Raw genomic sequence first — 57671 nt, forward strand, 5'->3', positions numbered from 1 at the left:
GTCGAAAAGAACGGCAGAACCTGATCACGCCGAAGCTTCTTGCGGAACACGACCCCGCCGCTCGCATCCTCACCGTGAGCCTGAAAAACCGACTTGGCCAGATCGATGCCGACTGTGCTAACCTCACTCACGGACGCCTCCTACAGTGGTGTTTCAACACCTCCACTCTGGCACATCGATGCCGTCAGGGGGCGTCCACCCCAACGAAGTTGGTGAACGGCACAGGCAATTTGGACGGCCGGGTATGGGTCCTCAAGGCGAAATCCGCCGAGATCATCCGGGACTAACCCCGACACCGTAGGCCGAACTCCGCGCGAGCGAGCGGATTGGCGCGCCATTCTCCTTTGTCGAACTCGTCTGGTTGAGGGTGGTACTCAGGTCACCTGCATCAGCGGCCGATGAGCAGCTCCGCGTCAATGCGCGCGGGCGTGAGAAATTTAGGGTTCTCGAGGATAGCACGGAGGACGGTCCGGAGGACGCCAAGCGCCACCTCCCGGACCTGTGCGCCGTTATCCGCCGTGGTCTTGCTCCTCCGGCCGACGCCGTGCACGATGCGCGAGCGAGCCTCGTATGTACCCTTCACCGCTGCGCTGACGGCGGGGCCGCTGCCCGGATCGAGGAGGTTGGCGAGCGCCGCCGCCCGGAGCCGAAGCTTGTAGCCGATCGCTTGGCCGTCGCCGTCGCCCAGCAGGATCTCGAGCGCGATCGTGGCGTCGAGCACCGCGTCGGCGACGTCGAGGCGGATCATTGCGCCGTTCAGACGGCGTAGCGCGAGCTCCACTCGCTCATCTCCGGCGTGCCGTATCCTCGCGAGCACGGTACTCACGGCGAGCATTTCCTCGCGGGTGATGGTGGGCAGATCCTCCCGCATCCAGCCGAAATCGTCAAACTGCTCAGGATAGCGCCGCGCACCTGCGTCATGCACCTCGGGCGGCAGGTCGGTGTGCAGGTGGGTCCATCCACGCGCGACCCTCAGCTCCTGTGCGTAGCCGGTCGCGACCCCCGTCGTCAGCCGCAGTGCCGCGAACAGCTCCTCGATCACGTCGCGGAGCGCGGGCGTGCGTGCCGCGAGGTTAGTCGACATCTGCATCCAGGGAAGATTCGGCCACTGCCACCCGGTGACGACGAAGGCGTGGGTCGCGGCGGCGACCACGCCTTCGTGACCGTTTGCGCCGTAGGCCTTCACCGCCCAGCGTCTCTTCTGGAGCGCCTCGCTCATCCTGATGATGTAGGCGTCATGGGCGAGGCGGAGCCGGTCGAAGTCGAACCTAACAAGCGCGATCAGGATGACGGCCGCGACTTTCAGCTGGCGATCGAAGAATCCCCGCAGGATCGGCATGAGCACCGCCCAGCGTCGGGTCCCGTCGTATGACGCATCGCCGTACCGCTGGAGAAACCGGTTCGCGGCATGAGCGAGCTGTATCTCGATCATTATACGTGCGAGGTTCAGGCCTGCGGGCGCTTCGGCGAGCGACAGGGGCGTCAGCGAGATCGCGCAGTCAGGATGGGCCATGACGAAATCCACTAGCGCGTCGACCTCCGCGAACCGCCCCTCTTCGAGCTTGCGGGTGTTGAAGGGGCCCCCCGATTGCCGGGGTGGCTCCAGCAGGTCCGCGTATTGGAGTGGCCCGCGCTCCTCGTAGTAGGTGCCGTTCGTCAGCGACGGCATCCCGTTGTCTCGCATGGTGAGGGACGGCTCCCCGGTCTTCTGGCGAGGCGTCCGGCCCTTGGCGAGTTCGGTGCGGATCGCATTTATTACCGCGGCCAGCGCCCCGTCGAACAGCTGTCGTCCGAGTTTGGAATCGACGTCGTCCATCATGCCGCCACCATCAGCGCTTCCGCCCGTCATTGCATCCTTGAATCGACGTCGCGGCCTCGAACCGACCTGCCTTCCAATCTGACCGTTGAGGCGCCTCCGAACCGTCCGCCAATCAGACCCTGAACCAATGTCGAATTTCGGGAATCGCTCAAGCACCCGTGAATGGCCGGAACTGGGTCGCCGCCGCCGCGCTCGGCTCAGCCGGCGATCCGGTCCAGCAGCTCGCGCATGAGCAATCGCTCGCCGGGCGAGAGCGCCGTCGCTTCGTCCAGATGTGCACGCAGGCCGATCGCGAGCGATGCTGATGCTGCCGGGCGGGGTTCGTCATCCTCACTTACCAGGACGCCGAGCACCGCGTCCAGCGCCAGCCTGCCCAACTCGGGATCGCGCCGGTCCGAGGGCGTGGCGAGGAGCGTGGTCACCGCTCCCACTCCCGCGGCGTGGATCAGCGCAACCGCGCGCTCCTCGGGCACGCGCAACCGACCCGCACGCGCGATCAACGCCACACGCTCCCGCAACACCGCCAGACCGGCCAGCGTCGCGGGCGACGGCGGGGCCGTTCGCCCCACCTCGCTCATGATCGCGAACACGGCCGGGTTGTCGAGGCCGAACGTGATGTAGCGTTCCCAGGCGCCCCGAAGATCGCGAACCGGGTCGGGATCGCGCGGTTCCTGTTCCTTCTCCCTGACGAGTGCCGCGAGCCCATGCTCGGCTACCGCATCAAGCAACCCGCGCTTGTCGCCGAAAAGCCGATAGAGGGTGGGTGCCTGAACCGACGCCGCGGCGGCAACGGCGCGGGTCGTGAGCGCAGCGACGCCGCCTGTCGTCACAAGATCGGACGCGGCTTGGAGGATGCGGGCCCGCGCGTCCGGCGCCTCGGCTGCGAGATCCTGCTCGGTCATCTCGGCTCGTTAGCATCGATGCGCGGAAGCCGATAGCGGCGATTGCGCTGCCGTGTTATCGGCGCTAGTACACTCGCGTTTCCACTGTTCACGGGTGCTGTCATGATTGTCGTCACCGGAGCCGCCGGCCAACTCGGTCGCCAAGTCGTCGAGAAGCTCTGCACGATGATCGACCCGCACCGGATCGGGATCAGCGTGCGCGATCCGAAGCAGGCTGAGGCGCTGGCGGAGCGTGGTGTCCGCGTGCGCCGCGGCGACTTTGACGATGCGACGAGCCTGGCTGCCGCCTTCGTGGGCGCGGAACGGGTGCTGATCGTGTCGGCCAACAAGCTGGGCGAGGAGGCACGTCGCCTCCACCGCAACGCGATCGAGGCTGCGCGTGCGGCCGGTGCGCGCCGCATCCTCTACACCAGCCACATGGGAGCGCGCGCCGGCTCGTCGTTTGCGCCCGGCGACCAGCACGCCGCGACGGAAGACGATCTCGCCCGTGCCGAGGTCCCGTTCACCTCGCTGCGCCATGGCTTCTATGCCGAGAGCTGCCTGATGATGGTCGGCGACGCGCTCCGCCAGGGCGAGCTGCGCGCCCCCGAAGATGGCCCGGTGAGCTGGACGACGCGCGCCGACCTCGCCGAAGCTGATGCGGCCATTCTGGCCGGCCGTGCATCGTTCGAGGGTCTCTCGCCTCCGCTCACGGCGGCGAGGGCGATCACCATGGCGGAGCTGTCCGCGATCGCTTCCGAGGTCACCGGAAAAGACATCAAGCACACGACGGTGACGGACGAGGAGTGGCGATTGGCGAAGATCGTTGCTGGCACGCCCGAAATCTACGCGGACATGCTGCTCGGCATGTTCCAGGCAGCCCGGCGCGGAGACTTTGCCGCGACTGATCCAGCTCTAGGCACGCTTCTCGGTCGCGAACCGGTCAATATGCGTGAGGTGCTGTCGCAGCATCTGGCACGTTGACCCGCGAAGACACGGCCGTGCCGAGAGGGATGAGAACCGACCGGCTGACCTGAACAAATGACCGCTTCAGGGAAGCGGTAGCACGCGCCTGAGCGGCCGGGATTGGGTCGCTTAGCCGTGGTCCTCTTGAGGTATACCTAAAACGAACCCGCTATTTCTGCAAATCCGCCACCAGCCTGGTAGCCGGTCATGCAGCCATCCTGGCGCCGCGCTGGCGAGGCAATGCCATCCTAGTGATCGAAAGAAATCTTAAAAATGTTACCATGTTCTTCCGCCATTGGCCTTGTAGGCTACGATCGCTGCGAGGAGGCAACTTGGCACGCCGAACACGATCAGAACTACATAGAATTTAGGATCTGTAAACGCATTTCCCGTGCTAGATGTGATTGTCCAAGACAATCACCACGCCGACATCGCTAAAATTGGTGACATGAGGCTCGTCCAAAATGTGGGGCCAACATATTTATCCCGACTTACGGCGGCACGGTTAGCCACCTAGATAGCCCAAGCTAATAGGCCAGCTATTACGATTATAGCAGTAATGTTCGTCATTGCTCCCTCCGTCACACGAGCCCAGCCTCCTTCAGGCTGGGTTTGTGCGAGTTACTACGCTATATAAATCATCGATAATGAGGGCGGCCAATCTGAAGCCGCGCTCGATCGCATCGACCTCACGGTGGCCGTCGGCCCAGAACGATGCATCGGCAAACGCCAGCGCGCTAACGGCTCACTAGACGCCCTGAGCCTCAACCCCCCACCCATCGGCCGAAGCGCTGACCTGGTAATTTCACTTACCAGATAATCATGAGCGAACGGGGTCATTGGCAAGGTGGGAACGCCGCTCACCGGAGCGGTTTATGCGGCGCTGCTCGGCTCCTCAGACCGGCAGCCTATGTACCCAGGTGGAGCCACAAGCCGCCCGCTTCGTGATCTCATATTCAAATAAAGCATATTCGCGAACGTGCGTTGATCAGGCTCAGTGCATTAGCTACTCCGCTGCAAACGGCTCGCATTAGCAAGGGTTGGTGGATCGCTAGCCGGCAAGCATGGGGGCGGGAAGCGCAACGCGGCCATCTCTCGTGGCCGCGCCAACGCGCTTGCCCGGTACTCCGGATGGGGGAACTGACGTGAATTTGCGCGCACTTCTTTTCGCGACCTCGACGCTCCCGCCTTTGATCATGCCGGTTTACGCCGCTGCGCAGGAGACAATTGAGGCGGCGTCGAACTCTGGCGAAGAGAAGCTGCCGGCCGACATCGTTGTTAGCGCCACGGGCTACGAACTAAACGTCCAGCAGGCACCTGCCACCATCTCGGTGATCACCGAAAAAGAGATCCGCCAGCGCTCCTACACGGATATTACCGATGTTCTGGTGAATGTACCCGGTGTCCACATCCAAGGCGGCGGAGTGGAACAGTCGGTCATGATCCGGGGAATGGGATCTGACTACACGCTGTTCCTGATCGACGGGAAGCGCGTTCAGGACAATCAGGCGTTCGGGCTCAACGGCCAGCAAGCCGGCACGCCCATAAACCTGCTGCCCCCACTCGACACGATCGAGCGGATCGAGGTCATTCGCGGCCCCGCTTCATCCCTATACGGTTCGGACGCCATAGGCGGCGTGATCAACATCATCACGAAGAAGGTCGTGAACGATTTCGGCGGAAGCCTGACGGCCGAGTACATCGCTGCCGGCCCCGGCAACGATGTGACGCGGGACGGTTTCAACAGCAGCTTTGCGCTCAACGTTCCGGTTCTCCGCGATCGGTTGTCGCTGCAGGTGACGGGAGGCCTACGCCTCCAGCAGGAAGCTGATTTCATAGGCGGCGCAGACTCGGCGGCTGCCGACCCCGACTTCAAACGGCGCAACATAGCTGGCAAGCTTGGCTTCCGTCTGGACGATGCCAACACGTTCACCGCTGGCATCAATCACACGATCCAGGAGCGCACCGCCAACCCGGGCCGCAGCCTGGCTCCGGCCGACGAGCGCACCTACAGCAAGACGCTGCGCGACAATTACTTCCTCACGCATGAGGGGCGCTATGGCACCGCAGCGTGGAGCAGCTACGTCACCTATGATACCTCCTCCAACCCCACTAGGATCAATTCAACTACAGGAAACGGCATCGACTTCGACACGCTCGTTGCCAACAGCCAAATCGCCGCCCCCGTTGGCCGGCACAAGATCGTCGGTGGCCTCAACTACTTTCATGAGGAGCTGCAGGACGGGGCGACCAACGGTCTCAATCTTCCCGGCTTCGTCGTGCCCACCGACGTCGTCACGATGGACCGCAAGCAATATGCCGCCTTCCTGGAGGATAATTGGGAGATCGTGGATGACCTCTCGTTGCTCCTCAGCGGTCGGCTGGACCATAGCGACGCCTTCGGCACACGTTTCAGCCCCAAAGCTTATGCCGTACTAGACGTGACCGACGCTCTGACGGTGAAGGGCGGAATGACGCAGGGTTACAAGGTGCCTAGCCTGCGCATGGCCGCCACGGACTTTGGCTCCACCTCGATGGGTGGCGTCATCATCGGCAATCCCGATCTAAAGCCGGAGATAACAACCAATTACGAGATCGGCGTCTCCTATGTCGATCCGAACCTCGGCCTTTCTGCGAGCCTCACCGCGTACAAAAGCGAGTTCACGGACAAGCTTCTGCGCACCGGCCGCATCTGCGCGCAGAATGTTCAATGCGACTATATGGGCACGACCTATCCGGCGCACCCATTCGGCTACACGTCGTACATCAATGTCGACAGCGCGGAGCTCAAGGGTCTCGAGTGGACGATCGATTGGAAGGTCGTTCCACAGCTGCGCTACCGCCACAGCTACACCTACTCGCAGACTGAGCAAACCTCAGGCGCGAATGAAGGTAAGCCGCTGAACGATATTCCCGAGCACATGTTCAATGCGTCACTCGACTGGACGCCGACGCGGGCGCTGCGAGTCTGGAGCCAGCTGAATTACCGTGGGCGCACGTCCGGACGAACGGTGAACGCCAGCGGTTCAGGCTCCAACGATTTCCGCTACCCACCCTACACCTTCTACAATCTGGGCGTCGGCTACGACGTCACCCGTCGCCTTGTCCTGAACGCTGGCGTCTACAACCTCACCAACAAGCAGGTCACGCCGGAAGATGGCTTTGCCTACATCCTCGACGGGCGTCGCTTCAGTGCGTCCATCAACGTCCGCTTCTGAGCAGGATAGAGACATGATGATCCCTACACATGCCCGATCGCTGGGCCGCGCTAGTGTCGGTGTGGCGCTATGTGTCGCAATGCCGACCGCGTCCGCGTCGGCGCGCGAGGTCGCGGCCACCCACGCCCAGGGCGAAACCGTACTGACGGGCACGCCGCGCAGAGTGGCGGTGTTCGATCTAGCCGCATTGGACATCCTGACGACGCTGGGCGTCGAGGCGGTAGTTGGTGTTCCCAAAGGAGGCGGCAAAGCCACCCTCCCGCCGCCTCTATGGCGCTACGCCGACACGCGCTACGCCGACGTCGGCACGCTGTTCGAGCCGGACGCGGCTGCGCTCACCGCGCTCAAGCCTGACCTGATCGTCGTTGGTGGGCGCTCCGCACGCAGCTTTGACAAGGCGAAGGCGATCGCGCCGACGATCGACCTATCTGTTAGAGGCCAAGGACTGGCGCGTGCTGCGATCGAGAACACGCGCAAGCTCGGGAGCCTGTTCGGCGTTGCCGACCGCGCGGAAAGCCGCGTCGCCGCGTTCGAGGCGCAGCTGTCCCGATTGCACGCCAAGGCCGCTCATGCCGGCACGGGCTTGGTCCTGTTCGTGACGGGGCGTGGCGCGATGGTTCACGCACCAGGCGATCGCTTCGGAACCGCCTATGACTTCATCGGCATTCGCGCAGCCGTCGCGCCGGTGGCCAAGCGAGGGACGGAACCCCGACCGGCGCCTGGGACCGCCGAGGCAGCGGCAGCCGCGCAACGTGGACAGGCAGCACTGGCGGCCGCGTTGGCAAGCGAGCCCGACTGGCTGATCGTGCTCGACCGCGCGGCCGCGACCGGCAAGCCGCCGAGCCCGATCGCCGAGCGCTTGGGCGCACACCCGCAGATTGCCGCTAGTAGGTCCTGGAAGGAGGGTCGGGTAATCTATCTGGATCCGAAAGGCTGGTATCTCGTCGGCGCCGGCATAGACGTCTTGTCGAGAAGTGCCGCTGCCACACTCAAAGCCCTGGAAGGCGTTCAGCCCTGAAGTGAGGTTTCTGCGCGTCACGCGATGGCCGTGGCGCAAGCGGGAACGAGCTGCAGGGGAACGTCGTGCTCCGCAAGCCAGCTGCCTAGCCTGAGACTGCGCTCGTCCGTTACAGGGGCGTTCGCCAGCATAGGATGGGCAAGCTGCTGCATCATCAGCAGCTGCACCACCTGTAAAAGCTCGCCGATATCGCCGTCGAGTGCGGGTAATCGCGCCAACTCCGCCCCGCTTGCCGGACCGGTGGCAAGCCGCTCCAGCACCGGCGTGTAGCTCGAGGCGGGGCCCTCAACCGACCCGATCGGCGTCGTGAAGGTGACCGGACCGCGTCTGGGCGCAGCGGGCAAAGCGGTGAAGCGGGTTGAGGACAAGCTGGCGGCCACGATCGATCCGCTGACGCTGCGAGCTCCCTTCTGGAACAAGTCGGTGCGCTGGTGCGCGTTGCGGGCCATGTCCTTCAGGGTCTCCGCTAGCGCTGGCACAGCGGTGCGCCGGATCAGCCCCTGCAGGCCACCGGGCACCGATAGCGACGGGTCCAGATTGTTGAACACGTCCGCGCTGCCGATATAGGTCAGGCCTGACCCGGCGACCTGCTGATGCACATTCGCCGAATGAGCGGGCTCCCAGTGATCGGTCAGGAACTCGTGCGCGAGATCGGCCGGTTGCCGCCGGGCCATGTTGGCGAGATGCCGGTGCATCGCCGGTTCTTCGGTGAAGGCCCCACCCGCGGCAACTTGCGCGAGCAGTCTCATTCCCGTCTGTGCCTGGCGAGTTGAGGGTCCGGGCATGTGATGCGCGCAAAGATTGAGCAGGTGCTGCAACGGCGCGAGCTGCGTCGAGCCGGGATGACACATGTAGTGAAGGTAGAACAATCCGCCCGGAATGAGGCATCGTGCTGCGATGTCGATCAGGTGCTGCTGATCCTCGGCTGCGATCCAAGACCACACCCCGTGACAGGTGACGAAGTCGAACTGCTCTCCGCAGACGGCTCCGAACGACGCGAAATCGGCATGGACAAATTCGACGTTGCCGATGCCCGCCGCGGCTGCCGCCTGGCGCGCGGTGTCCAAATGCTCTTTGTTGAAATCGACGCCGACGAAACGCGAGGTCGGATGGCAGGCAGCAGCGATCAGCAGGTTGACTCCTGCGCCACAGCCCAGCTCGCAGAGGGTGAAATCCCGCGCTACGTCGGGCGCCACGATGCCTAGGAATCCGGCTACCGTGGCAAGCCAGAGCGGTTGCATCTCCTTGTAGAAGAAGGTCGGATAGCTGACGTCGGACACATAGCCGGCGGTCCTTGTCACGAAGCGAGGCCCAGCTGGGGTGTGGCGAAGCGCTTCGCTTGGGCGACAAGGTCCGGCTGACCAGAGGCCAGCATGTCAGTGAGCCACTGGGTAGCCGCGTCGCGGACGCTGCGCTCATGCACCAGCGCCCAATAGCCGAAACCCGCTATTTCGTCAGGTGCGGAAAGACAGGCGAGGTTGTGCAGGTTCGCGAACCGGTTTGCGGCTCGCGAAGGCATGGTCAGGATCGCATCGCTGCCGCCAATCAGGTCAGGCGCAGCGTAGAAGTAGGGCACGCGCACCAGAACCTGACGGCGGGCGCTCAGCTCCGCCAGGCAGGTGTCAACGTGATCATACCCGGCAGCACCGATGCTGATCGCGATATGTGGCCAAGCGAGATAATCGTGGAACGACAACGCGGTGGCACCGGATGACAACAGCGGATGATCCCGCCTCAGGATCACTGACTGGGTCTCCTGGAACAATGGGCGAGCATGAGCCACCGCTTGATCGGGATTGAACCCATGCACGATGATGTCGATCTCGCCAGCGGCAAGCTTCTGAAACATGTCCTCGCTATACGGTGTCACATCGATGCGGCAGGCCGGTGCGACGGCTTGGATCGAGGGGAGCATCGGACTAAGGACCGACAGGACGCCGTAGTCGCTTGCCGCGACAGTGAAGCGCCGGTCCAGCGTGGCGGGGCTGAACGTGGCCGGCTGAAGAAGGGTCGACGTGGTCGCCAGCCAAGCCTCCAGGGGCTGCGCTAGCTCTGCTCCGCGTTGCGTCAACGCCATCCTACCACCTGAACGCACCAGAAGCGGGTCGGCGAGGGCGGCACGGAGCTGACCCAGCGAACGACTGACCGTCGGCTGGCTGACGCCCATGCGCTTCGCCGCCCGGCTGATACTTCGAGTTTGCAGCAGGATCGCGAGGGTCGTGAGCAGGTTGGCGTCGACTGGCTTGATCGGTGAGGTTCCTTGCGAGTGAGCCGCAATATCTATGTGCAGCGAAGTACGACAGAGGCGAACAGCGATAGCCACCATTCGACACAAACCTCTGTCCGCTTAGGAGCGGCCGGCAGCGAGCGTTGGACGCTGAGGTGACTGGTTCGCCGTACGACTAGGTGCTGACATATAAAGATATCTTTATATGATCTTGACGCGCCTTGCTGGCTCGCCGATGCGACGCAGGTCAAGGTTCTTCGGTCGGCTCGCCGCGCCGAAGCTAAGACGGGAAGCCGGTGCGATGCCGGCGCTGCCCCCGCAACTGTGAGCGGCGAGCAGGTGGTCGCTCCGTGTCACTGGTCGCTTGAGCGGCCGGGAAGGCCAGACCATCCGCACCGACCCGCGAGCCAGGAGACCTGCCTCGACGCCATAACGTCCACCGGCGGGGTGCCCGGTCTGGCCGCTCGCATGCCGCGGCCGGGCCTCCCGTCCGCGCGCGCCGGTGTCTGGTCCGCGTGCCCCGTCCTTCATCGGGGTATATGAAGATGATCGACACCTACCGCCCGGCGACGCATGTCGCCGCGCTGCTGCTCGTCACCTGTTCCTCCGGCGCGCTGGCACAGGACGACTTTCGCGTACCGCCGTGCGACGACATCCTGGTGGTCGGCCGCGGCGACGGCGCGCTCGGCCGACCGAGCGCGACCGGCAGCCGCCTCGGCCTCACGCCGCTCGAACTGCCCGCCAGCGTCGCGACCGTCGACGGCGACGTGATCCGTGCCCGCGGCGATCTTACCGTCGTCGAGGCGGTGTCGCGCGCGCCCGGCATCACCGCCGCGGCCAATGCCGGGAACGGCAACACCGCGCTCGCCGCGCGCGGCTTCGTCGGCCAGGGCTCGGTGCTGCAACTGGTCGACGGCATCCGGCTGTTCCCGGTCGCCGGCACGATCACCTTCCCGACCGATCCCTGGACCGTCGACCGGATCGAGGTGCTGACCGGTCCCGCCTCGGTGCTCTACGGCCAGGGCGCGCTCGGCGGCGCGGTCAACGTCGTCTCGCGCACGCAGAGCGACACTGCACGCTACGACGCGGAGCTGAGCTATGGCGCGCAGGACACATGGCATGTCGCGGCGGGGGCGGGCGGTCCGCTCGGGGAGATGCTGGGCTACAGGCTGGACGCGAGCTACCGTCGCTCGGACGGTTGGGTCGACCGCGGCGACAACCACAGCCTGGCGCTGTCAGGCGCGCTGCGCCTCGGGCCGAGTGAGCGCCTCACCCTCACGCTGCGCGGCGACTATGGCGACGTCGCGCCGATGCGCTACTGGGGCACGCCGCTGATCGACGGCCGGCTTGATCCGCGCAACCGGCGCCGCAACTACGCCGTCGCCGACGCCGACATCCGCTTCCGCGACGATCGCCAGACGCTCGTCGCCGAGTGGGCGGTCAGCGACGCGGTGACGCTCACCAACGCCGCCTATCGGCTCGCCAGCAAGCGCAGCTGGTACGACCTCGAGAGTTACGCCTGGGCGCCGGCGGACGGTCGGCCGAACGGCGTTATCGAACGCTCGGACAATCTCGGCATCGTTCAGGACATCGCGCAGTACGGTGACCAGGCCAGCGTGAAGCTGAGCACACCGCTGCGAGGTGGCCTCGCCAACGACCTGGTGCTCGGCGCCGAGGTCAATCGCGTGAACCTGCGCTACTCGAACAACTTCGCCGTCGCGGATCAGGCGGATACGGTCGACCCTTTCACTTTCGCTCCCGGTATGCTGGAGGACCGCGCGGCGACGCTGCCGCGCTATCGCACGACCACGACCGAGTGGAGCATCTTCGGCGAGGACCGGCTGCGGCTGTCGCATCGGCTCTCGCTGGTCGGCGGCTTCCGCTACGAGGAGGATGCGGTGCGCCGCCGCAACATCCTCTACGACGCGGCCGGAGCCCCAGTGGGCGAGGCGAACGCCTTCCCGGGCAGCGCGCGGGAGAAGAGGTTCCGCGACGCCACGTGGCGTGTCGGCACCGTCTACCAGCCCGCGCCGAGCATCTCGTTCTATGCGCAATATGCCACGGGCGTGGATCCGGTCGGCACGCTGACCACCTTCACCACCAGCGCGACGCAGTTCGCCTTCACGAACGCCAAGGGCGATCAGGTCGAGGCGGGCGCCAAGGCATCGCTCCTCGGCGGACGCGTAAACGCGACACTCGCCAGCTATCGCATCGTCAAGAACGACCTAGTCGCGCAGCGCGTCACCAACGGTCCGCTCGAGCAGATCGGGCGGCAGTCGTCGAAGGGGATCGAGGCGGCGCTGTCGCTCGCGCTCGCCCCGGGGTTCTCGATAGAGGCGAATGGGACGGTGCTTGACGCCCGCTTCGACGACTTCCTTAGCGGCAACGCGGATCTCTCCGGCAACACGCCGCCGAACGTGCCCGAGCGCGCCGGCAACCTTTGGCTCACCTGGGAGAGCCGCCGCGGCGTGCGCGCGCAGGCGGGGTTGCGCCACGTCGGTGCGCGCTTCGTCGACTCGGCCAACAGCGCGCGCGTGCCGGCCTATACCGTCGCTGACGGCAGCCTCTCGTTCGCGATCACGCCGGCGCTCGCGGGCGACGTGCGCGTCTACAACCTGTTCGACACCCGCTACGTGACCTCGACCTACGGCGCGGCGCAGTGGCTGCTCGGCCGGCCGCGCTCGCTCGACGTCGCGCTGCGCGCGCGGCTGTGAGATGTCGCGCTCATCCTGCCACCGGCGGCCAAGCGCTGGCTGTACCTGATCCACCGATGGATCGGCGTGGCCAGCTGCCTGCTCTTCCTCATGTGGTTCCTGTCCGGGCTGGTGATGCTCTACGTCCCGTACCCGACACTCACTAACGGCGAGGCGTTGGCCGGCCAGCAGCCGATCGACTGGCGCCAGGTGCACGTACCTCCACGGTAGGCCGAGCAGCTCGCTGGCTTGCCCGAACAGCCGCGCGCGATGCGGCTGGAGATGATGGCAGGCCGTTCAGTGTGGCGCGTGACTGGGAGAGCAGGCGAGCTCGTGACGATCGACGCCGAGACCGCGACGCCGGTTCGTAACGTCGGCAGCGCGGGGGCCGCGCGGATCGCGTCCGCCTTTGGTCGCGCACCGGTCGCCGGCATCGCACCCGTGGAGCGCGACCAGTGGACCGTCGCCGGACGCTATGATCCGCATCGACCGCTCTGGCGTGCGGCGCTGAAAGGGTCAGGCGGTCGTGCGCTCTACGTCTCCAGCCACACCGGCGCGGTGCTGCTCGACACCCACGCGCACGAGCGCTTCTGGAATTGGCTCGGCGCGGTGCCGCACTGGATCTACCCCACGGTGCTGCGCCAGCATCCGGAGGGCTGGCGGCAGGTGGTCATCTGGGTAGCGGGCCCGTGCGTGCTCGCCGCGATCACGGGCATGTGGATCGGCCTTTTGCGCGTTCGGCTCGGACAACGCCGCTTCAAGGGTGGGCGCGCGACACCGTACCGCGGATGGATGCTCTGGCACCATGCCGCCGGCCTTACAGGTGGCGTGATGCTGACTTTCTGGATCGTGAGCGGGTGGCTGTCGGTTGATCCCGGACACCTCTTCCGCGGTTCCGGCCTGAACGATCGCGCCCTTGCACGCTACGAACGCGTGGAGCTGCCGCCAATCGATCTTGCACGAGTTACTGCTGCCGGACCTACCGGCATCGTGCGTCTAGAGGTTATCCGTGCCGCCGGGCTGGTCTCGTTTGAACTGCGTAGCCGCAAAAGGCGTCTCGTCGTCGTCGCTGGCCGCGACAGCTACTCACCAAGCGTGACCCGCTTCGTGGGTGCGGCGCGCGAGCTGGTACATGGCGGCGACGCGGCGCGGGTGACCAGGCTTACTGCTCCCGATTTCTATTGGTACGGCATCGATGCCGAGCCACAGCTGCCCGCCCTGCGGCTACGCTTTAATGATCCAGTCGCGACGTGGCTGTACCTGGATCCGGCCACCGGCGCGGTGCTCGGTAGCATCGATCGGCGTGGCCGCGCGTACCGAGTTGCCTATGATCTGCTGCACCGCTGGGACGCCACTGCGCTGATTACGAACCGGCCTGTACGCCTAGCCTGGATCTGGCTCTTCTCAATCGCCGGAGTTGTCACCTCTGCAAGCGGCGTCTTGCTGGCGTGGCGGCGGCTCGAGCGAACATCCCGGGAAAATAAGCAGAGCATACCCTCGCTGCACACTGCGGCTTGAACAGCTTTCTCGCCGATGGCTCATAACGCTTCGAAGCCCATCACCGCCGCGGTCATCATCGCATGTGAGCTGAGAAGGAGAGTCCGATGCCCGACGGAGTGAGTTCAACGGATGCACGGCGCGCTCGGGTGCGCCGGCGCGATCCGCTCTGCACCGCCGTTTTACTGGACGGCTTCCAATGTAAGAAGGATACCGAAGAGGCACATCATTGGTTTCGGCGGTAGGCGAGCGATTTGCGAGAGCGTGAGGAGCACATGCAGGGAGTCTGCTCATCGTGCCACGCCGACGCGCACCGCTGGCCAGGACGCTTTCCACCAGACCTGCCCTTGCATGAGCCGTTCCGGCTAGACGTGATTGGTTGGCCGCGGCGCGAGGACTAAGCGACTTGGTGTCAGAACCGACCGGTTGTGACACTTGCTGGTGTAGGCTCGTCCGAAAAGCCAGGGGTGCGCAGGACCCGGTTTTCCATCAGCCCACCTTCAGTGCCGATACTCCTGTTGGCAAGATCCTATCGAGTCTGAAAGCCACCACAAAGCTGGCACCGCTCGAGGCGATGGCTCAGCTTACGGAAGACGAAGAAGGTCGGCTCGCCCAGCTTAATGAGGACTTGGCGCGCGACCCCCTTCGCGCCGCAACCGAGCAGCGCGCCGCCGCACAGACCCTGCAGCGTTTCTCGGATGACTTGGCAGTCACGCTCGCCAAGACAGCTGATGAGCCGCTTTCGAGCTTGCTGGCCCTAGCGGAGGACGCGCGCGATAAGCGTGCTGCCGCGAAGTTAGCAGCCGAAACCGCGTTCGGCGACGCGGTAATTCCAAGCGTCGGCGGTAACATCTGGCGCGCCCTCTGGGAAGCGGCGAGACGCTACTCGGTCGAGGTGGCTTATCGTGGACACCAGTTCCCACCTTCCACGACCGATGCGCATTGCGTGCTGTCCCTACAGACGCTGCCAGAGGACGCGTTGGCCCGGATGAGCGCGTTCGAGCGCTTCGTGCAGGCTGATACCGAGAAGGAAGCCGGCCAAGCAGAACGCGACTTTCAGACTGCGCTGCGGGCACTTGACGCCGCCCCGATCCGCATTGCCGCCTTTCCACTGCGCCGCCAGCTTACGCTTAAATCGAAAGCGACCGGGACAGCGGTGCTGCGTGCGCTCGCCACAGCGCGCCTGCGCCGGCGCATCGCAAACAATAGTGTGGACGAAACTGGCACGGTTCACATGCCCGACGCCGCTCCCGATCCGGTGCCGGCGATGCGCCAGGTTGTCATAGATATGCAGCGCTATGCCGGCGAACTGACGGCCGCGGCCGATCCCATTGGCCGCAAGGTGCTGGAAGACGAGCGTAATGCCCTGCGCGACCACAAGGCGCTCAACATGCTCTTGCCTAAAGTGCGCGTAGAGATCGATCGCCTGGTGCAACTCGCTCGATTGTCAAAGTGCTTGACCGAGACAACGACGAACGCGGTCACCTCTTTGGGCAACGGCATTGCCGATCAGGTCATCACGCCGCGCACGCGCGACCGCTTTCAGGAGGAAATCCAAAAGCTGGCAGCTAGCCGCGTGCGTGTCGATATCGTCCGTTCCGGCGGAAAATATGGATCGCCGCAATATCAAGTGAAATTGTTCGCTAACGACCGGGCGAAGGTGCATTCCGTACTAAGCGAGGGCGAGCAAACCTGCGTCGCCTTGGCCGTGTTCCTCGCCGAGCTGGCAACCGCCGGCCATTCGTCTTGCCTGGTGTTCGACGACCCAGTGTCGTCCTTGGATCATCGCTGGCGCCGTAAGGTGGCCGAGCGCCCGACCGAAGAGGTGGCCGTCCGCCAGATCGTCGTGTTCACACACGATCTGGTATTTCTCAACGATTTACAGACCCTTGCGCGCCAGCGTAGCGTTCCAATCAAAGAGATCTCCCTAACACAGACTGCCGTCGGTGCCGGAGTGGTCCACAAAGGACTTCCTTGGGCCGGACAGAAGATTCCCGAGCGATTAGACAATCTAGAGAAAGATGCCCGTGCCGCACGCCTGCTGTACGAGGCCCATGACGATGACGGGTATGCCGTTGCTGTAGCAAACTTTTACAACCGACTGCGCAGTACGTGGGAGCGCGCGCTCGAAGATCGAGCTTTTTGTAACGTCATCAACCGGCATCGCGACTACATCGATGCAAAGAACCTGAAGCGCGTAACCGTCCTTACCGAGACCGACACGGCATCCTGGGCTGCGGGATTTAAGATCTGTTGCGATATCACCAATGCCCACGATCCTTCACGAGGACGCAATGCATCACCTCTACCGCCCGACGATCTGCTGAAACACGTGGGGGAGTTGAAGGATTGGGCAGAAAATTTGCGGGTGCGTCAGGCTGCGATTGCCTAACCCTACGCGCTAACAAGCGACTACCGGATGGTGTCACAACCGAGCGGTTTTGACACTTCGACCCTGGATCGTCCGAGCCGAGAACGCGAGGCCTTATCGCGTATTCGCTTGTGCTCGGCTTTGGGCAACTGGCGGAACAGCACGAAGCCATGGATCGGATGCGGGGCGGTGACCCATGCCGCCGCGGCGACCGTGTCTCTGGCGGCGAGCCACGCGAGGCGTTCGAGCCGCTCCGCGACGCGCTTGCCGACCTTCGACGTGCTCGTCGTGCGGCAGGTCGTCGATCTCCTGCCCCTCGCCGGCATAATGGACGGTGGTCGAATAGCCCGGCATCGCGGTTAGGATGGTACGCGCCTGGATGTAGAGCAGGAAGTCGAGCGCGAGCGGTGAGCCCGCCGCGGCGTACTGCATCAGCTCGGCAGGGATCATGTCGCGCCGGACGAGCATCATCACCTGCTTGGCGTCCTTGGAGAGGCCGTAGCGCGCGCGCTCGGCCTCGGCGGGCGTCTGCGCGACCGCGCCGGCCTGCCGCCCCTTGGCGCCTCGCGGCGTCTCGACGCTCTTGGCGGCGCGATCGGTGAACCAGAACTCGACGTCGAACGCGCCGTCCTGATCAATCGAGGCAACCCCGACGACCGCGACTGCCTTCGGCAGGATGATTGTGCGCTGCACGGCCATCTCAGCCATCGGACTTGTGGTCTCCGACCGTCCGCTCGCGCCGACACACGCAGCCGACGCTGCCCACCACCCCCGCCGCGGCGCTTTTCCCCCCGCCGCGCCCGCCCCCTTTTCAGGTCGGTTTTGACGCAGCCGAACAGCACCTCCGCTCCCAGCGGCGGAGGTGGCGCATCTTCGCTGATGAGGAGGGACGCGGATCGACGCATCCGCGAGCGCCACAACCCGCGAAGTCCGGCACGGTTCCTGCTCCGCCCCCCTGGCAGCCCCGGAGCGGCGCAAGCCGCCACGCTCGACCGCCGAGTCTGAGCGGTCGAGGGGCGTGGGCCGCACGCTTTCGGCACGGGGGCGAACGGATCAACGCATGGCCTCGCCCTCGGCGACGCCATTCCTCATCTATCTAAACTCGTAGTGCCGGGTTCAGACCACCTGGCGGTATCGCGTTGCGGTCGATCGCGCGCCCGAGGCGAGCGAGCTCACGACCCAGTGCGGTGTCACCGGCGCGGAAGCGCGCCAGCTCCTCGGCCGACAGCGTCGCCAGCATCGCCGCGACGCGCTCCTCCTCCTCGCGCCGCCGCGTGACGTCGTCGTCGGGCGGCGGCGCACGGCCGAGCAGCCGCCGCACCAGCTCGGCGGCCGAGCGTGGCAGCGTCAGCCGGTAGGCGTTGCTGATCTGGCGCACCTGCGGGCCGAACGGCGCGGCGTCCTCGCGCGGGGCGAATCGACGGATCCAGTCGAGGAAGCCGTGCGCGCGCAGCCGCTTCAGAGCGGCGTGCACCGCGCTGCGCGTGCGCTGCAGCCGCTCGGCGAGATAGTCGATCGAGGGATCGAGCCGGCCGGTGCGAAAGTCGATGATCCGCATCATCTCACGCAGCACCTCGATCGCGATATGGCCGAGCGGACCGTTGCGCTTGCCCTTGCCCTCGCGGTCGTAGCGCTCGGCCGCGCGCATCCGCGCGTTGCGCTCGCGACGGTCGAAGGCCGACCAGAAGTCGCCCTCGCGCATGCCGATGCGGTAGCTCGAGCGGCGCACCGGCTGGCCCGTGCGGTGTCTCTTCGGCCCTACGGCCGTGACGATTTCATGGAGCGAACGCGCCGTCATCGACGCGCCTCCGCCAGCTGCTCTGGCGCTTGCCATACAGCAGCTGCTCGGGCAGCGGCAGGTCGACGGTGAGCAGGTCGGCCCATTCCTGCGCGATCTCGCGTCGCCGTGGCATGTAGGCGGCGCGATTGTACGCAGCCTCGACGCCGGAAGGCACGTGCGAGAGCATGAGATCGATCACCGCGCGATCGCCTTCGCGGCGCGCCTCCTTCGCGCGCTCGTTCATGATCGTCGAGAAGGTGGAGCGCCAGCCGTGCGGAACGTGAACACCGGAGAAACCCGCCTCGCGATAGCTCTTGCTCAGCGTCGAGTCGCTGAGCGGTCGGCGGGGCTGGCGCACGCTGCGAAAGATATAGCCTTCCACCGCACCTCGCGAGAGCGTGATGGCAACGTTCACGATGTCGACTGCTTGGCGCGAGAGCGGCACGATAAACTCGAAGGCGTCGTCGCGCTTCCGTTCGACGCCGAGCTTCAATTTGTCCGCCGGGACGCGCCAGATCGGGCTGGCACCGTCCAGATCCTCGAATTCGTGCGGTTCGGCCAGCCGCAGCGTCGCCGAGCGCACCGCGGTAAGCGCGAGCAACCGCGAGGCGAGTTTCGTCAGCGGATGCGCCGGCTGCTGCTCGGTTGCGAGAAGCACGTGGCGCGCCTGCTCGATCGTCCGCACCGCAGGGTACCTTCCCTTCGGCTTGCGGCCGAGCGCACGCCGCGTCACCGCCGCCGGATCCGTCTGCGCAAGGCCGAGCGCGATCGCGCGCGCGAACACTTCCGAGATCCGCTGGCGCGTGCGATGTGCCGTTTCCACCGCGCCGCGCGCCTCGATCGGGCGGAGCACCTCGAGCACTAGAGGGGTCGTCACCGCCGAAACTGGCAATTTGCCGATCTTCGGGAAGACGTCGTTGACGAGGCTGTTGAGGATAGTGCTGGCGTAACGCTCGGACCAGACAGGTAGCTGGCTGCGGTGCCAATCGCGCGCGATCAGCTCGAAGGTCGCCTGTGTCTCGGCAACTTGGGCCGCAACACGCTGGCGCTTCCTCACCGACGGATCGACACCGTCTCGCAGCGTGCGCGAGGCGTCCTCGCGCAACTGGCGCGCCCGCGCGAGCGAGATCTCTGGATAGGGGCCAAAGGTGAGCAGCTTCTCTTTGCCGCCGAAGCGATATCGCCAGCGCCAGGAGCGATACCCGCTGGGCAGCACGAAGAGGTAGAGACCGTGTGCGTCGGTGATCTTGTACGCAACGCCCCGCGGACTGGCTCGACGGCACGCCAGCTCGCTCAGCATCCGGTACCCCAGTTCGTCGGCGCAAATACCCGCACGATACCCTCGATCCGCTCGTGATTGCGGGGGTTGTGTTGAGCGTCAGTGGGACCGGAAACAACCCGGCAAGCCACGGGAACGTGGCCCGGATTGGCGGTGACTGGGACCAGGTGAGATAAGGTTTTGGTGGAAGGGGCTGGATTCGAACCAGCGTACACTTGCGTGGGCAGATTTACAGTCTGCTGCCTTTAACCACTCGGCCACCCTTCCACGAGCGGCGCTGTCGAAAGCGAGGGCGCCCAATGCCCGCGCCGGACCAGCCTGTCAACGCCTTCGATCGCCTTCTTCTCGGCACCACGACGGCGGTGCCGCGCGCCGGTTGCGTCGCGGCGCGCGCGCGCATAGCGTCCGCCGCATCCCTCTCCTCGCCGGAAAGCCCCTCGTCATGTCGCGTCGCCCGCTCGTCCCCCTTGCTCCCTGCCGGAGCCGCGGCTGATGCCGCGGCGCGGGCACCGGCCGAGCCAGCAGCAGGGCAATCGCACGCGGCTGTGGGGGCGCCACCCCGTGCTCGCCGCGCTCGCCAACCCGGCGCGGACGGTGCGCAAGGTGTGGGGCACGCGCGAGGCGCTGGGGCAGCTCGACCTGCCGCCGGTGCTGCCGATCGTCTTCGCCGAGGCGCCCGACCTCGGGCGGCTCGTCCCCGCCGACGCGCCGCACCAGGGGCTGGTGGCCGAGGTGGACCCGCTCGACGACGTCTGGCTGGGCGACCTGCTGGAGGAGGGCGCCGAGGACCAGCGCCCGCTCGTCGTGCTCGATCAGGTGACCGACCCGCACAATGTCGGCGCTATCCTGCGCTCCGCCGCGGCGTTCGACGCGCTCGGCATCGTCACGCAGGACCGCCACGCCCCGCCGGAATCGGGGGCGCTCGCGCGCGCCGCGTCGGGCGCGCTCGAGACCGTGCCCTGGGTGCGGGTCGTCAACCTCGCGCGCGCGCTCGACGAGATCGGCGAGGCGGGCTTCTGGCGGATCGGGCTGACCGGTCACGCCACCCAGACGCTGGCGCAGGCGATGGGGGCGCAGCGCGTCGCGATCGTGCTCGGCGCCGAGGGCGAGGGCATGCGCCAGAACACCGAGGCGCATTGCGACGAGCTGGCGCGGCTGCCGATCTCGGCCAAGGTGGAGAGCCTCAACGTCTCCAACGCCGCCGCGATCGCGCTCTACGCCGCGACGGCGCGGCTCGGCTGACGGTCGGTCGCGCGGGGGCGCGATGACGCAGCGACGAAGGTTGGTTCACGCGGAGGCGCGGCGGCGCAGAGAGGGGGTGCGCGGCAGCAGTGTCGCCCTCCGATCGCGGGCGTAGGCGCCGAGCGCCGGCCCGCGCTTCAGCTCCGCGTCTCCGCGCCTCCGCGTGAACAGCATCCTGGCGCTACGCGCCGTTTCTCGGCACCGCTCTCTTCGCGCGCGCCCCTAAGACCGATCGCGGCATAGCCTCAGTCGTCCGCGCCGACGCGCACCCGCAGGCCGTCCAGCGCCGGGCCGAACTCGATCTGGCACGACAGCCGCGAGGTCGAGCCGCGGTCGCTCGCGGCGTCGAGCAGGTCGTCCTCGTCCTGCCCCATCGCCGGCAGCAGCGACAGGAAGGCGGGGTCGACGTGGACGTGGCAGGTGGCGCAGCTGCAGCAGCCGCCGCACAGCGCCAGGATCTCGTCGATCCCGGCCTCGCGGATCACCTCCATCACCGACAGGCCGGCGGCCCCGTCGATCTCGCGTTCTTCCCCCGCGCGCGTCTCGACGATAAGCTTGGGCATGCTGGTCTCCACCGAAAATCGCCTGATCCATGCCGCTTGCCCGGGAGCCGCGCAATGGGGCTGAGCGCCGCGGCACTCACCGCGGGGCTGGACGAACTCGCCGCGATCGAGCCCGCCTTCGCCGCCGCGCTCGCGCGCGTCGGCTATCCCGCGCCGCGCGTCCGCGCCACCGGCTATGCCACGCTGCTGCGCACGATCGTCGGCCAGCAGGTGAGTGTGCGCGCCGCCGACTCGGTGTGGCGCAAGCTCGCCGAGCTGGGCGACCCGGGCGATCCCGCGCTGGTGACGGCGCTGAGCGACGAGGACATGCGGGGCTGCGGCTTCTCGCGGCAGAAGACCGGCTATGCGCGCAGCCTCGCCGGCCTGGTGACGAGCGGCGCGCTCGACCTCGCCGCGCTGCCCGCCGACGACGAGGAGGCGATCGCGCAGCTGGTGGCGGTGAAGGGGATCGGGCGCTGGTCGGCCGAGGTGTATCTGCTCTTCGCCGAGGGGCGGCCCGACATCTGGCCGGCGGGCGACCTGGCGGTGCAGATCGAGACCGGACGCATCCTCGGCCACGCCGAGCGCCCGAGCGAGAAGCTCACCCGCGCGCTGGCCGAGCCGTGGCGCCCGCACCGCGGCGCGGCGGCGATCTTCACCTGGCACCATTATGGCGCGGGGGCCGACGCCGCGCCGGTGTGACGAGAGGGCTCGCCGGTTCACGCCAAGGTGAAGCGAGCGGGCGCCCGGGCCGTCGCGTGGGACGCGGCGGTGGCTAGGCCATCCCCAGCCGCTTCCGCGCGCGCGGCGGGACGCGCAGCCACCCCTCGGCGAGCGCCCCGGCCGCGATCAGCGCGCCGGCGGCGAACAGCAGCGGTGCGGGGACGCCGAGCAGCGCGCGCGCCGCCGCGGCCCAGGTCGCGCCGGCCGCGACCGTGTCGAACGCCACCGCCTGGAGCAGGAGCGAGACCGCCACCGCGAGGAAGGCGCCGCCGTCCGGCCGTCCGCGGTACAGGATCAGCGCGCAGGCGGTCGCCGCGAGCATCGCCAGCTGGAACGACAGCGCGAAGCCGCTGTGCCCCGCCACTTCCCAGTCGAAGAAGCCCGGGATCGCGGGGAACAGCCGCCCCAGGATCGGCGGCAGGACCAGCAGCACGGTGGCGAGCATCGCCGCGGCGTGCGCGCGTACCTGTCGCCGCGCCAGCAGCGCCTGACGCACCAGCGCGACGAAGGTGACGAGCGCGAGCAGGTCGACCAGCGCGAGCCGGGCGCCGAAGCTGGCGTGGAACGGGTCACTCCGCGCCGCGAACAGCGCGACGCCGCCCTGCACCGCGGCCAGGCTGGCGCCGGCGAAGAGCGGCACCAGGGCGAACAGCGCGAGTCCCGCGGCGCGGTGCAGCGCGACGCGGCGATCGTGGATCGCCCAGAGCTGGACCGCGAGTAGCACCAGCCAGGCGGTGGCGCTCAGCCCGTGCGCGTGGAGCGCCAGCGGCGCGGCGCGCAGCGCGCCGAAATAGCCCGGCCAGAACGCCAGCAGGATCAGCGGCAAAAGCAGCAGCACCGCCCAGTGCGCGCGACGATAGGGCATCATCGTCCGTCTCCCTCCCGCGCCGCTGACCTGCTCGATCGGGCGCCCGCCGTTCTCCCCCGGCGGCGCCACCGTAGCGCATCCCGGCGGCGTCCGATTGGACGGACGGCGCCCCGGCCGCTCGGATCCTTACAAACGATCGACGATCGACTCTCGTCCGCGGGTCAGCCGGATGCTCACCCTCGGCGACCCACAGCGGCGCGCTGCCGCCGAACTGCAACCAAAGCTCAGCGTCGCTGACACATCGGCCTGCCAAGGGCGGCGCGGGGACGCGGCGGCGGAGGCGCAGATGGGGCGGACGACGATCGGTAGGGGCGCGATCGATAGGCGCGCGATCGGGCGGCGGGCGGGACGAGCGGCGGTGACCGCGGCGCTGCTGCTGCTCTCCGGACTGTCGGTGGCGGGTGCGTCCGAGCGGTTCGACGGTGCGGTCGAGGACGCGAAGCTGCTCGGCGCGCTCGCGCTCGACGGCGAGCTGTACCACGTCCAGGGGGTCGAGGTCGGCGCGCACCGCATCTGGGTCACCTCGGTCGACGGCGCCGCGCGGCGCGGCTACCTCCACGAGTTCGACCGTGCCACGGGGCGGTTCCTGCGCCGCGTCGAGCTCACCGACGGCGCGCGCTACCATCCCGGCGGGCTCTCCCTACACGACGGCAGCCTGTGGGTGCCCGTGGCGGAGATGCGCCCCAACAGCTCGGCGATACTCGTCGAGCTCGACGCCGCGACGCTGCGCGTGCGCCGCCGCCTGCGCGTCGCCGACCATCTCGGCTGCGTCGCGGTCGCGCCCGACGGCCGGCTGGTGGCGGGCAATTGGGACAGCCGGCTGCTCTACGTGATCGACCTGACCGACCCGACAGCGGTACGCGCCGTGCCCAACCCCTCGGCGACCCACTATCAGGACATGAAGTTCGTCGACGGCGCGCTGGTCGCGAGCGGCAACCTCGACCTGTGGAGCGGCACCGTCGATTTCCTCGACTGGCCCTCGCTCGCGCCGCGTCGTACGCTGCGCGCCGGCGCGATCGGGCCGGTGCGACCGTTCGGGCGCGGCGGGCCCTATACGGGGGAGGGCATGGCCATCCAGGGACAGGACCTCTACCTGCTGCCCGAGGACGGGCCGAGCCGGCTGTTCCACTTCCGCCTCGCCGCCTGAGCCGGGCGGAGCGCCGCGCGGTGGAGCGATCTAAGGGGTCGCCCGGTCGGGACGAGCGATCCCGCGGCTCAGTCGCTCGCCGTTGATCCGCCGCACGCGCTGGCGGACGTAGGCTACCTGCTCGCTGCTCAGCTGCCCATCCTGCGCGGCGAGCATCTGGCCGACCTCGCTCCGAAGCGCGGCGGCGGCGGCGAGCCGCTGGCGGCGCATCGTCGGCGTGACCGCCGAGGTGATGATGTTCGGCGCCGGCTCGAAGCGCGGCGCGCTCGCTGGCGTGTCGATCACCAGTCCGCTGCCGTTGCGATATTGCGCGCCGGCCGGGAGCGCGATCAACGGCATGGCCAGCACGGTCGCGATGATCAGACGATGGCGCATCTCGAATCCTCCCGCAGTGAGGCAGCGATGCTACCCTATCGGCGAGAGCTAAGCACCCTAAATCGCGTTCATTTTGCTGGCTTCCACACCTGGGTCTGGCAGAAGAAGGCGATGCAGCCCTTGACGTTGAGCGTGCCGTCGGCGTTGCGCGCGACGATCGACTTGTAGGTCTTGCCGTTGCGGGGATCGTAGATCTTGCCGCGCCAGTCCTTGCCCTCGTCGGTGAAGCCCGACAGGATCGGCATGCCCAGCACCGGGCGCGTGCGCAGCGCCGGGTCGGAATTGTTGACGTCGGTGTCGGGCGCCCCCGGGCGCTTCCTGAGGATGGTGGTGAGCCTGCCGCAGACGCTGCCCTCGCACGGCCCGACCGTGACCACGCCCGCGCCGTCCTCGGTGACATAGCGTCCCGCGATCGGGGTCGCGGCATCGGCGAGGGAGGGGATGACCACGGCGGCCGGGGCGAGCAGCGCGAGCGCGGCGAGAAGAGGGGAACGCATGGCCGAGACTATCGAGGAACGATGATGAACGCGCAATGGACGATAGGGATCATCGGCGGCTCGGGCCTGTACGCGATCGACGGGCTCGAAGAGGCCGAGTGGCGCGACGTCGCGACGCCGTGGGGGGCGCCGAGCGACCGGGTCCTGTTCGGCCGGCTCGGCGACGTCGCGGTGCGCTTCCTGCCGCGCCACGGTCGCGGCCACCGGCTCGCCCCCGGTGATATCCCCGCGCGCGCCAACGTGGACGCGCTCAAGCGCGCCGGCTGCACCGACCTGGTCGCGCTCTCCTCGGTCGGCTCGCTGCGCGACGAGCTGGCGCCGGGCACGTTCGTGCTGGTCGACCAGTTCGTCGACCGCACCGTCGCGCGCCCCGCCTCCTTCTTCGGCAGCGGGCTGGTGGCGCATGTCAGCTTCGCCGACCCGGTGTGCCAGCGGCTCTCCGCGCTGGCGGCGGCGGCGGTCACCGCGGCGGGCGGTCGCGTGGCCGAGCGCGCGACGTATCTGGCGATGGAGGGACCGATGTTCTCGAGCCGGGCGGAGAGCCGGCTGTACCGTGACTGGGGCTGCGACGTGATCGGCATGACCGCGCTGCCCGAGGCGCGGCTCGCGCGCGAGGCCGAGCTGCCCTACGCGCTGGTCGGCATGGTCACCGACTATGACTCATGGCGCGACGAGGGGCCCGCGGTCGATCTCGCCGCGGTGGTGGCGCAGGCGGCGGCGAACGGGCGGGTGGCGCGCGCGGCGGTGTCGGCGCTGGCGCGCGCGCTGCCGCCGGAGCGCTCGCCCGCGCCGGCCGACACCGCGCTCGACGGGGCGATCTTCACCGCGCCCGCGGCGCGCGACGCCGCCCTGGTCGAGCGCAACGCCGCGATCCTGGCGCGCGTGCTGGGGTGAGCCGTCGGGCGCGCCGTCGCGTCGCCCGGTCAGAACAGCTTGCGCACGCCCAGCCGGATCGAACGCCCGACCGGGTCGATCAGACCGGGCTGGAAGCGCAGCGGCGTGGCACCGAGCCGGTCGCGCACCGCGATGCGATCGTCGATCAGATTCTCGACCGTGAACGAGACCGACAATCGCTTCGCCCAGGGCCTGGCCACCAGCTTCTCGGCGTCGAGGTTGCCGTATAGCACCAGCCAGTCGCGCCCGGAGAAGCGCAGGTCGGCCGCGGGCAGCAGGTCGCGCACCCGCGTCGACCCCTGCAGCCGCGCGAAGAGGCCCAGCGACGCCGGGCCGTAGCTCCCCCCGAGGTTGCCCTCGACCTCCCACCGCGGCCGCCCACCGTTGCCGTCCAGCGTGGCGCCGTCGAGCAGGTCGAGCGCCGGCTGGCCCGGCAGCAGGGTCAGCCGGTCGGACAGCCGCCAGCTCGCGCTGCCCGTCACATAGACGCTCGGCCGCGGCCGCGGCGGCCTCGGCGGCGGCGCGTTGGGGTCAGGCGTGGCGGGCGGCGAAGGCGGCTTGGGGCCGAGCTCGGTGAACAGGTTGAGCGTGACGCGCAGCCGCCGCTCGTCCTCCTCCGCCACCGCGGCGGGGCGCAGGTCGAGCCGCACCAGCCGCCCCGCGGCGTCACGCCCGAAGCGGTCGGGGAAGGCCGCCTGGAAGCGCGAGTCGCCGCTCACCGGGGTGACGGTGCGGTCGCGCGTGCGGGTGGCGACATATTCCAGCCGCAGGTCGAACGGGCGCTCGGCGAACGGGCGCAGCGCCGCGGCCAACGTGGCGACGCGCGCTCGCTCGGGCGGCAGCGCCGGGTTGCCGCCGTACAGAGCGTCGACGAACACGCTGGTGCCGCTGGCATAATCGAACACCGGCACGTTGGGCACGATCACCGCGGCCGCGCCGAGCGAGGTGATCGGCGGGGCGGTCTGCGCCAGGTTGACCGAGCCGCTGAGCTCGATCGCGCGCGTCGGCTGCCAGGTCGCGCCATAGTTGAGGCTGGTCAGCCGCCCGAAGCCGGTGACGCGGCTGACGCCGAGCGTGCCCGTGGCGGCGAGCCGGCCGAGCGGCGCGAGCACGCCCTCGCTCGCCGCCGCGATCGGCAGCACCGCGCTGACGCTCGCCCCCGCGGTGGTGCGGTGCAGCCGCGGCACCGGCGCGACCTGGAGCGGCGGGTCCGCCTCGGTCTCGCCGCCGCTGGTCGAGCGCGCGAGGTCGGCGCTGGTGGTGACCAGCAGCTCGCCCGCGGGCAGCCGCAGCAGCGGGCCGCTCGCGGTGAGCTTGGCGTTGGCGGTGCCGGTGAGCGAGCGGCCGCGCGACGCCAGCACGCGCGCCGGATCGTCCCGCGCGCGCGCCTGCTCCGCGGTGACCGCGCCGCGCACCCGCTCGTAGCCGCCGGTCGCGTCCCAGATCCAGCGCCCGGCGCTGCCGTGGAGCCCGGCGTTGCCGCGCAGCGTCATCGCGGTGTCGCGCTGGCGCAGCGAGCTGCCGGGAAGGTACAGGCCGTCGCCCGCGCCGTCCGCCGTGTCGCCCAGGACCGGGGCGAGGCCGTTCCGTCGCAGGTTGCGCGTCGCCTCCATGCGCAGCGCGAGGTCCGCGTCGACGTGCGCGCCGATCGGGCGCGCCGCGGTGGCGTCGACCCGCAGCGTGTCGGTCAGCGGCTGGAGATATCGCCCCGCGCCGACGTCGGCGCTGCCGCCGCCCGCGAGCGGCACCGGTGCGGGCGCGATCGCGCGCTGCGCCTGGCGCACCGGCAGCTGGCGGAAGTGCGACACCTGCAGCGTGGCGCGGCGCGACAGGTCGATCCGCGTCGCGGTCGCCTCGGCATAGTGGGTCGCGCCGCCCCCGCGCGTGCTGGTGCCCGCGAGCTGCTGCGCCACCGTGGAGCGGAAATGCTTCACGGTCATCAGGTTGAGCACGCGAACCGTGGGCGGGTAGCCGAACCGCGCGGCGTCCTGCTCGGGCAGGATCTCGGCCCGCTCGATGGCCTCGGGCGGGATCGCCTCGATCTGGGCGAAGCCGTTGATGCGGCGCCCGTTGAGGAGGATCACGGGGTCACCCCCGGCGATCCCCGCGGTGAGCGGGCGCAGCCGATCGAGGATCTCCTTCAATCCCGTCACGCCGAGCGAGCGCAGCGCGCGCTGATCGAGCACCGCCACGGGGTCGTTGGCGCCGATCGCCGAGCCGGGCGGCCGTCGCGCCGCGACGACCACGTCGGGGTTGGCGCTGGCGGGGGGCTCGGGCGCGGGCTCCTGCGCGCTCGCGGGGGTGGCGAGCGCGGCGGCGCCCCATGTCAGCATCCTCACCCGCTCGCCCGGCATCGTGTCGCTCCGTTGGATCGCGCGCAGCCAAGCCGCCAAAGCGCGCGGGATCGCAGCCGGACCATGGCGGAAACAAGGCTGCCGCCAGATTGGCGGAGATTGAAGGGGCGAATCCTCGCCGGGAGCGGGGAGGGGGAGCGCCGGTGGCAGGCCGGTGGTGGAGGGGCTCTCCGCGCAGCGGCTCGTCTGCGGCAGCCCCCCTCCACCAGCCTGCGGCTGGTCCCCCTCCCCGTGCCGGGGAGGATCTGGGGCGTCACCGGCGGGCTCAGCCGATCCGCCTCGACGCTCCCGCGCCGCGCCGCTACAGCCGTGCGCGTGTCGCCCGCGTCCCTCCTCGCATGACCGCCGAGACCGGCCTCGTCGCCCTGTGGCTCGCCGCCGCGCTCGCGCTGGCGCAGCTCGTCCTCGGCGCGCTCGCGCTCAAACCCGGCGCCGACGCCGCACGTGCCGCCCCCACGGTGCGCGCGGTCGCGACCGTGCAGGGCGCGCTCGCGCTGGTCGCGATGGCGGCGCTGATCGCGGCCTTCCTCGCCTCGGACATGTCGGTCGCGCTCGTCGCCGCCAACAGCCACTCGATGAAGCCCTGGCTCTACAAGTTCGCGGGCGCCTGGGGCAACCACGAGGGCTCGATGCTGCTGTGGGTGACCATCCTCGGCCTCGCCGGCGCGGCGGTGGCGCGGCTGGAGCACCGCCTGCGCGCCGACACGCTGGTGGCGACGCTGGCGGCGCAGGCGACGATCGCGCTCGGCTTCTACGCCTTCCTGCTGTTCGCCTCCAACCCGTTCGCGCGGCTCGACCCGGCGCCCGCCGATGGCGCCGGGCTCAACCCGCTGCTGCAGGACCCCGGGCTCGCCTTCCACCCGCCGACGCTCTACGCCGGCTATGTCGGGCTGTCGGTCGCTTTCTCCTTCGCGGTGGGCGCGCTGGTGACGCGAGACGTTGGCACCGGCTTCGCGCGCGCGATGCGTCCCTGGGTGCTCGGCGCCTGGATCTTCCTGACGCTGGGCATCACCGCGGGCAGCTACTGGGCCTATTACGAGCTCGGCTGGGGCGGCTGGTGGTTCTGGGACCCGGTCGAGAACGCCAGCCTGATGCCGTGGCTCGCCGCGACCGCCTTGCTCCACTCGGTGAGCGTGCTGGCGACGCGCGACGGGCTGCGCGCCTGGACCGTGATGCTGGCGGTGGTAGCCTTCTCGATGAGCATGATCGGCACCTTCCTGGTGCGCTCGGGCATCCTGACGAGCGTCCACGCCTTCGCGGTCGACCCGCGCCGCGGCGCCTTCATCCTGGCGCTGCTGGTGATCTACATCGGCGGCGCGCTGCTGCTGTTCGGCCTGCGGATCGGCACCGTGCGCCAGGGCAAGCTGTTCGAGGCGGTCAGCCGCGAGGGCGCGCTGGTGGCGAACAACCTGCTGCTCACCGTGATCCTCGGCATCGTGCTGATCGGCACCTTCTACCCGATCGTCGCCGCCGCCATGGGGGTGCAGCTGTCGGTCGGGCCGCCCTTCTTCGACTCGACCGCGGGGCCGGTGGCGCTGCTGCTCGTCGCGGTGCTCGCCGCCGGGCCGGTGATGCGCTGGCGCCGCGACGAGGCGGGCGAGGTGGCGCAGCGGCTCTTCCCCGCGATCGCCGCCACGCTGTTCGCGGGCGTCGGCGCCTTCGTGCTGGGCGGGCCGATCGCGCCGCTGCCGCTGCTCGGCATCGCGCTCGGCGTCGGGCTGGCGGTGGCGAGCGTCGCGCCGCTGGCCAAGCGCGACCTGCGCCGCGCGCCGCTCCAGCTGTGGGGCATGGTGGTGGCGCATCTCGGCGTCGCGGTGGCGCTGATCGGCATGGCGGCGAGCACCGCCTACACGCAGGAGCGGCTGGTCGCGGTCGGCACCGGCGACCCCGCGCGCGTCGCGGGCTTCACCGTCCGGCTGGAGGGCGTGCGCCCGCTGGTGGGGGACAATTGGACCGCGCTCGAGGGCCGGCTGGCGGTGACGCTCGACGACGCGCCGGTCGCGGTGCTGCGCCCGCAGGTGCGCTATTTCACCACGCCCGTGACCACCACCAACGAGAGCGCGATCCTGACGCGCTGGGACGGGCAGCTCTACGCGGTGCTCGGCACGCTCGGCGAGGACGGGCGCTGGCAGCTGCGGCTGTGGTGGAAGCCGATGGTGACGCTGATCTGGTTCGGCGGCTTCCTGATCGCGCTGGGCGGCGCGCTCGCCCTCGTCGGGCATCAGTGGCGGCTGTGGCGCCAGCGCCGCCGCGCCGACGACCTCGCCGAGGCGACGGCCTGGGGCGCGGCATGAGCGCGGGCGAGACCGCGACCGGGGCGGGGCCACGGCGCGCGCGCTGGCTGCTGTGGCTGCCGCTCTGCGCCTTCGGCCTGGTGCTGGCGGTGGTGCTGTGGGGGCTGTGGCGCCCGGCCGACCGCACCGTCTATTCCGCGATGGTGGGCAAGCCGCTGCCTGAGTTCACGCTGCCCGCGATCGCGCCAGGCAAGCCCGGCGTGTCGAGCGCCGACTTCCGTCGCGGCACGCCGCGGTTGCTGAACGTCTTCGCCAGCTGGTGCGTGCCCTGCGTCGCCGAGGCGCCGCAGCTGCTGACGCTGCGCGCCGCCGGTGTGCCGATCGACGCGGTGGCGATCAAGGACACGCCCGCCGATGTCGCCGCCTTCCTCCAGCGCCACGGCGACCCCTATGCCAGCGTCGGCAGCGACCCGCACAGCCGGCTCCAGCTCGCGCTCGGCTCGTCGGGCGTGCCCGAGACCTTCGTGGTCGACGGGCAGGGTGTCATCCGGCTCCAGCACGTCGGCGACATCCGCGCGGACGACGTGCCCGCGCTGCTCCGGGCGCTGGCCGAGGCGCGCTCGCCGCGATGAGGCGCGCCGTCGCGTCGCTCGCGCTGCTGCTCGCCGCGCCCGCGGTGGCGCAGACCGCGCTGCCGCCGCTCGCCTACACCCAGCTGCGCGACCCCGAGCAGGAGCGCCGCGCGCGCGCGCTGATGGAGACGCTGCGCTGCCTCGTCTGCCAGGGCCAGTCGATCGCCGACAGCGACGCCGACATGGCGGGCGAGATGCGCGCGCTGGTGCGCCAGCGAGTCGCCGCGGGCGAGACGCCCCGCCAGGTGCGCGACTGGCTGATCGCGCGCTACGGCGACTATGTCAGCTACGACCCGCCGGTGTCGCGCGCGACGCTGCCGCTGTGGCTGGCGCCGCTGGTGCTGCTGGCGCTCGGCGTGCTGGTGGCGCGCGGCTCGTTCCGGCGGCGGGGACGGTAGCGGCGGGGCGGCAGGGCGCGATGCCCTTCGCGCGCTCTAGGCGTCCAAGGTTCCAGCGCTCCAAGGCCTAACCCAGTTGGTTCGAACCACCGGTGTGCTCCTACGCGCGCAGGAGCCCAGGGCCGCGAGCGTCGCCCGTGGGGGCCTGGGCTCCGGCGTTCGCCGGAGCACGGCTCGGCTTCGAGGGAGGACACCCCCTGCGATCGGAGAGCCTCACCCCGCCCGCGCCGTGCCCCAGCGTTGCGCCAGCACCGCGATCAGGCAGATCTCGATCGACATCGACCAGCAGACATGGCCGACCAGCTCGCTCCACAGCTCATAGCCGTTGAGGTTCCACAGCCAGCCCGTCGTGCCCGGCGCATAGGCGGGATGGCGGAAGCCGAGCGCGGGGATCAGCAGCCCGTGCATCACCGCGGTGATCGCCAGGCCGTAGGCGGCGCCATACCATTTCCGCACCGCGGGCCAGCGCGCCGCCAGAGCGACGTAGGCATAGGCGAAGACGAAGCTGAACCCCCAATGATACAGCATCACCGCGCCCGGCACCTTCACCGACTGGTACCAATAGTCGAGCGCGTGCCAGTCGACCCCGGCGCGGCCCAGCCAGGCGTCGAGATGCGCCGCCGGGGGCGAGACCTCGCCGGGCACGCGGGGCGGCATAGGGGCCTCCGTGCCCGACTTGACGAGCGAGCTGACCGCGCCGCCGACCAAGGTGGTGAGCAGGATCACGGTACGATCGATCGCGGCGTCGGGGAAGGTGGCCTGCTGCATCATGGCTTCCGGTGAGAGGTGAGCGATCGCGCCCGGGCGAGGGGCACTCGCCCCTCCTCTAGGAGCGCCGCGGCCGAGGGGCGCGCATCTCGGCCAGCGAAACTCCCAGATCGGCGGAAGCGTGCGCCAAGTCGCTCGCCCCGCCTCGCACCCGCCGCCGCTCCCAAACGGCGTACCCCGCCCGCCCTAGCACGCGCGCCCAACCCCAACTTGCGGAGGATCGCGCTTATTCTTGCTGGTCCCGGCGCGCGCGCCACGCCACATATGATGCCTATGACCGACATCACCGACCGTCCCGCGCTGCTCGCCGCGATCGTCGCGCTCGCCGAGGCGGGGGGCGACATCGTGTGGCGCCACTTCACCGCGGGCTGCGCCGTCATGCACAAGAGCGACGAGAGCCCCGTCACCGCCGCCGACCGCGACGCCGAGGCCGCGATCCTCGCCGGGCTCGCCGCGGTGGCGCCCGCCATCCCCGTCGTCGCCGAGGAACAGGCCGCCGCGGGCGACATCCCCGCGGTAGCGGACGCCTTCTTCCTGGTCGACCCGCTCGACGGCACCAAGGAGTTCGTCCGCCGCGGCGACGACTTCACCGTCAACATCGCCTTGGTCGAGCACGGCGTACCGACCATGGGCGTGGTCTATGCCCCCGCGCGCGACACGCTCTACTGGGGCGACGTCGAGCAGGGCGCCTGGACCGCGGCGCGCGCGCCCGGCGGCCGGCGCGGACCGGCGCGGTCGATCCGCGTCCGCGCCTGCGGTGGCGCGCCCTGCGCGGTGGCGTCGAAGAGCCACGCGATGCCCGGGCTCGACGAGTGGCTCGACGCCGGCGGGGTGCACGAGCGCGTCGCGGTGGGCTCCAGCCTCAAGTTCGCGCTGGTCGCGTGCGGCGAGGCCGACGTCTACCCGCGCACGGGGCCGACGATGGAATGGGACACCGCCGCGGGCGACGCGGTGCTGCGCGCCGCGGGCGGGCGCACGCTCGACGTGGACGGCGCGCCCTTCACCTACGGCAAGCCGGGCTATCGCAACGCCGGCTTCGTCGCCACCGGCGGCTACCAGCCCGCGCCGCTGCGCCCCTACCTCCGCTGAGAGCCGCCCGACGATGACGCTGACCCACCTCGACCGGCTCGAGGCCGAGAGCATCCATATCCTGCGCGAGGTGGTCGCGGTCGCGGAGCGGCCGGTGATGCTCTACTCGATCGGCAAGGACAGCGCGGTGATGCTGCATCTCGCGCGCAAGGCCTTCTATCCCGCGCCGCCGCCCTTCCCGCTGCTCCACGTCGACACGACCTGGAAGTTCCGGGCGATGTACGCGCTGCGCGACCGTGCCGCGCGCGAGGCCGGGATGGAGCTGATCGTCCACCGCAACCCCGAGGCGCTGGCGCGCGGGATCAACCCGTTCGACCATGGCGCGCTCCACACCGAATTGTGGAAGACCGAGGGGCTCAAGCAGGCGCTCGACCTGCACCGCTTCGACGCGGCGTTCGGCGGCGCGCGTCGCGACGAGGAGAAGAGCCGCGCCAAGGAGCGCATCTTCTCGTTCCGCAGCGCGACGCACCGCTGGGACCCCAAGGCGCAGCGCCCCGAATTGTGGCAGCTCTACAACGCACGCCACGCCAAGGGCGAGAGCATGCGCGTCTTCCCGATCTCCAACTGGACCGAGCTCGACGTGTGGCAGTATATCGCGCGCGAGCGGATCGAGATCGTGCCGCTCTATTTCGCCGCGCCGCGCCCGACGGTGGAGCGCGACGGGCTGCTGCTGATGGTCGACGACGAGCGCTTCCCGCTCGCGCCCGGCGAGGTGCCGGTGGAGCGCTCGATCCGCTTCCGCACGCTCGGCTGCTATCCCCTGAGCGGCGCGGTGGAGAGCGAGGCGGCGACGCTGCACGACGTGATCCGCGAGATGCTGCTCACCACCACCAGCGAGCGCCAGGGCCGCGCCATCGACCAGGACGCCGGCGCCAGCATGGAGCAGAAGAAGCAGCAGGGGTATTTCTGATGGGGGGCGCTGAGATCCTCCCCGGGACGGGGAGGGGGACCGGCCGCAGGCTGGTGGAGGGGGGGTGCCGCGAGGCGCTCGCTGCGAAGAGAGGGAGTGAAGCGCGCCGCCTGTCTCACCTCCTCACACCGCCTCGCCCGCGGAAGCCTCCCTCCACCACCGGCCTTCGGCTGCCGGTCCCCCTCCCCGTGCCGGGGAGGATCTACACCTCGGAACCCCGCGCATGACCACCTACCAGCCCGACGCGCTGATCCGCGCCGACGTCGCCGCCTATCTCCAGCGGCACGAGGAGAAGTCGCTGCTGCGCTTCCTGACCTGCGGCTCGGTCGACGACGGTAAGTCGACGCTGATCGGCCGGCTGCTCTACGACAGCAAGCACGTTTTCGAGGACCAGCTCGCCGCGCTCGAGGACGATTCGCGCCGGGTCGGCACGCAGGGCGGCAACATCGACTTCGCGCTGCTGGTCGACGGGCTCGCCGCCGAGCGCGAGCAGGGCATCACGATCGACGTCGCCTATCGCTTCTTCGCGACCGAGACGCGCAAGTTCATCGTCGCCGACACGCCGGGCCACGAGCAGTACACGCGCAACATGGTCACCGGCGCCTCCACCGCCGATCTCGCGGTGATCCTGGTCGACGCGCGCAAGGGTGTGCTGACCCAGACGCGGCGTCACTCGTACCTCGCGCAGCTGCTCGGCATCCGCCACGTCGTGTTGGCGATCAACAAGATGGACTTGGTCCACTACGACCAGGCCGCGTTCGACCGCATCCGCTTGGCCTATCGCGCCTTCGCCAGCGAGATCGGCCTCACCGATTTCCGCGCCATCCCGGTCTCGGGGCTCGGCGGCGATAATATCGCGACGCGCAGCACGCACATGGACTGGTATGACGGGCCGACGCTGATCGAGCATCTCGAGCAGGTGCCGGTCGACGCCGACCGCGCCGCGCGCGCGCCGTTCCGCCTGCCGGTGCAATGGGTCAACCGCCCCGATCTCGACTTCCGCGGCTTCGCGGGAACGATCGCGAGCGGCGCGGTGCGCCCGGGCGACGCGGTGCGGATCGTCCCCTCGGGGCGGACCACGACGGTCAAGCGGATCGTCGCGCTCGGCGGCGACCGGGCCGCGGCCGAGGCGGGCGAGGCGGTGACGCTGACGCTCGCGGACGAGGTCGACTGCTCGCGCGGCGACGTCATCGCCGCCGCGGGCGACCCGCCCGAGGTGGCCGACCAGTTCGAGGCGACCCTGGTGTGGATGGCGGAGGAGGCGATGCTGCCGGGGCGCAGCTACGCCTTCCAGCTCGCCACGCAGCGCGCCTCGGCGGTGCTGCGCCAGCCCAAGTACCAGGTGAACGTCAACACGCTGGAGCATACCGCCGCGCGCACGCTGGAGCTGAACGCGATCGGCGTGGCGACGCTGTCGCTGGATCGGCCGATCGTGTTCCAGCCCTATGAGCAGAGCCGTGAGCTGGGCGGCTTCATCCTGATCGACAAGGCGACCAACGCGACGGTCGCGGCGGGGATGATCCGCTTCGCGCTGCGCCGCGCCAGCAACGTGCACCGCCAGCCCACCGACGTGACGCGCGAGAAGCGCGCCGCGCTCAAGAACCAGCGGCCGGCGGTGCTGTGGTTCACCGGTCTGTCGGGCGCGGGCAAGTCGACCATCGCGAACCTCGTCGAGAAGCGGCTGGCGCGGATGAACCGCCACACCTTCCTGCTCGACGGCGACAACGTGCGCCACGGGCTCAACCGCGACCTCGGCTTCACCGACGCCGACCGGGTGGAGAACATCCGCCGCATCGGCGAGGTGGCGCGGCTGATGACCGACGCCGGGCTGATCGTGCTGACCGCCTTCATCTCGCCGTTCCGCGCCGAGCGCGACATGGTGCGCGCGATGCTGCCCGAGGGCGAGTTCGTCGAGGTCCACGTCGACACCGCGCTGGCCGCGGCGGAGGCCCGCGACGTCAAAGGGCTGTACGCCAAGGCGCGCGCCGGCCAGCTGGCGAACTTTACCGGGATCGACAGCCCCTACGAGCCGCCCGAGGCGCCCGAGCTGCGCGTCGACACCGCGGCGGAGAGCGCCGAGGCCGCGGCGGACCGGATCGTCGCGTGGCTGCTGGAGCGCGAGGAGGGATAGGGGCGGCTGGCGCGCGCGGCAGCGGATGAGGCAGTCGGCGAGTTCTTCCTAAGATCCTCCCCGCATGGCGGGGAGGGGGACCGCGCCGCCAAGCGGCGTGGTGGAGGGGGCTCACCACGCAGCGCAGCGCCCGCGGAGGCCCTACCTTCCCAGCCGGCGGTGGAGGGGGCTCCGCACGCAGCGCAGCGCCCGCGGAGGCCCCCCTCCACCATGCTGCGCATGGTCCCCCTCCCCGTGCCGGGGAGGATCGGGTACCCGCACGATCGCGATCAGTCACAACCCGCTCGCCCCCGCCGATGCGCTCCGCTACCGCCGCCGCACATGCGCAAGCTCCTGATCCCTGTCGCGATCCTCGCCTCCGCCCCGGCCGCGGCGCAGGACGCTCCCGCCCCGCCGGCCGATATCGTCGTCACCGGCCGCGGGCTCGACGAGCGCGCCGGCGACCGCGCCTTCTCCATCGTCACGATCGACCAGGAGCGGCTGCGCGCCAACGCCAGCGACCGGCTCGAGAGCGTGCTCGCCGACGTCGCCGGGCTGCAGCAGTTCCGCCGCTCCGACTCGCGCTCGGCCAACCCCACCAGCCAGGGGATCAGCCTGCGCGGCATCGGCGGCAACGCCTCCAGCCGCGCCCTGCTGCTGCTCGACGGCGTGCCCGAGACCGACCCGTTCGGCGGCTGGGTGCCGTTCCCGGCCTATGCCACCGACCGGCTCGGCCGCGTCCGAGTCACCCGCGGCGGCGGCAGCGGCTATCTCGGCGCGGGGGCGCTGGCGGGCACGGTCGAGCTGGAGAGCGCCGACCCGCGCCAGCTCGCGCCGGTGATGGCGTCGCTCGCCTATGGCAGCCGCGACTCGGTCGATGCGAACGCCTCGGCGACGCTGACCAGCGGCGTCGGCTTCGCCACCGTCTCGGGCGCGTACCAGCGCGGGGACGGCTTCATCCCGACCGTGCGCGAGGACCGCGGCCCGGCCGACCGCGCGGCGCCCTACGAGCAGGCCTCGGGGGCGGTGCGCGGCGTGATCGCGCTGGCGCCCGCGGTCGAGCTCCAGGCCAATGTCTCGGCCTTCACCGACACGCGCGAGCGCGGCACCGCCTTCACCGACAATCGCAGCGAGGGCGCCGACGCCAGCCTGCGCCTGGTCGGGCGTGGGCGATGGGGCTTCACCGCTCTGGCCTATCTCCAGACGCGCGCCTTCGCGTCACGCTTCGCCAGCGTCGACGCGGCGCGCACCCGCGCCACCGAGACGCTCAACCAGTATAACACGCCCGCGACCGGCACCGGTGCGCGGCTGGAGATCGCGCCGCCGGTGGGCGAGGGGCGCGAGCTGCGGCTCGGCGCGGAGTGGCGCGACGTCAGCGGGCGCACGCAGGAGCTGTACACCTTCGTCAACGCCGCGCCGACGCGCCGCCGCGTCGCCGGCGGCGACCAGCGCACGCTCGGCGCCTTCGCCGATGCCAGCGCCACGCTCGGCACGCTGACGCTCACCGCGGGCGGGCGAGTCGACTGGTGGCGGATCGACGGGGGCTTCCTGCGCGAGACCCCGCTGGCGGCGGGGGCGGCGCTGACCGACGCGCGCTTCGCCGACCGCAGCGGCAGCGAGGCGACCGGGCGCGTCGGCGCGGCCTGGGCGCCGGTGCGCGCGGTGACGTTCCGCGCGGCGGGCTATCGCGGCTGGCGGCTGCCGACGCTCAACGAGCTGTACCGCCCCTTCCGCGTCGGCGCCGACGCCACCGCGGCCAACGCCGCGCTCGCGCCCGAGGCGCTGACCGGCGTCGACGGCGGCGTTACGCTCGCGCCGCTCGCCGGGCTGGCGCTGACCGCGACGGTGTTCTGGAACCGGCTCGACGACGCGATCGCCAACGTCACCGCGGGCAATGGGCCGGGGACCTTCCCCGGGGTCGGCTTCGTCGCTGGGGCGTATCGCGTGCGGCAGAACCTCGACTCGATCCGCTCGCGCGGGGTGGAGCTCGACGCGCGCTGGACGCTCGGCGCGGTGACCGCCTCGGGCTCGTGGAGCCACGTCGACCCGCGCGTCGCGGCGAGCGGCGCGGCCGCCGCGCTCGACGGGCTGCGCCCGGCGCAGACGCCGCTCGACCAGCTCTCCGCGACGCTCGGCTGGCGGCGCGACCGGTTGGCCGCGTCGGCGACGCTGCGCCACGTCGCGCGCCAGTTCGAGGACGACCAGAACCTCCGCGCGCTGGCGCCGGCGACCACGCTCGACGGCTATCTCGCGCTGCCGCTGACCCGGACGGTGGCGGTGGAGGCGCGCGCGGAGAACCTCTTCGACGCGCGCGTCGAGGCCGGGGTCAGCGGCGCCGATGTGGTCGAGCGCGCCACGCCGCGCACCTTGTGGCTGGGGCTGCGCTTCCGCGGGGGGTGAGTCGCTGCGCGTCCCAAGGGGAGGCTGGCGATCGAAGACGAACATACACCTCGTCGCCCGTGAGAGTATCCTTCTGCGACGCTCTTCCGCCATCCCGGACTTCCTCCGGGACCTACCGTGCCGCATGTTCCTCGAACATCGCTTCTGCGGAGGAGTGGTTCTGGGACAAGTCCGTGATGACGGCAGGTGAGCGTCCCTGGCGTCGAAGGGGGGCTGAAGGGGAGGGCCAAGTCAGCCCCTACTTGCCCCTGAAGGGCAGGGACAATCGTTCTCTCCTCCGCCCGCGCGTCACGCCGTGACAATGATCCCGTCGCACACCGTCACCGGCCAGGCCGCCAGCCGCGCGCCGACGCACGGTCCCGCGACGCAGGCGCCGTCCTCGACGCGGAACAGCGCGCCGTGCCACGAACAGCGCACGTGGCCCGCGGCGACGTAATCGTCGAGCACCTGCGCCAGCGGCAGCCCGGCGTGCGGGCAGCGGTCGATATAGCCGAACACCGCTTCCCCGCGCCGCACCACGAAGCCGTGGAACCGCCCCGCGCGCAGCTGGAGCACGAAGTTGCGCGCCGCGCCGTCCGCGACCGCGTCGAGCGGCGCGAGCGCGACGCCCGCTGGGGTCGCGTCGACGCGCGCGCCCGCCGGCGCGCTCGCGGCGCCCTCGGCCTCGCCCGCGCTCATCCGCGCGACGTCACCTGCGCCTTGGGGAAATCCTTCCACACCGCGTCATAGTCGAGCTGCGCGTGCGCCAGCGCGTGCGACGTCGGGCGATAGGGCCAGCAGCTCTCGAGCATGAAGGCCATCGTGCCGTCGATCTTGTGCGGCTTCAGCTCGGCCTCGGAGGCGCCGCGCCAGCTCGCCAGGTCGGGGCCGTGCCCAGCCATCATGTTGTGGAGCGACAGCCCGCCCGGGCGGAAACCCTCGGCCTTGGCGTCATAGGCGCCGGTGATCAGCCCCATCGCCTCGCTCATCACGTTGCGGTGGAACCAGGGCGGGCGGAACGTGTCCTCCGCCACCATCCAGCGCGGCGGGAAGATCACGAAGTCCGCGTTGGCGCGGCCGGGCACGTCGCTCGGGCTGGTCAGCACGGTGAAGATCGACGGGTCGGGATGGTCGAAGCTGACCGTGTTGATCGTCATGAAGCGCGCGAGGTCGTAGCGCCACGGCGCGAGATTGCCGTGCCACGCCACCACGTCGAGCGGGCTGTGGTCGAGCGTGGTCGTCCACAGCGTGCCGAGGAACTTCTGGATCACCTCGGTCGGGCGATCCTCGTCCTCGTAGCGCGCGACGGGGGTCTCGAAATCGCGCGGGTTGGCGAGGCCGTTGGCGCCGATCGGGCCGAGATCGGGGAGGCGGAACAGCGCCCCGTGGTTCTCCGCGACATAGCCGCTGGCGTGGCCGTCGGGCAGGGTGGCGCGGAAGCGTACCCCGCGCGGCACCAGCGCGACCTGCCCGGGCGCGACCTCGACCCGGCCGAGCTCGGTGTCGAGCCGCAGCCGCCCGGCCTGGGGGATGAACAGCAGCTCGCCGTCCGAGTCCATGAAGACGCGGTCGGTCATGTCGCGGTTCGCGGCATAGACGTGGAGCGCGACCCCCTCCAGCTCGGTCGGGTCGCGGTTGGCGAGCATCGTGACCAGGCCGTCGACGAGGTCGGTCGGCGCCGCGGGCGCGGCGAGCGGGTCCCAGCGCAGCCGGTTGGGGGCGAGCGGCGCGGAGTCGGTGCCGGGGGCGAGCAGCGCCGCGCCGGCGTAGCGGCGGTACGGTGGGTGCTCGGCGGTGGGGCGCAGGCGGTAGAGCCAGGAGCGGCGGTTCTCATGGCGCGGCGCGGTGAAGGCGGTGCCGGAGAGCTGCTCGGCGTAGAGCCCGAAGGCGGGTCGCTGGGGCGAGTTGCGCCCGACCGGCAGCGCGCCGGGCACCGCCTCGGTCGAGACGTGGTTGCCGAAGCCGGGGATATAGTCGCTCATGCGCCGCTCCTCTCGATGGTGCCACGGGTAAGGTCGGGTCGATCGCTGTCGACGTCGTTCGCCACGGCGTGCAAGTCGGCCGTCTGCCGCGTCCGGGGCTCCGCCACTAGACGCCCGCCTTCCACCGCGATCTCCCCTCCTTCGCCATCCCCTTGCAGGCGGGGATCCATAAACGCTGACGTCGGTGCAAGAAGCGCAGCATCAGCGCGTCTGGATCCCCGCCTGCGCGGGGATGACGAAGGAGGGAGGGGCGGGCTGCGACGATAAAGGAGACCCGTCCGGTACTCGCCCGCCGCCCGCCGCCCGCTCTCACGCATCTACCGTGATCACCCCGCGGCGGATCTGGTCGAGCTCGATCGACTCGTACAGCGCCTGGAAATTGCCGTTGCCGAACCCCTGGTTGCCCTTGCGCTGGATGATCTCGAAGAAGATCGGCCCCACCATCGTCTCGGTGAAGATCTGGAGCAGCAGCCCCTCCTCGCCGACGTTGCCGTCGATCAGGATGCGGTTCTCGCGCAGCCGCTCGAGGTCCTCGCCATGGCCGGGGACGCGCTGGTCGACCAGCTCGTAATAGGTCTCGATCGTGTCCTGCAGCCGCACCCCGCGCGCGCGCAGCCGCTCCACCGTGGCGTAGATGTCGTCGGTGGTGAGCGCGAGATGCTGGATGCCCTCGCCGTTATAGTCGCGGATGAACTCCTCGATCTGGCTCTTGTCGTCCTGGCTCTCGTTGAGCGGGATGCGGATCGCGCGGTCGGGCGCGATCATCGCCTGGCTGAACAGGCCGGTCGCCTTGCCCTTGATGTCGAAGTACTTCTGCTCCTCGAAGCCGAAGATCTGGCCGTAGAATTCGGCCCAGACCCGCATCTGGCCGCGACGGACATTGTGGGTGAGATGGTCGAGCAGGTCGAGCCCGACGTTGTTCTCGGCCTCTGCCTCGGCGGCGCCGGGCACCTCGTCCCAGTCGTCGTAGATCGAGCCCGCCGCGCCGTGGCGGTCGACCAGGTAGAGCAGCGAGCCGCCGATCCCCTCCAGCGCGGGGATGTCGTCGAGCGCCTGCCCCGCGGGCGCGGGTCGGGCGCCGCGCGCGACCGCGGCGTCATAGGCGGCGCGCGCGTCCTGGACGCGGAACGCCATCGCGCTCGCCGACGGCCCGTGCGCGGCGCGGAAGTCGGCGGCGTGGCCGCTCGCCTCGCGGTTGATCAAGAGATTGATGCGGCCCTGCTTGTAGCGGGTGAGCGCGCGCGTCGGGTGGGTCGCGGCGGCGACGAAGCCCATCGCCTCGAACTGCGCGGCGAGCGCGTCCGGGTCGGGCGCGGTGAACTCGCAGAACTCGAAGCCGTCGAGCCCCATCGGATTGACGTCGATATGCTGCATGGTCAGCCTCTCTGGTATCGATAGATACGATATCAGGTGAGACCAGTCGCGGTCAACGCGGTCGTGATGGGTCGGCGCGGCGACGGGACGCCGTGAGGAAGGTCGTTCACGCGGAGGCGCGGAGAAGGTGCGTCCGCCGCGGCAGCGGCTCTCCCTGTCTCGCTTACCGCTGCCAATCCCCTTCGTGTTCCCGTACGCGGGAGCCGAGAAGGGCGGGGCGTCGTAAGCCGTCGCCCTGCTTGACCCTTGGTTCCGGGTCCGCGGGGAGACGGCTCGGCGACGAAGAACGACCTTCTCGGCGTGACGTGAGGGGCGCGTCGCGAGTCGCGGGGTTGCCACCCCCGCGTCTCCGCGCCTCCGCGTGAAACATCCTCCTTCGCGCCTCCGCGCCGTCGCGAGAACCGACCGGTCGCCTCTCCAACGGAACGCCCGCCCGCGCCCCCTCGTTGCGAGACCGGATCAACCACGCGACCCGAGGAGCAATCATGGCCGCGCTGACCCGATCGTTGCACCGCTGGGGGCGCGAGATGCCCGAGTGGCTTCTCGGCCTCCTCTACATCGCCGCCGCGGTGGCGCTGGCGGTGGTGCTGCACCGCGTGATCGTCTGGCTGGCGCGCCGCGCCACCCGCGCGCGCCCCGACAGCACCGCCGCGGTCTTCGTCGAGCGCGTGCGCAAGCTGCTGCGCTGGCTGCTGGTCGCGATCGCTCTCGCGGCGGTCCAGCCCGCGCTCGACCTGAGCCGCGGCGCGGCGACCCTGTGGGCGCGCGCCGCCGCGCTGCTGGTGCCGGGGCTGATGGGCTGGTGCGCGATCGTCGCGATCGGGACGGTGATCGACGTGATGATGCGCCGCGCGGACATCAGCGTGGAGGACAATCTGCGCGCGCGGCGGCGCCGCACCCGGCTCACCATCCTGCGCCAGATCATCGTCTCGATGGTGCTGCTGGTGACGATCTGCACCATGCTGATGACGATCCCCAGCGTGCGCAGCCTGGGGGTGACGCTGGCGGCCTCGGCGGGGCTCGCGGGCCTGGCGGTGGGCGCGGCGGCGCAGCCCGCGCTCAAGAACCTGATCGCCGGCTTCCAGATGATCTTCACCGAGCCGATCCGGATCGACGACGTCGTCATCATGGACGGCGAGTGGGGGCGGATCGAGGAGATCCGGCTCACCTATGTCGTCGTGAAGATCTGGGACGAGCGTCGGCTGGTGGTGCCGGTCTCCAAGTTCCTCGAGCAGAGCTTCCAGAACTGGACGCGCCAGTCGAGCGCGCTGCTCGGCAGCGTCTTCTGGTATCTCGACCCGACGGTGGACGTCGACCGGCTGCGCGCGAAGCTGGGCGAGATCGTCACGAGCAACCCGCGCTGGGACAAGCGCTTCTGGAACCTGCAGGTGACCGACACCAAGGCGGACGGCTCGATCGAGCTGCGCGGGCTGATGACCGCGCGCGACGCCTCCACCGCCTTCGACCTGCGCTGCGACGTGCGCGAGGCGCTGCTGGCGTACATCCGTGCCGAGATGCCCGAGGCGCTGCTGCGGCGGCGGGTGGTGGTCGACGGGGAGGCGGCGCGGTCGGGCGGGGCGCAGTTGCCCTTGCCATGAGGCGAGGGGGCGGGGGGTGGTGGCGGCCCGCGCGACGCCTGAGGCGAAGCTCCACGTCAGCCCCCTAAAGGGAGAGCCTCGGCGTCAGCCCGTCCGCTCCCTCACCTCGACCCGCTCGAGCGCGCCGAGGAACTCGCTGGCCCACCAGGTCACGTCCTGGGCCTGGACGCCCGCCATCAGTTTTTCCCAGCGGCGCACGCGCTCGTCGCGTGGCATGCGCAGCGCCTGCCAGATCGCGTCGGACACTTCCTCCGCGCTATACGGGTTGACCAGCAGCGCCTCGGGCATCTGCTCGGCCGATCCGGCGAAGCGCGAGAGGACCAGCACGCCCGGATCCTCCGGGTTCTGCGCGGCGACATATTCCTTCGCCACCAGGTTCATGCCGTCGCGCAGCGGGGTCACCAGCCCGATCTTGGCGGCGCGGTAGATGCCGGCGAGCTGGTCGCGGGGGTAACCCTGGTTGACGTAGCGGATCGGCACCCAGTCGACGTCGGCATATTCGCCGTTGATCCGTCCCGAGATCTGCTCGAGCGAGGTGCGGATGCGCTGGTAACTCTCCACCGAGACGCGGCTGGGCGGCGCGACCTGGAGCAGGAACACCTCCTTGCGCTCCTCGGGATGCTCGATGAGGAAGCGCTCATAGCCGAGGAAGCGCTCCTCCAGCCCCTTGGAATAGTCGAGCCGGTCGACGCCGACGATCATGTCGCGCCCGGTCGCGCTGTCGCGCATGCGGCGATAGGCGAGCCGCGCCGCGACCCCGTTGGACATGCCGGCGAACTCGGCCGCGTCGATCCCGATCGGGCAGGCCACCAGCTTGACGGAGCGGTCGCCCAGCCGCGCGATGCCGTGCTCGTCGACGGTCGCGCCCATGTCCTGGATCGCGAAGTCGCGGAAGGAGTCGAGCCACTCGGCGGTGTGGAAGCCGATCAGGTCATAGGCGAACAGCGTCTCCACCAGCTCGCGCGCGTTCGGCAAGGTGCCGAGCAGGCGGCGCGGCGGCCAGGGGATGTGGAGGAAGAAGCCGATCTTGTTGCGGCACCCGCGCTCGCGCAGCTCGGCGCCCAGCGGGAACATGTGATAGTCCTGGATCCACACCAGGTCGTCGGGCTCGATCAGCGGTCGGACGGTGTCGGCGAAGCGCTGGTTGGTGCGTTGATAGCCGCCCGCGAACTCGCGCTCATATTCGGCCAGGTCGATGCGATAGTGGAACAGCGGCCACAACGTCCGGTTGGCGTAGCCGTCGTAATATTCCTGGACGTCCTGCTCCTCCAGGTCGACCGTCGCGGTCGTCACGCCCTGGTTGCGCTGGAAGTTGATATGGCCGTTGAAATGGTCGGTCTGCTCGCCCGACCAGCCGAACCACAATCCGCCGCGGTCGCGGAGCGCCGCCGCCATCGCGACCGCGAGCCCGCCCTGTGCCCCCGAGGTGGAGCCCTTGGGCGCGGTGACGCGGTTCGAGATGACGATCAGTCGACTCAACGGATACTACTCCACGGTTTGCTCAGCATGGCGGCGCAGTTGATCATGCCGACCAGCGAATAGGTCTGGGGATAGTTGCCCCACAGCTCCCCGCTATGGGGATCGATGTCCTCCGAGAGCAGCCCGGCCGCGGTGCAGCGCGTCAGCATCTCCTCGAACAGCGCGCGCGCCTCGTCGCTCCGGCCGGTGAGGTACAAGGCCTCGATCAGCCAGAAGGTGCAGACGTTGAACGCGGTCTCGGGCAGGCCGAAATCGTCCTCGGTGTCGTAGCGCAGCATCGTCGAGCCGCGCCTGAGCCCGGTCTCGATCGCGGCGAGCGTGTCGAGGAAGCGCGGGTCGTCCGCCTCGAGGAAGCGCAGGTCGAGCAGCTGGAGCACGCTGGCGTCGAGGTCGTCGCCCGCGAAGGTGGCGGACATGCGCCGCGTCTCCTCGCGCCACGCCGCGGACTCGATGCGGTCGCGGATCACCTGCGCGCGCTCGGCCCAGAGCGCCTCGCGCTCGGGCAGCCGCAGCCGCTCGGCGGCGTTGGCGAGCCGGTCGCACGCCGCCCAGCACATCGCCGAGCTGTAGGTATGGACGCTCTGGCGCGTGCGCAGCTCCCACAGCCCGGCGTCGGGCTGGTCGTAATAGGCCCAGGCACGCTCGCCGACGCGCTCCAGCGCCTCGAAATCCTCGACCCCGCTCAGCCGGAACAGGCGATGGTCGAAGAAGGCGTGGACCGAGCACAGCACGATCTGGCCGTAGGCATCGTGCTGGATCTGCTCGGCGGCCTGGTTGCCGACGCGCACCGGCCCCATGCCGCGATAGCCCGTCAGCTGCGCCTCGATCCGCTCGGGCAGCTGCGCCTCGCCGAGGACGCCGTACAGAGGCTGGATATGCCCGCCGCGCGCGGCGTCGACGATGTTGCGCAAGTAACCGAGATAGCCCTCCAGCACGTCGAGCGCCCCGAGCCGGTTGAGCGCCTGCACGGTGTAATAAGCGTCGCGGATCCAGCAGTAGCGATAGTCCCAGTTGCGCTGCGAGTCCGCGTGCTCGGGCACCGAGGTGGTCAGCGCCGCGACGATCGCGCCGGTCTCCTCGTGCTGGCACAATTTGAGCGTGATGGCGCAGCGGATCACGGTCTCCTGCCATTCCAGCGGCACCGCCAGCCCGCGCACCCAGCCCTGCCACTCCTGGGTGGTGCGGTAGAGCATCAGGTCGACGGTGCTGGCGAGGTCGCCCTGGAAGCTCTCGTCCGGCCCGAGGAAGAAGTGGAGTGGGCGCTCGACGCGGAAGGCGTGCTCGCCCTGCACCATCGCGATCGGCGCGGTGGTGGTGAGCCGCAGCGCGATCGTGTCGAGCAGCAGCCGCAGGTGGTTGGAGCCGCCGATCTGCTCGCGGCAGCCGCCGCCCCAGCCGCAGGTCGGGCGCAGCCTGACGCGGACGCGCGGGCTGCCCGCGACGGGGCGGACGATCCGGGCATAGCCGACCGGGCGATAGGTGCGGCCCTCGCGCTGGAAGCGCGGGCAGAAGTCGATCACCTCGATCGCGCCGCCGTGGCTGTCGGTGTGGCGCGTGATCAGGATGGGCGTGTTGCGGACATATTCCTGCTCGACCGAGACGCTGTCCTCGATCTCGATGCCCCAATAGCCGGTCTCGGGTGCCTCGCCGCCGAGCAGCGCGGAGAACAGCGGGTCACCGTCGACGCGCGGCACGCAGCCCCAGACGAAGCGGCCGGCGCGGTCGACCAGCGCGCTCACCTGGCAATTGCCGATCGGCCACAGGTCGAGGTTGGTCATCACGTCTCCGTCGGGTGAGGGGAGGGGCAGGCGGCGGCGAGCCAGGCGAGCGCGCCGGCGACGTCGTCGAGCCGATAGGCGGCGTCGGTGTCGCGCACGGGGCCCACCAGCACGCCCGCGCCCCCCTGGGCGCGCGCGGCGGCGAAGCCCGCCTCGTCGGTCACGTCGTCCCCCATGAACACAGGACGCGTGTGGCGCCGCGCGGGTTCCGCCATCAGCAGGTCGACCGCGCTGCCCTTGTCGCGCCCGCGCAGCCGCAGCTCGGCCACCATCTTGCCGTGCTGCACCTTGAGGTCGTGCGCCGCGGCGAGGTCGTCGGCGAGCCGAGTCACCGCCTCCTGCGCGTCGGGTGCGCGGCGATAGTGGAGGCCGACGCCGTAGGGCTTGTCCTCGATCAGCACGCCGGGGTGGCGCGCGGCGAGCGCGCGCGCGGCGGCGAGCGCCTCGTCCAGCGCGGGCGGGCGCTCGGGGGCGTAGCAGCCGCCGTCGGCGCCCGCGATCTCCAGCCCGTGGCTGCCCGCGACGGTGAGTAGCGCCGGGGCGAGCAGCGCGCGCACCTCGGCGACCGGGCGCCCGCTGACGATCGCGACGCGCCCGTCGAGCGCGTCGACCAGCCGCGCGAGCAGACTCGGAACATGGTCGGCGACCGCGACCGCGTCGGGCGTGTCGGCGATCTCGACCAGCGTGCCGTCGAAGTCGAGGAACAGGCTGGCGCCGGCGAGCAGGTCGGCGGGGGGCGGGGGGAGCGCGGTCATGCCGCGCGTGGTGACGGCATGTCGGGGGCGATGCAATGGGTTGCGAGGGCCCAAGATCCTCCCCGGCACGGGGAGAGGGACCATGCGCAGCATGGTGGAGGGGGGCTTCCGCACGCGAGCCGGCCCGTTCGCGGCGAGCCCCCTCCACCACCGCGCCGGCGCGCGGTGGTCTCCCTCCCCGTACCGGGGAGGATCGGCCCACTGATCGAGGCACTCCCTCAAAGCCGCGCCTTTAATCGATTTTACTCGGGATGTCGGAACGTCCTATCTCCCCGGCAACGGTGGCGGATCGTCGCGCACGGGCGCGGCGCAGGGCCACGACGCTGAGGAGAGCGAGCATGGACGCGAAGACGGGCGAAGTGGGCGGCGGCTGTCCCGTCGCCGGGCACGGCGGCGGCGGGGGCAATCGCTCGAAGCGCCAGGGCAATCGCGAGTGGTGGCCGGAGGGGCTGAGCCTCGCCGCGCTCAACCAGCATTCGCCGCGCTCCAACCCGCTCGGCGCCGACTTCGACTATGCCGCGGCGTTCGCCACGCTCGACCTCGACGCGGTGATGGCCGACCTCAAGGCGCTGATGACCGACTCGCAGGACTGGTGGCCGGCCGACTTCGGTCATTACGGCGGCCTGTTCATCCGTCTCGCGTGGCACTCGGCGGGCACCTATCGCATCACCGACGGGCGCGGCGGCGCCGGCGGCGGGCAGCAGCGCTTCGCCCCGCTCAATTCCTGGCCCGACAACGCCAGCCTCGACAAGGCGCGGCGCCTGCTGTGGCCGATCAAGCAGAAGTACGGCAACGCGCTGAGCTGGGCGGACCTGTTCGTGCTGGTCGGCAATGCCGCGCTCGAATCGATGGACTTCAAGACCTTCGGCTTCGCCGGCGGCCGCGCCGACACCTGGGAGCCCGAGGAGCTGTTCTGGGGCCCCGAGGGAACCTGGCTCGGCGACGAGCGCTACTCGGGCGAGCGCCAGCTCCACCCGGGCCTCGGCGCGGTGCAGATGGGCCTCATCTACGTCAACCCCGAGGGGCCGAACGGCGAGCCCGACCCGGCGCGCTCGGCGCATGACATCCGCGAGACGTTCGGCCGCATGGCGATGAACGACGAGGAGACAGTGGCGCTGATCGCGGGCGGCCACACCTTCGGCAAGACCCACGGCGCGGGCGACCCGTCGTTCATCGGCGCCGAGCCCGAGGGCGCGGTGATCGAGGACCAGGGGCTCGGCTGGCGCAGCAAGTTCGAGAGCGGCGTCGGCGCGCACGCGATCACCTCGGGGCTCGAGGTGACGTGGAGTCAGACGCCGACGCGATGGTCGAACCACTATCTCGAGAATCTGTTCGGCTTCGAGTGGGAGCTGACCAAGAGCCCCGCGGGCGCGCACCAGTGGGTCGCCAAGGACGCCCCCGAGGACGTGCCCGACGCCTTCGACCCGAACAAGAAGCACCGCCCGACGATGCTCACCTCGGACATCGCGCTGCGTGCCGACCCGGCCTATGAGGCGATCTCGCGCCGTTTCCTCGCGAATCCGGACGAGTTCGCCGACGCCTTCGCGCGCGCCTGGTTCAAGCTGACCCACCGCGACATGGGCCCGCGCGAGCGCTACCTCGGCAAGCTCGTGCCTGAGGAGACGCTGATCTGGCAGGACCCGATCCCCGCGTGCGACCATCCCGTGATCGAGGCGGGCGAGATCGCCGACCTCAAGGCCAAGCTGCTCGGGCTCGGCTTCACCGTGCCGCAGCTCGTGTCGGTGGCCTGGGCCTCGGCCTCGACCTTCCGCGGCTCGGACAAGCGCGGCGGCGCCAACGGCGCGCGCATCCGCTTCGCGCCGCAGAAGGACTGGGACGTCAACGATCCCGCGCTGCTCGCGCAGGTGCTGCCGAGGTTGGAGCAGGTGAAGGCCGAGTTCGACGCCGCTGCCGGCGGCGGCAAGAAGGTGTCGATCGCCGACCTGATCGTGCTGGCGGGCACCGCCGCGGTGGAGAAGGCGGCGCGCGACGGCGGCGTGGCGGTGGAGGTGCCGTTCACCCCCGGCCGGATGGACGCGAGCGAGGAATGGACCGACGCGCACTCGTTCCAGGCGCTCAAGCCGATGGCCGACGGCTTCCGCAACTATTACTGGGACGGCGCCTTCATGGCGCCTGAGGAGGCGCTGGTCGACAAGGCGCAGCTGATGCGGCTGACCGCGCCGGAGATGACCGTGCTGGTCGGCGGGTTGCGCGTGCTCGGCGCCAACGCCTTCGGCGCCAAGGAGGGCGTGTTCACCGACCGCGTCGGCGTGCTGACCAACGACTTCTTCGTCAACCTGCTGACGATGGAGAATGAGTGGGTCGCGACCGAGTCGAACAACCGCTTCCAGGGCATGAACCGCAGGACCAAGGCGCCGACCTGGACCGCGACGCGGGTGGACCTGATCTTCGGCTCGCAGTCCGAGCTGCGCGCGCAGGCCGAGGTCTACGCCCAGTCGGACTCGAAGGAGAAGATGGTCCGCGACTTCGTCAAGGCGTGGGACAAGGTGATGAACGCCGATCGCATCGACCAGCTCAAGCCGGCCGACGCGTTCAGCCAGAAGCTGTCGGCCTGAGCCAAGGCGGCGACCTCGCCCCACGCGGGCGGGGTCGCGTCTGTCACCCAGACCAGCCCCGTTCGTGCGGACGCCACCGTGCTCCTGCGCAAGCAGGAGCCCAGAGCCACGAGCGGCATCTCTGCGGCCCTGGGCTCCGGCGTTCGCCGGAGCACGGGTCGTCTTCGATAGGTCGCACTCTAGCTGAAGCGGCGGCCTGTCCCGCCGCGCCGCTTCACCTCCCGCTCCCGCCCCGCTAGAGCGCTCGCCGAGCAGCGCCGGCCGAGGAGCCGGCGCGCAGATGACAGGCGCGCGCGCCGCACGGGAGATGGACGATGGACAGGATCGGCGTGATCGGCGCGGGGCAGATGGGGGCGGGGATCGCGCAGGTCGCCGCCGCGGCGGGCGCGCACGTGCTGCTCGCCGACGTCGATCAGGCGCGCGCCGCCCAGGGACGCGACGGCATCGCCAAGCGGCTGGCGCGCGACGTCACCAAGGAGAAGATCGACGCCGCGGCGCGCGACGCGACGCTCGCCCGGATCGAGCCGGTCGCGGGCTATGACGCCATGTCCGATTGCGCGCTGGTGATCGAGGCGGCGACCGAGCGCGAGGAGATCAAGCGCGCGATCTTCGCGGGTGTCGGCCCGGTGCTGGGCGGCGAGGCGATCCTCGCCACCAACACCTCGTCGATCCCGATCACGCGGCTGGCGCAGGCGGCGCCCGACCCGGCGCGCTTCATCGGCGTGCATTTCTTCAACCCCGTGCCGGTGATGGGGCTGATCGAGGTGATCCGCGGCCTCGCCACCGCCGACGCCACGGTGGCGGCGATCGAGCGCTTCGCCGCGCGGCTGGGCAAGCGCGTGGTCCATGCCAGCGACGCGCCCGGCTTCATCGTCAACCGCGTGCTGATGCCGTACATCAACGAGGCGGTGTTCGCGCTGGGCGAGGGCGTCGCGACGATCCCCGACATCGACGCCGCCTGCCAGCTCGGGCTCAACCACCCGATGGGGCCGCTGACGCTGGCGGACTTCATCGGGCTCGACACCTGCCTCGAGATCACGCGCGTGCTGTTCGAGGGCACCGGCGATCCCAAGTTCCGCCCCGCGCCGCTGCTGGTGAAATACGTCGAGGCGGGCTGGTACGGGCGCAAGAGCGGACGCGGGTTCTACGATTACTCGGGCGAGACGCCGGTCGCGACCCGGTGAGACCCTTGGATCCTCCCCGGCACGGGGAGGGGGACCAGCCGCAGGCTGGTGGAGGGGGGCTTCCGCAGGCGCTGCGCTTCGTGGCGAGCCTCCTCCACCACCGCGCGATGCGCGGCGGTCCCCCTCCCCGTGCCGGGGAAGATCTCCCCCTCGCTTGACGTGCCCGCTCCCGCCACCCACCCTCGCGCGTACACGTAAGGACCGCTACCGACCGCTTATGCAGCTCGTCATCGTCGAATCGCCCGCCAAGGCGAAGACCATCGAAAAGTACCTGGGCTCCGACTATCGCGTGCTCGCGAGCTACGGCCATATCCGCGACCTGCCGCCGCGCGACGGCTCGGTGAACCCCGACGAGGGGTTCGCGATGGAATGGGAGAATTACGCGGACAAGGCCAAGCAGCTCAAGGCGATCGCCGATCTGGCCAAGACCGCAGACCGGCTGATCCTCGCGACGGATCCGGACCGCGAGGGCGAGGCGATCTCGTGGCACGTCCAGGAGGTGCTGGCCAAGCGCAAGGTGCTGCCCAAGGACGTCCAGCGGGTCACCTTCAACGCCATCACCAAGCCCGCGGTGACGCAGGCGATGGCCAACCCGCGCCAGCTCGACACCGACCTGATCGACGCCTATCGCGCCCGCCGCGCGCTCGACTATCTCGTCGGCTTCACGCTCTCGCCGGTGCTGTGGCGCAAGCTGCCGGGCGCCAAGTCGGCCGGGCGCGTCCAGTCGGTCGCGCTGCGGCTGATCGTCTCGCGCGAGCGCGAGATCGAGGCCTTCCGCGCGCAGGAATATTGGTCCGTCACCGCCAACCTCGAGCACGACGGCACACCCTTCGTCGCGCGGCTGGCGCAATGGGAGGGCAGGAAGCTCGACCGGCTCTCGATCGGCAACGAAGGCGACGCACTGCGCGCGAAGGCCGACGTCGAGGCCGGCAATTTCTCGGTCCAGTCGGTCGAGACCAAGCCCGCCACGCGCAACCCGCCGCCGCCCTTCACCACCTCGACGCTGCAGCAGGAGGCGGCGCGCAAGCTCGGCTTCTCCGCCGATCACACGATGCGGATCGCGCAGCAGCTCTACGAGGACGGCGCGATCACCTACATGCGGACCGACGGCGTGCAGATGGACGGCAGCGCCATCTCCGCCGCGCGCGCCGCGATCGCGCAGCGCTACGACGGCGGCTATGTCCCGGACAAGCCGCGGATGTACCAGACGAAGGCGAAGAACGCGCAGGAGGCGCACGAGGCGATCCGCCCGACCGACTTCGGGCGCGACCGAGTCGGTTCGGGCGACCACGCGCGGCTGTACGATCTGGTGTGGAAGCGTGCGCTGGCGAGCCAGATGGCGTCGGCGCGGATGGAGCGCACGACCGTGGAGCTGGCCGACGGCACCGGCCGCCACGTGCTGCGCGCCACCGGGCAGGTGGTGCTCTTCCCCGGCTATCTCGCGCTCTACGAGGAGGGGCAAGATGATAGCCAGGACGAGGACGCCCGGCGCCTGCCGCGGCTGCGCGAGGGCGACTCGCCGGCCAAGAAGGGCGTCGACGCCGAGCAGCATTTCACCCAGCCGCCGCCGCGCTTCTCCGAGGCGTCGCTGGTCAAGCGCATGGAGGAGCTCGGGATCGGCCGGCCCTCGACCTATGCCTCGATCATCAAGACGCTGAAGGACCGCGCCTACGTCCGCGTCGAGAAGAACCGCTTCTTCGCCGAGGAGAGCGGCCGGCTGGTGACCGCCTTCCTCGAGCGCTTCTTCGAGCGCTACGTCGGCTACGACTATACCGCGGGGCTGGAGGAGGAGCTGGACGACGTCTCGGGCGGGCGCGCGCAGTGGCAGGCGGTGCTCGAGGCGTTCTGGCGCGACTTCAAGCCGCGCACCGCCGAGGTGATGGAGCAGAAGCCGAGCGAGGTCACCGCGCAGCTCGACCAGTTTCTCGCGCCCTATCTCTTCCCCGACAAGGCCGACGGCACCGACCCGCGGCTGTGCCCCGCGTGCCATGTCGGCAGCCTGGCGCTGCGCGGCGGCAAGTTCGGCGCGTTCATCGCGTGCAGCAACTATCCCGAGTGCAAGTACACGCGCCGCTTCGCGCAGGGCGGCGAGGCGAGCGAGGACGCGACTCCCGAGCAGCTCGGCCACGATCCCGAGACCGGGCTGCCGGTCGAGCGCAAGTCGGGCCGCTTCGGCCCGTACATCCAGCTCGGCGACGGCAAGGACGCCAAGCGCGCCTCGATCCCCAAGGACATCGGCGAGCTCGACCTGGAGATGGCGCTCAAGCTGCTCCATTTGCCGCGCGTGATCGGCCAGCACCCGGAGACGGGCAAGGACATCGCCGCCAGCATCGGGCGCTACGGCCCCTATCTGGTGCACGAGGGCAAATACGCGCGGTTGCACTCCACCGCCGAGGTGTTCGAGACCGGCATGAACGCCGCGGTGGTGAAGCTCGCCGAGGCGGCGGCGGGGGGCGGGCGACCGCAGCGCGGCGCCGCGCGGGCGCCGCTCAAGGTGCTGGGCGCGCACCCGCGGACCGAGGCCGAGCTGCGGCTGATGGAGGGGCGCTACGGTCCCTACGTGACGGACGGCACCACCAACGCGACGTTGCCCAAGACGATCGCGCCCGATCAGCTCACGCTGGAGGAGGCGGCGCAGCTGATCGACGACCGCGCCGCCGCGGCGCCGGCCAAGAAGCCGGTCAGGAAGAAGGCGCCGGCGAAGAAGCCCGCGGCGGCGAGGGCGGAGGCGGGCGCCGCGAAGGCGCCGGCGAAGAAGGCGGTGGCGAAGAAGGCACCCGCGAAGAAGGCGGCGGCGAAGAAGTAGCGCGGGGCCAGAGAGCGGCGGCAATCCCTCCCCGCGAGCGGGGAGGGGGATCGCCTCACGCGACCAGGCCCGCTCGCGGAGCGTCCCCTCCGTCAGCGCTCACGCGCTGCCACCTCCCCGTGCCGGGGAGGATCGAGGGGACTCACACCCTCGCGCACCGGCGTCATCCTGAACTCGTCCCAGGATCCACCCGTCCGCGCGCTCCTCGCACGATTGCATGGGCGGGACCGTGGATCCTGAGACGAGCTCAGGATGACGGTAGAGCGCAGGGAACGAACGTCACGCCCACCGCCACTTGCGTCACGCCTGTCGCCGCAGCGCCGTCATCGACCGGGCGCCGCGAGCGAGCGGCGGGTCAGGCGGCGCGGCGGGTGCCGAGCGCCAGCACGTCGCGCGCCGCGCGCTGCGCGGTCGCGATCTCGCGCGCGGTCATGTCCTCGGCCACCTCGGCGCGCGCCGCGGCGGCCGCCTCGTGGCCGCGCGCGGCCGCGAGATTGAACCACTTGTGCGCCTCGATCAGGTCGAGCGTCGCGCCGGCGGTACCGGTCGAATAGGCCACGCCCAGGTCATAGGCGGCATCTTCATTACCGCGGGTCGCCTCCGCGGTGCGACGCGCCAGCAGCGCGCCCTCGAAATCGGTCAGCATCTCGGATTACCCCTCTAATCCTTGGAATGAGGAGTGTTCTCGCTGATTCGAGTCTCTAATTGGTTAATCGGTTAATCCGACTTCAGTCGAACTTATCCCGCGTCCACCGCGAGATTGTCGATCAGCCGGGTGTTGCCGAGCCGCGCCGCCGCGAGCAGCTGGCGCCGCCGGCCCGGCCCCGGGTCGGGCGCGAGCGTCTCGGCGTCGACCAGCGCGACATAGTCGACCTCGAAGCCGGCGGCGGTCAGCGTCGCGGCGGCGTCGTCGAGCGTCCGCGCCGAGTCGCTCCCGCCGCGGATCGCGCGCGCCGCCACGCCCAATGCGCGCGGCAGCGCCACCGCTTTCTGGCGCTCCTCGGGGGAGAGATAGACGTTGCGCGACGACAGCGCGAGCCCGTCGTCCTCGCGCTGCGTCGGCACGCCGGTGATCTCGACGTCGAGGTCGAGGTCGGCGACAAGGCGCCGCACCACCGCGAGCTGCTGGAAGTCCTTCTCGCCGAAATAGGCGCGGGTCGGGCGCACCTGGTTGAAGAGCTTGGCGACCACGGTGGCGACGCCGTCGAAATGGCCCGGCCGCGCCGCGCCGTCGAGCCCCTCGCTCACTCCCCTCACCGAGACGTTGGTGGCGAAGCCCGCCGGGTACATCTGCTCCACCGGCGGCAGCCACAGCAGGTCGCAGCCCGCCTCGGTGAGCATCGCGATATCGCCGGTCTCCTTGCGCGGGTAGCGCGACAGGTCCTCGCCGGCGCCGAACTGGCGCGGGTTGACGAAGATCGACGCCACCACGGTCGTTCCCGGCCGCCGCGCCGCCTCGACCAGCGCGATATGGCCGGCGTGCAGCGCCCCCATGGTCGGCACCAGCGCCACCTCGCGGCCGCTCGCGCGCGCCGCCTCCAGCGCCGCGCGGAGCCCGGCGAGCTCCCGATATATGTCCACCCGTTACCCCTCGAAACTCGCGGCGTCGGGTTCTATGGTCGCGACGAACCGCGATCAATCAGGGATGCGACGAATTGTCCGATACCGTTGCAGGCGTGCACGACGACAGCCCGGGCGCGGGGGCGCCGGGCGGGCGCACGCACGTCATCGTCTTCGCCAACGAGAAGGGCGGGACGGGCAAGAGCACCACCGCGGTCCATGTCGCGATCGCGCTCGCGGCCAAGGGCGCGCGCGTCGCCTGCATCGACCTCGACCATCGCCAGCGCACGCTCGGCCGCTACCTGGAGAACCGCGAGTCGACGGTGAAGCGCTCGGCGATCGACCTGCCGCTGCCCGACCACGCCACCGGCGACGGCCGCGCCGACGGCATCTTCGCCGAGCTCTACCAGCGCTTCACCGACGGCTATGACTTCCTCGTGATCGACACGCCGGGGCGCGACGACCCCGCGGCGCGGCTCGCGGCGGCGCTGTCGAACACGCTGGTGACGCCGATGAACGACAGTTTCGTCGACTTCGACCTGATCGGCCAGGTCGACCCCGAGACCTACAAGGTCACCCGCCCGAGCTTCTACTCCGAGCTGATCTGGGACGCGCGCAAGGCGCGCGCGCGCGAGGACGGCACCACGATCGACTGGGTCGTGCTGCGCAACCGGCTGCAATATCTGGAGGCGCGCAATATGCGCCGCGTGTCGGACGCGCTCGACCAACTGGCGCGGCGGGTCGGCTTTCGCATCATCCCCGGCCTGGGCGAGCGCGTGATCTACCGCGAGCTGTTCCCCAAGGGGCTGACCCTGCTCGACGCCAAGGCGTTCGGCGGGATGGGGCTGAGCCACGTCGCCGCGCGCCAGGAACTGCGCGAGATGATGGCGGCGCTGGCGCTGCCCGAATCGACGATGCCGCTGTTCGCGTGAGCGGCGTGGGGCGGACCGTGTTCCTGCGCACGCGGGAACGAGAGAGGGGCGATGGCGCCACCGGATGTCGTCTGCCTGCGGCGGATAAGCTGACATCTTCTCCTCGTACCACCCCGGCGCACGCCGGGGTACAGGTGGGGAACGGCAGCGACCGAACACGATGGCCTTCCCGGCTGGACCCCGGCGTCCGCTGGGGTGGTATGTTCGAGCGGGTCGCGACGACGCGGAGCCCGACATGCTGAAGTGGCTTCTCTTCCTCGCGATCGTCTACGCGGTGTGGCGCTTCCTCCGTCCCGCGCCGAAGCGCCAGCGCTCGCCGCTGGCCGAGGCGCGCGCGCTGCTCGGCGTCACCCACGAGGCCGACGAGGCCGCGATCCGCGCCGCGCACCGCCGCCTGATCTCGGAGATCCATCCCGACCGCGGCGGCTCGCCCGAGCGCGCGCGCCAGGCCAATGCCGCGCGCGACGCGCTGCTCGCGCGCCTGCGCCGCGACTGAGCGGGGCGCCCGCGTGAGCCACCGGTTCGATCCCGTGATCCTGCGCGAATATGACGTGCGCGGCACCGTCGGCACCAACCTGTCCGAGGCGGACGCCTATGCCGTGGGGCGAAGCTTCGCGACACGGCTGCGGCGCGCGGGCGGGTCGAGCGTCGCGGTCGGCTATGACGGGCGCACCCACTCGCCCGCGCTCGAGGCGGCGCTGGTGCGCGGGCTCGGCGAGGGCGGGGTCGACGTGGT

Annotated in this window: 46 protein-coding genes, 1 tRNA gene, 1 pseudogene and 1 riboswitch (1 of these 49 running past the window's edge); of the genes and pseudogenes, 25 read left to right on the forward strand and 23 right to left on the reverse strand. The window is 70.0% G+C overall.

All coding sequences use genetic code 11. The features are described 5' to 3' along the window. The 3 genes and pseudogenes from KZ813_RS12845 to KZ813_RS12855 all read right to left on the reverse strand — a co-directional run. Positions 1–131, reverse strand: a pseudogene (locus KZ813_RS12845) (IS110 family transposase); the annotation flags it as partial. Between the two features lie 257 nt (positions 132–388). Next, positions 389–1819 carry a HEPN domain-containing protein gene (locus KZ813_RS12850; protein ID WP_219755392.1) on the reverse strand — a complete coding sequence of 477 codons (1431 nt, stop codon included), beginning with the start codon at positions 1817–1819 and terminating at the stop codon, positions 389–391. Between the two features lie 197 nt (positions 1820–2016). Beyond that, a complete protein-coding gene (locus KZ813_RS12855; protein ID WP_219755393.1) occupies positions 2017–2721 on the reverse strand; it encodes a TetR/AcrR family transcriptional regulator in 705 nt (234 codons plus the stop codon). Positions 2722–2823: 102 nt separating this feature from the next. Here KZ813_RS12855 and KZ813_RS12860 point away from each other — a divergent pair, with 102 nt between their 5' ends. From KZ813_RS12860 to KZ813_RS12870, 3 genes are all read left to right on the forward strand, one after another. Beyond that, complete coding sequence (locus KZ813_RS12860) at positions 2824–3684, forward strand: NmrA family NAD(P)-binding protein (RefSeq protein ID WP_219755394.1); 861 nt, start codon at positions 2824–2826, stop codon at positions 3682–3684. Positions 3685–4811: 1127 nt separating this feature from the next. After that, complete coding sequence (locus tag KZ813_RS12865; protein ID WP_308461886.1) at positions 4812–6884, forward strand: TonB-dependent receptor domain-containing protein; 2073 nt, start codon at positions 4812–4814, stop codon at positions 6882–6884. A 79-nt stretch (positions 6885–6963) separates the two neighbouring features. Continuing rightward, complete coding sequence (locus KZ813_RS12870) at positions 6964–7902, forward strand: ABC transporter substrate-binding protein (protein WP_219755396.1); 939 nt, start codon at positions 6964–6966, stop codon at positions 7900–7902. A gap of 17 nt (positions 7903–7919) precedes the next feature. On the opposite strand, the gene KZ813_RS12875 is transcribed toward KZ813_RS12870, so the two are convergent. Continuing rightward, positions 7920–9182, reverse strand: a complete 1263-nt coding sequence (locus KZ813_RS12875; protein WP_219755397.1) for a class I SAM-dependent methyltransferase — start codon at positions 9180–9182, stop codon at positions 7920–7922. Positions 9183–9199: 17 nt separating this feature from the next. Further along, on the reverse strand, positions 9200–10228 hold the full coding sequence (locus tag KZ813_RS12880) for a LysR family transcriptional regulator (protein ID WP_219755398.1): 1029 nt from the start codon (positions 10226–10228) through the stop codon (positions 9200–9202). A gap of 134 nt (positions 10229–10362) precedes the next feature. Next, positions 10363–10567: riboswitch (cobalamin riboswitch) on the forward strand. A 101-nt stretch (positions 10568–10668) separates the two neighbouring features. Here KZ813_RS12880 and KZ813_RS12885 point away from each other — a divergent pair. The 4 genes from KZ813_RS12885 (at position 10669) to KZ813_RS20395 (ending at position 16711) form a co-directional block, all read left to right on the forward strand. After that, entirely contained in the window at positions 10669–12843 is a 2175-nt protein-coding gene (locus KZ813_RS12885) for a TonB-dependent receptor (RefSeq protein ID WP_219755399.1), read from the forward strand. A gap of 66 nt (positions 12844–12909) precedes the next feature. Next, positions 12910–13053 carry a hypothetical protein gene (locus KZ813_RS12890; protein WP_219755400.1) on the forward strand — a complete coding sequence of 48 codons (144 nt, stop codon included), beginning with the start codon at positions 12910–12912 and terminating at the stop codon, positions 13051–13053. A gap of 102 nt (positions 13054–13155) precedes the next feature. Next, complete coding sequence (locus tag KZ813_RS12895) at positions 13156–14340, forward strand: PepSY-associated transmembrane domain-containing protein (RefSeq protein WP_219755401.1); 1185 nt, start codon at positions 13156–13158, stop codon at positions 14338–14340. Between the two features lie 388 nt (positions 14341–14728). Next, positions 14729–16711, forward strand: coding sequence for an AAA family ATPase (locus tag KZ813_RS20395; protein WP_219755402.1), 1983 nt, complete (start codon positions 14729–14731; stop codon positions 16709–16711). 93 nt (positions 16712–16804) lie between these two features. On the opposite strand, the gene KZ813_RS12905 is transcribed toward KZ813_RS20395, so the two are convergent. The 4 genes from KZ813_RS12905 to KZ813_RS12920 all read right to left on the reverse strand — a co-directional run bounded on the left by KZ813_RS12905 (position 16805) and on the right by KZ813_RS12920 (position 20016). Beyond that, positions 16805–17398, reverse strand: coding sequence for a hypothetical protein (locus tag KZ813_RS12905; protein ID WP_219755403.1), 594 nt, complete (start codon positions 17396–17398; stop codon positions 16805–16807). Positions 17399–17786: 388 nt separating this feature from the next. Beyond that, the gene (locus tag KZ813_RS12910; RefSeq protein WP_219755404.1) at positions 17787–18392 is read right to left on the reverse strand and encodes a replication protein A; all 606 of its coding nucleotides are present in this window, start codon (positions 18390–18392) and stop codon (positions 17787–17789) included. Positions 18393–18465: 73 nt separating this feature from the next. Continuing rightward, on the reverse strand, positions 18466–19770 hold the full coding sequence (locus KZ813_RS12915) for a tyrosine-type recombinase/integrase (RefSeq protein ID WP_219755405.1): 1305 nt from the start codon (positions 19768–19770) through the stop codon (positions 18466–18468). Between the two features lie 160 nt (positions 19771–19930). After that, a tRNA-Tyr gene (locus KZ813_RS12920) sits at positions 19931–20016 on the reverse strand. Positions 20017–20241: 225 nt separating this feature from the next. On the opposite strand from KZ813_RS12920, the gene rlmB reads away from it, so the two are divergent. Next, positions 20242–20991, forward strand: a complete 750-nt coding sequence (gene rlmB, locus KZ813_RS12925; RefSeq protein ID WP_219755406.1) for a 23S rRNA (guanosine(2251)-2'-O)-methyltransferase RlmB — start codon at positions 20242–20244, stop codon at positions 20989–20991. A gap of 245 nt (positions 20992–21236) precedes the next feature. Here the strand turns inward: rlmB and KZ813_RS12930 are convergent, their stop codons facing one another. Next, positions 21237–21554, reverse strand: coding sequence for a 2Fe-2S iron-sulfur cluster-binding protein (locus KZ813_RS12930; RefSeq protein WP_219755407.1), 318 nt, complete (start codon positions 21552–21554; stop codon positions 21237–21239). A gap of 54 nt (positions 21555–21608) precedes the next feature. Here KZ813_RS12930 and KZ813_RS12935 point away from each other — a divergent pair, with 54 nt between their 5' ends. Then, on the forward strand, positions 21609–22235 hold the full coding sequence (locus KZ813_RS12935; RefSeq protein ID WP_219755408.1) for a DNA-3-methyladenine glycosylase family protein: 627 nt from the start codon (positions 21609–21611) through the stop codon (positions 22233–22235). Between the two features lie 73 nt (positions 22236–22308). Here the strand turns inward: KZ813_RS12935 and KZ813_RS12940 are convergent, their stop codons facing one another. Next, positions 22309–23124: a hypothetical protein gene (locus KZ813_RS12940; protein WP_219755409.1), complete on the reverse strand. Its 816-nt coding sequence runs from the start codon at positions 23122–23124 to the stop codon at positions 22309–22311. A 358-nt stretch (positions 23125–23482) separates the two neighbouring features. On the opposite strand from KZ813_RS12940, the gene KZ813_RS12945 reads away from it, so the two are divergent. Next, complete coding sequence (locus KZ813_RS12945) at positions 23483–24271, forward strand: DUF6454 family protein (RefSeq protein ID WP_219755410.1); 789 nt, start codon at positions 23483–23485, stop codon at positions 24269–24271. Between the two features lie 30 nt (positions 24272–24301). Here the strand turns inward: KZ813_RS12945 and KZ813_RS12950 are convergent, their stop codons facing one another. Further along, positions 24302–24646 carry a hypothetical protein gene (locus KZ813_RS12950; protein WP_219755411.1) on the reverse strand — a complete coding sequence of 115 codons (345 nt, stop codon included), beginning with the start codon at positions 24644–24646 and terminating at the stop codon, positions 24302–24304. Positions 24647–24714: 68 nt separating this feature from the next. Beyond that, on the reverse strand, positions 24715–25143 hold the full coding sequence (locus tag KZ813_RS12955) for a DUF2147 domain-containing protein (protein ID WP_219755412.1): 429 nt from the start codon (positions 25141–25143) through the stop codon (positions 24715–24717). 24 nt (positions 25144–25167) lie between these two features. Here KZ813_RS12955 and KZ813_RS12960 point away from each other — a divergent pair, with 24 nt between their 5' ends. After that, the gene (locus KZ813_RS12960) at positions 25168–26037 is read left to right on the forward strand and encodes a phosphorylase family protein (protein WP_219755413.1); all 870 of its coding nucleotides are present in this window, start codon (positions 25168–25170) and stop codon (positions 26035–26037) included. A gap of 29 nt (positions 26038–26066) precedes the next feature. On the opposite strand, the gene KZ813_RS12965 is transcribed toward KZ813_RS12960, so the two are convergent. After that, complete coding sequence (locus tag KZ813_RS12965; RefSeq protein ID WP_219755414.1) at positions 26067–28430, reverse strand: TonB-dependent receptor domain-containing protein; 2364 nt, start codon at positions 28428–28430, stop codon at positions 26067–26069. 299 nt (positions 28431–28729) lie between these two features. Between KZ813_RS12965 and KZ813_RS12970 the strand changes: the two genes are divergently transcribed. The 3 genes from KZ813_RS12970 to KZ813_RS12980 are packed head-to-tail and all read left to right on the forward strand — an operon-like array spanning position 28730 to position 31655. Next, on the forward strand, positions 28730–30685 hold the full coding sequence (locus tag KZ813_RS12970) for a heme lyase CcmF/NrfE family subunit (protein WP_219755415.1): 1956 nt from the start codon (positions 28730–28732) through the stop codon (positions 30683–30685). Beyond that, complete coding sequence (locus tag KZ813_RS12975; RefSeq protein WP_219755416.1) at positions 30682–31257, forward strand: DsbE family thiol:disulfide interchange protein; 576 nt, start codon at positions 30682–30684, stop codon at positions 31255–31257. Before KZ813_RS12970 ends, KZ813_RS12975 begins: the two co-directional genes overlap by 4 nt. Then, positions 31254–31655 (forward strand): cytochrome c-type biogenesis protein, encoded by a 402-nt coding sequence (locus KZ813_RS12980; RefSeq protein WP_219755417.1) that lies wholly within the window; start codon positions 31254–31256, stop codon positions 31653–31655. The genes KZ813_RS12975 and KZ813_RS12980 overlap by 4 nt, the downstream gene beginning before the upstream one ends. Positions 31656–31868: 213 nt before the next feature. Here the strand turns inward: KZ813_RS12980 and KZ813_RS12985 are convergent, their stop codons facing one another. Next, positions 31869–32423 carry a DUF1440 domain-containing protein gene (locus tag KZ813_RS12985; protein WP_219755418.1) on the reverse strand — a complete coding sequence of 185 codons (555 nt, stop codon included), beginning with the start codon at positions 32421–32423 and terminating at the stop codon, positions 31869–31871. A gap of 273 nt (positions 32424–32696) precedes the next feature. Between KZ813_RS12985 and cysQ the strand changes: the two genes are divergently transcribed. The 4 genes from cysQ (at position 32697) to KZ813_RS13005 (ending at position 38932) form a co-directional block, all read left to right on the forward strand. Beyond that, positions 32697–33512: a 3'(2'),5'-bisphosphate nucleotidase CysQ gene (gene cysQ / locus KZ813_RS12990; RefSeq protein WP_219755419.1), complete on the forward strand. Its 816-nt coding sequence runs from the start codon at positions 32697–32699 to the stop codon at positions 33510–33512. 13 nt (positions 33513–33525) lie between these two features. Beyond that, positions 33526–34422 (forward strand): sulfate adenylyltransferase subunit CysD, encoded by an 897-nt coding sequence (gene cysD / locus KZ813_RS12995; protein ID WP_219755420.1) that lies wholly within the window; start codon positions 33526–33528, stop codon positions 34420–34422. Positions 34423–34645: 223 nt separating this feature from the next. Next, the gene (gene cysN, locus KZ813_RS13000) at positions 34646–36553 is read left to right on the forward strand and encodes a sulfate adenylyltransferase subunit CysN (RefSeq protein WP_219755421.1); all 1908 of its coding nucleotides are present in this window, start codon (positions 34646–34648) and stop codon (positions 36551–36553) included. Positions 36554–36874: 321 nt separating this feature from the next. Next, positions 36875–38932 carry a TonB-dependent receptor gene (locus KZ813_RS13005; protein WP_219755422.1) on the forward strand — a complete coding sequence of 686 codons (2058 nt, stop codon included), beginning with the start codon at positions 36875–36877 and terminating at the stop codon, positions 38930–38932. A 288-nt stretch (positions 38933–39220) separates the two neighbouring features. On the opposite strand, the gene KZ813_RS13010 is transcribed toward KZ813_RS13005, so the two are convergent. The 3 genes from KZ813_RS13010 to hppD all read right to left on the reverse strand — a co-directional run bounded on the left by KZ813_RS13010 (position 39221) and on the right by hppD (position 42267). Beyond that, the gene (locus KZ813_RS13010; RefSeq protein WP_219755423.1) at positions 39221–39610 is read right to left on the reverse strand and encodes a Rieske (2Fe-2S) protein; all 390 of its coding nucleotides are present in this window, start codon (positions 39608–39610) and stop codon (positions 39221–39223) included. Next, positions 39607–40893, reverse strand: coding sequence for a homogentisate 1,2-dioxygenase (hmgA, locus tag KZ813_RS13015; protein WP_219755424.1), 1287 nt, complete (start codon positions 40891–40893; stop codon positions 39607–39609). The genes KZ813_RS13010 and hmgA overlap by 4 nt, the downstream gene beginning before the upstream one ends. 309 nt (positions 40894–41202) lie before the next feature. After that, entirely contained in the window at positions 41203–42267 is a 1065-nt protein-coding gene (hppD, locus tag KZ813_RS13020) for a 4-hydroxyphenylpyruvate dioxygenase (protein WP_219755425.1), read from the reverse strand. 485 nt (positions 42268–42752) lie between these two features. Here hppD and KZ813_RS13025 point away from each other — a divergent pair, with 485 nt between their 5' ends. Beyond that, positions 42753–43865: a mechanosensitive ion channel family protein gene (locus tag KZ813_RS13025; RefSeq protein WP_219755426.1), complete on the forward strand. Its 1113-nt coding sequence runs from the start codon at positions 42753–42755 to the stop codon at positions 43863–43865. A gap of 84 nt (positions 43866–43949) precedes the next feature. On the opposite strand, the gene KZ813_RS13030 is transcribed toward KZ813_RS13025, so the two are convergent. From KZ813_RS13030 to otsB, 3 genes are read right to left on the reverse strand one after another with little or no spacing between them, the layout of a single operon-like run. Next, positions 43950–45344 carry an alpha,alpha-trehalose-phosphate synthase (UDP-forming) gene (locus tag KZ813_RS13030; RefSeq protein WP_219755427.1) on the reverse strand — a complete coding sequence of 465 codons (1395 nt, stop codon included), beginning with the start codon at positions 45342–45344 and terminating at the stop codon, positions 43950–43952. Next, positions 45341–47122 carry a glycoside hydrolase family 15 protein gene (locus tag KZ813_RS13035; protein ID WP_219755428.1) on the reverse strand — a complete coding sequence of 594 codons (1782 nt, stop codon included), beginning with the start codon at positions 47120–47122 and terminating at the stop codon, positions 45341–45343. The genes KZ813_RS13030 and KZ813_RS13035 overlap by 4 nt, the downstream gene beginning before the upstream one ends. After that, positions 47122–47877 carry a trehalose-phosphatase gene (gene otsB, locus KZ813_RS13040; RefSeq protein ID WP_219755429.1) on the reverse strand — a complete coding sequence of 252 codons (756 nt, stop codon included), beginning with the start codon at positions 47875–47877 and terminating at the stop codon, positions 47122–47124. The genes KZ813_RS13035 and otsB overlap by 1 nt, the downstream gene beginning before the upstream one ends. Before the next feature lie 338 nt (positions 47878–48215). Between otsB and katG the strand changes: the two genes are divergently transcribed. The 3 genes from katG (at position 48216) to topA (ending at position 54443) form a co-directional block, all read left to right on the forward strand. Further along, positions 48216–50453, forward strand: a complete 2238-nt coding sequence (gene katG, locus KZ813_RS13045) for a catalase/peroxidase HPI (protein ID WP_219755430.1) — start codon at positions 48216–48218, stop codon at positions 50451–50453. 314 nt (positions 50454–50767) lie between these two features. Beyond that, the gene (locus KZ813_RS13050) at positions 50768–51637 is read left to right on the forward strand and encodes a 3-hydroxybutyryl-CoA dehydrogenase (protein WP_219755431.1); all 870 of its coding nucleotides are present in this window, start codon (positions 50768–50770) and stop codon (positions 51635–51637) included. A gap of 217 nt (positions 51638–51854) precedes the next feature. After that, positions 51855–54443: a type I DNA topoisomerase gene (gene topA, locus KZ813_RS13055; protein WP_219755432.1), complete on the forward strand. Its 2589-nt coding sequence runs from the start codon at positions 51855–51857 to the stop codon at positions 54441–54443. 355 nt (positions 54444–54798) lie between these two features. Here the strand turns inward: topA and KZ813_RS13060 are convergent, their stop codons facing one another. Further along, positions 54799–55089, reverse strand: coding sequence for an SEL1-like repeat protein (locus tag KZ813_RS13060; RefSeq protein ID WP_183921738.1), 291 nt, complete (start codon positions 55087–55089; stop codon positions 54799–54801). A gap of 92 nt (positions 55090–55181) precedes the next feature. Next, complete coding sequence (gene panC / locus KZ813_RS13065; protein WP_219755433.1) at positions 55182–56024, reverse strand: pantoate--beta-alanine ligase; 843 nt, start codon at positions 56022–56024, stop codon at positions 55182–55184. 95 nt (positions 56025–56119) lie between these two features. Between panC and KZ813_RS13070 the strand changes: the two genes are divergently transcribed. The 3 genes from KZ813_RS13070 to pgmG all read left to right on the forward strand — a co-directional run. Then, positions 56120–56935, forward strand: coding sequence for a division plane positioning ATPase MipZ (locus KZ813_RS13070; RefSeq protein WP_219755434.1), 816 nt, complete (start codon positions 56120–56122; stop codon positions 56933–56935). A gap of 235 nt (positions 56936–57170) precedes the next feature. Beyond that, complete coding sequence (locus tag KZ813_RS13075) at positions 57171–57431, forward strand: DnaJ domain-containing protein (RefSeq protein WP_219755435.1); 261 nt, start codon at positions 57171–57173, stop codon at positions 57429–57431. A gap of 13 nt (positions 57432–57444) precedes the next feature. Next, positions 57445–57671, forward strand: partial view of a phosphoglucomutase/phosphomannomutase PgmG gene (pgmG, locus tag KZ813_RS13080; RefSeq protein ID WP_219755436.1) — the 5' portion only. The gene runs 1150 nt beyond the window's last position; the window shows 227 of its 1377 coding nt (coding positions 1–227); the start codon lies at positions 57445–57447; its stop codon lies off the right edge, out of view.

The organism is Sphingomonas folli, assembly GCF_019429525.1.
Classification (GTDB): Bacteria; Pseudomonadota; Alphaproteobacteria; order Sphingomonadales; family Sphingomonadaceae; genus Sphingomonas; species Sphingomonas folii.

Coding starts and splice junctions, on each gene's coding strand:
- hppD (WP_219755425.1), bottom strand. CDS start 42,267: ATGCAGCATATCGACGTCAATCCGATGGGGCTCGACGGCTTCGAGTTC.
- KZ813_RS13025 (WP_219755426.1), top strand. CDS start 42,753: ATGGCCGCGCTGACCCGATCGTTGCACCGCTGGGGGCGCGAGATGCCC.
- KZ813_RS13035 (WP_219755428.1), bottom strand. CDS start 47,122: ATGACCAACCTCGACCTGTGGCCGATCGGCAATTGCCAGGTGAGCGCG.
- KZ813_RS12970 (WP_219755415.1), top strand. CDS start 28,730: ATGACCGCCGAGACCGGCCTCGTCGCCCTGTGGCTCGCCGCCGCGCTC.
- KZ813_RS12870 (WP_219755396.1), top strand. CDS start 6,964: ATGCCGACCGCGTCCGCGTCGGCGCGCGAGGTCGCGGCCACCCACGCC.
- KZ813_RS13010 (WP_219755423.1), bottom strand. CDS start 39,610: ATGAGCGCGGGCGAGGCCGAGGGCGCCGCGAGCGCGCCGGCGGGCGCG.
- otsB (WP_219755429.1), bottom strand. CDS start 47,877: ATGACCGCGCTCCCCCCGCCCCCCGCCGACCTGCTCGCCGGCGCCAGC.
- hmgA (WP_219755424.1), bottom strand. CDS start 40,893: ATGAGCGACTATATCCCCGGCTTCGGCAACCACGTCTCGACCGAGGCG.
- cysD (WP_219755420.1), top strand. CDS start 33,526: ATGACGCTGACCCACCTCGACCGGCTCGAGGCCGAGAGCATCCATATC.
- KZ813_RS12935 (WP_219755408.1), top strand. CDS start 21,609: ATGGGGCTGAGCGCCGCGGCACTCACCGCGGGGCTGGACGAACTCGCC.
- katG (WP_219755430.1), top strand. CDS start 48,216: ATGGACGCGAAGACGGGCGAAGTGGGCGGCGGCTGTCCCGTCGCCGGG.
- KZ813_RS12850 (WP_219755392.1), bottom strand. CDS start 1,819: ATGATGGACGACGTCGATTCCAAACTCGGACGACAGCTGTTCGACGGG.
- KZ813_RS12880 (WP_219755398.1), bottom strand. CDS start 10,228: ATGGTGGCTATCGCTGTTCGCCTCTGTCGTACTTCGCTGCACATAGAT.
- KZ813_RS13075 (WP_219755435.1), top strand. CDS start 57,171: ATGCTGAAGTGGCTTCTCTTCCTCGCGATCGTCTACGCGGTGTGGCGC.
- KZ813_RS12940 (WP_219755409.1), bottom strand. CDS start 23,124: ATGATGCCCTATCGTCGCGCGCACTGGGCGGTGCTGCTGCTTTTGCCG.
- KZ813_RS12910 (WP_219755404.1), bottom strand. CDS start 18,392: ATGCGCGAGGGCGACTTCTGGTCGGCCTTCGACCGTCGCGAGCGCAAC.
- KZ813_RS12960 (WP_219755413.1), top strand. CDS start 25,168: ATGAACGCGCAATGGACGATAGGGATCATCGGCGGCTCGGGCCTGTAC.
- KZ813_RS12860 (WP_219755394.1), top strand. CDS start 2,824: ATGATTGTCGTCACCGGAGCCGCCGGCCAACTCGGTCGCCAAGTCGTC.
- KZ813_RS12985 (WP_219755418.1), bottom strand. CDS start 32,423: ATGCAGCAGGCCACCTTCCCCGACGCCGCGATCGATCGTACCGTGATC.
- KZ813_RS12930 (WP_219755407.1), bottom strand. CDS start 21,554: ATGCCCAAGCTTATCGTCGAGACGCGCGCGGGGGAAGAACGCGAGATC.
- topA (WP_219755432.1), top strand. CDS start 51,855: ATGCAGCTCGTCATCGTCGAATCGCCCGCCAAGGCGAAGACCATCGAA.
- rlmB (WP_219755406.1), top strand. CDS start 20,242: ATGCCGCGGCGCGGGCACCGGCCGAGCCAGCAGCAGGGCAATCGCACG.
- KZ813_RS13060 (WP_183921738.1), bottom strand. CDS start 55,089: ATGCTGACCGATTTCGAGGGCGCGCTGCTGGCGCGTCGCACCGCGGAG.
- cysQ (WP_219755419.1), top strand. CDS start 32,697: ATGACCGACATCACCGACCGTCCCGCGCTGCTCGCCGCGATCGTCGCG.
- KZ813_RS12915 (WP_219755405.1), bottom strand. CDS start 19,770: ATGCTGAGCGAGCTGGCGTGCCGTCGAGCCAGTCCGCGGGGCGTTGCG.
- KZ813_RS12980 (WP_219755417.1), top strand. CDS start 31,254: ATGAGGCGCGCCGTCGCGTCGCTCGCGCTGCTGCTCGCCGCGCCCGCG.
- KZ813_RS12905 (WP_219755403.1), bottom strand. CDS start 17,398: ATGGCTGAGATGGCCGTGCAGCGCACAATCATCCTGCCGAAGGCAGTC.
- KZ813_RS12955 (WP_219755412.1), bottom strand. CDS start 25,143: ATGCGTTCCCCTCTTCTCGCCGCGCTCGCGCTGCTCGCCCCGGCCGCC.
- KZ813_RS12975 (WP_219755416.1), top strand. CDS start 30,682: ATGAGCGCGGGCGAGACCGCGACCGGGGCGGGGCCACGGCGCGCGCGC.
- KZ813_RS12855 (WP_219755393.1), bottom strand. CDS start 2,721: ATGACCGAGCAGGATCTCGCAGCCGAGGCGCCGGACGCGCGGGCCCGC.
- KZ813_RS13050 (WP_219755431.1), top strand. CDS start 50,768: ATGGACAGGATCGGCGTGATCGGCGCGGGGCAGATGGGGGCGGGGATC.
- KZ813_RS12885 (WP_219755399.1), top strand. CDS start 10,669: ATGAAGATGATCGACACCTACCGCCCGGCGACGCATGTCGCCGCGCTG.
- cysN (WP_219755421.1), top strand. CDS start 34,646: ATGACCACCTACCAGCCCGACGCGCTGATCCGCGCCGACGTCGCCGCC.
- KZ813_RS13005 (WP_219755422.1), top strand. CDS start 36,875: ATGCGCAAGCTCCTGATCCCTGTCGCGATCCTCGCCTCCGCCCCGGCC.
- KZ813_RS12950 (WP_219755411.1), bottom strand. CDS start 24,646: ATGCGCCATCGTCTGATCATCGCGACCGTGCTGGCCATGCCGTTGATC.